This window comes from Vreelandella sp. 2A-K22, assembly GCF_054065485.1.
Genome location: NZ_JBSUGC010000001.1, coordinates 57,473 through 115,143 on the forward strand (window position 1 = coordinate 57,473; position 57,671 = coordinate 115,143).

The window sequence follows — 57,671 nt, forward strand, 5'->3', positions numbered from 1 at the left end:
AAAAACAATTTACTCTAAAGAGATGCGAGCAGGAGTTTATCGTTTTATCGATTTTCGTCGTCTACTCGAGGCTGAGGTAGGCCTTACCACGAATGAGCCTGTTCAGTTAGCGGTCATGTCAGCGATTGAATCTTCCGTAATTCACCTCATCGCAAGAGGTATTGAAAACCAACTTTGGAATTTAGCACCGGATACAAATATTCAAAATACTATTTTAAGTGAATATCTTAACGCCTCCATACCAATGCTTTAAACGTACTTTTATAAAACACTAAAAAAGCATTAGCGATATTGACTATAGCTGCTCATTGAGCAGCTTTTTTTATTCAAAAGCTACTGGCATTAGAAAAATGGTAAATCAAAAACCACAAACCTAAACAATTATTAAATATAAATTACTACAATAACAAACTAAGTCTTAATAAAAAATATGATAGAAATTATCTCAAATTAGTCCAAACTCAACCCATGAAACAAAAAGATACAATTAGTTTCAAAGGGACAATGTATGCAACTTTCAGACAGCTACAAAATTACAAAATGTAAAGCCAATAAGAACTGGCACTACTCTCTTGTAGCAGCCGTTCTTATGATAGTGGCAATTACTACAGCCGAAGCTAACGATAAATTTTCAACAAATTTAGTAGAAAGTTCACGAGTTTATCAATATGCAGCTCAAGTGGATAACTCAGTATTAGCAGGAAATGTTAGCATTATTCAACAACAAGGTTATAACAACCAAGCTAATGTAACCCAATCACGCTCTTCAAGTTATCAATTCGCAAACTTTTCACATATTAATCAACTTGGCAATAATAACCAAGCCAATATTACGCAAAGTAGTGGTGACAATGTTGGCGTGATTTGGCAAGTGGGTAACGACAACGCTGCCAATATTTCCCAACAAGGAAACAATTTATCCTTTAGGGCTGATATTCATCAATTAGGTATTAGCGGAGATATATCAATTTCACAATCGGGCAGTGGCCAACGCAGCATTAGCGTCGAACAACAAAGTTACTCGGGCAATGCACGACCGGTCGCTATCGATACCTACTGAGTCGCATTTAGCTTCTCAGTAACAACCAGCGCAAGACGATCAAACCAAGGGGAAACACCATGAAAACTCAAATCGCTACTCTCGCTGCCGCCATCGCACTAGTTAGCGCATTTTCAGCTTCTGCTGATCCGCGAGACTATCAAAACTCAACTACAACGCCAAGTGCGAACACTACAACTAAACCCGTGTTCGATGCGCAGCTGGGTATTCGCTCTGGATTAAATGGATTTGACCGTGATCCAACACGTACATCATTAATCCTTCAATCTGGTAACGGTAACGATGCTGAAACTACCCAAGGCGGTAGCAAACAATACTCACGCGTTGGGCAATTGGGTGATGATAACACTTCGTCGGTATACCAAACCGGCGCAAAGCATGAGTCAATTGTTTACCAAATTGGTACTAGCAATGATGCCTCTGTCGTGCAATCCGGTGGAGAGCTAAATGATTCTTATATACTGCAAGACGGCAGTCACAATACTGCAAATGTAAGACAAGTATTAAACTCTGATAAAAGTGACTCCATCATTGAGCAAACAGGTAATGGCAACTCAGCCGATGTTTACCAAACGCTCAGTACTGATGAAACTTGGAGTTTAATTAGCCAGAACGGTAATGACAACGATGCGAATGTAATCCAGGTTAATGCTGACTTAAGTGCATCTTACATTTATCAAGACGGCGTTGGTCATGTGGCGAATGTGGGTCAGTATGGTATGGAGAACGTATCTACTATCCGTCAGAATTCCACCGCCGCAGTAGCTACTCATGTGCAAGTTGGCAATAACAACTCCGCTATCTCTACTCAGTGGTAATAAATCGAGTTCATGTAAACCGCCCCTTAAGGGGCGGTTTTTTTATCACTGTAAGAATGCAAACATTAACGAATCATCAACGTCAATGTCCCCCCTGCCCCCTGAGTCGACGAACGCGACCGGTTACTGCCCTTTTGAATGTCCACCTCTAGCCGCTCATCGTCACTTAACAGCTTTACCGTGCCTTCGAGTTCTGTACCGGTAAAGGTGTATTCAGCAGGTACCGTCCCACTCTCTTCAACGTGTTCGGTGGTTTCGCCTTCATGGGTAATGCGCCAATGGGCGGAAAACGCAGCACCCGGCGAACCGCTCATGGTGATATGGATCTGGGTCATGTCCTGCTCCTGAGGCGACTGTGCAGCCAGCGGGAAACAGGCTAGCAGCCCCGCTGCGCAAATCACGTATCGCCAAGCCGTTGGTCGTGTCATGAGTGTAGCTCTCATCTAAGCCAAGAGCCGCTCCAGGTGAGCGGCTCTTGCAGTATAGCGGGCTTTTAGTTACCTGCCGTTACATAACTGCGAAGGCTTTTTCTGCGGCATCCAGGGTGAACTGAATATCTTCCGGAGTATGAGCGCTGGACATAAAGCCAGCTTCGTAAGCTGATGGCGCCAAGTAAACGCCGTGATCAAGCATCGCGCCAAAGAAGCGGCGGAAGGCATCCGGGTTACAGGCGGTGGCTTGGGCAAAGTTATCCACACGGCTTTGAGAGGTGAAGAAAAGTCCAAACATACCGCCCGCCGACTGCGTCATCATCGGCACCCGTGCGGCATTGGCACGCTCCTGAAGGCCCGCACAAAGGGTGTTAACCCGCTGGGTAAGCGCATCGTGGAAGCCCGGTACCTGTAGTTTGGTTAGCAGTGCCACACCTGCAGCCATCGCCAACGGGTTACCCGACAATGTGCCCGCTTGGTAAACCGGCCCCAGGGGGGAGATGTTTTGCATTATCTCGCGCTTGCCACCAAAGGCGCCCACCGGCATGCCGCCACCGACAATTTTTCCCAAGCAGGTTAGATCAGGCACTATACCGTAGTGGGCTTGGGCACCGCCCAATGCCACTCGAAAACCGGTCATCACTTCATCAAAAATCAGCACGCTGCCATACTCGTTACATACTCGGCGCAGCGTTTCCAAAAAGCCTGGTTGAGGCGGAATACAATTCATATTGCCGGCAACGGGTTCAACAATAATGCAGGCAATCTGATCGCCAATTTCGCTAAAACACGCTTCGACCCCTTCGGGGTCGTTAAACGACAGGGTAATAGTGTGTTCAGCCAGCGACGTGGGCACGCCCGGTGAGCTGGGTTCGCCGTGGGTAAGCGCGCCAGAGCCCGCCTTAACCAGCAGTGAATCAGAGTGGCCGTGATAGTTACCCTCGAACTTAACGATCTTATCGCGGCCGGTGGTACCTCGCGCCAGGCGAATCGCCGACATGGTGGCTTCGGTGCCCGAGCTAGTCATGCGCACCATATCCATGGAGGGGATCATCTCGCAGATCAAATCCGCCATGGTGGTTTCAACTGCGGTAGGGGTACCAAAGGACAGGCCGTTGTCTAATCGCGCCCGTACGGCTGCCAATACGTCTTGGTCGGCATGCCCAGTGATCATGGGCCCCCAGGAGCCGACATAATCCACGTAGCGATTGCCTTCGACGTCAAACAGAAAGGCACCTTGAGCACGCTCCATAAAGACCGGCGGGCGGTGCAACCCTTTAAACGCCCGGACGGGTGAGTTTACTCCGCCCGGTATATGGCGACTGGCAAGATCGAACAGTTCAGCTGATGTAGTCATGGCATCCTCTCGGTCAATGGCGTACAGAAGATAGGATCAAAAACGGGCAGCCCGTGAAAAACGATGTGGCAAACACTGGCCGCTGGGCGGTTGAAAGCCTTGAGACAAACTTTGCCAAGTAAAGTGCTGAGCCTGCTCACAAGCTGTTGGTAAGCGCTCACCAACAGCGAGACGAGCAGCTAGAGACGATGCCAGCGTGCAGCCAGAACCATGGAACAATTCAGGCAAACGTGGCCACTGCCACTGGCGAGTAGTATCAGGCGAGTGCAGGGTGTGCACCACCTGTTGGTCGTTGCCGGGCAGCGGCTCATCCGTGGCAGTGACCAGAATGGCTTGGCACCCCTGTGACATCAGTGCCACCGCACGGGCCGTATCATCGAAAGGAGTGATGATGTCGGGCGTAAGCTGAGCCAACTCAGCGCGATTCGGGGTTAAGATATCCACAAGCGGTAACAAGCGATCAATAAACAATTGTCGCAAAGCAGGTGTGGATAACTCAGTTCCGCCACCGGCCTTAAAGACCGGATCGGCCACCACGGGAATGCCTGGAAAACGACGAATAATTTGCTCCGCTGCGCGCAGGGTGTCTTCGTCAGCGAGTAGGCCAATCTTAATCGCCGCGACCTGCATCTCACTAATTGCCTCGGCCATTTGGCGCATCGCGGTCGGCTCAGCAGGGATCACGCGGGTCACATTATGACAATTCTGTACCGTCAGCGCAGTGGGGATCGTTACCGCCCAACCACCACAGGCCGCAATGGCTTCACTGTCAGCGATCAACCCAGCGCCACCAGTCGGATCATGTCCGGCGAGTACCAACACCACGGGGGGAAGCGGTTGGCGCATCAAAAGGGCTTCACAACGGCAAGCAGAATAATCGCCACGAGCGCAATCACCGGCGCCTCATTAAACCAGCGAAAAAACACATGGCCTTTGGTACAACGATCCTGGGCAAACTGCTTCAAATAGATCAAACAAACGTGATGATAGGCGATAAGCAGAACCACTAGCGCCAGCTTGGCATGCATCCAGCCCTGGCTAAACCATTCGGGCACCAGATAGAGCATCCAGCCACCAAAAATGAGTACCGCAATCATCGATGGGGTCATGATGCCACGGTAGAGCTTACGCTCCATGGTTTTGAAATAGCTGATGGCCTGTTCGTCGCCGTTATCCCGCGCAGTGGCGTGATACACATACAGGCGGGGTAAATAGAACAGCGCAGCGAACCACGTCACTACGGCCATTAAGTGAATGGCCTTTACCCATAGGTACATTGTCGCTCCTTAAAGTGATGAGTCCTTCTTACGGGTATCATTCTCTCGTACTTCATTGTCACGAAGGTCGGCACCACGGGGGTCAGTGTAGTGATAATAACGTTCGATGGCGCCACGGGTGATAATACCTGAAATACGCCGCTGCTTTGGGCGATAGCCATGAACGACGTAGAGCGCCCCCAGAGCGTTATCCTGCAGTTTTAGAAACGCTTCGGAAAGCGTCGCCTGTAAACCAATCGGCGCCAGCTCTAAACGCTGGCCGGGGATTTCCAGTAGATCAATCAGCTCATCCTCAGGCGGCTCATCCCCCTGCAGCGCCTCATCGTGCTCAAGTAGCCAGCGTGCCAATTCAGCGGCTTTTAGCGCCAGCACAGGTTTTTCCTCTGTTGACCGCTCAATCACTAACCACACTGGGTTCTTCTCTAATAAAAGCCGCGCTTGATCAGGGGTGATCATTCGCTCGGTGCGCACCAGTTGACGCTCCATCACCGCAGGCACCGAAACCCGTGAGAGTGCCTGCATCAAAGGCTGCTGAAGCGGGTGAAGCCCGTAGCGCACCGTGCTAATAAAGAAACCTTCACAGCCGGTCAATTGACGCGAGGTTAAGCACGCCACCACCACCGCCAGCATGCCGGGAAGCATGATACTCGGCGTATGGGTTAACTCCAAAAGCGCCATTAGGGCAGCAAGAGGCGCTTGTAACACCGCCCCCATCATTGCGGCCATGCCTAGCATCGCGTAAATACCAGGATCCGCGGCTTTATCAGACCAAAGCCAGCCTCCCAGTAAACCAAACAGTGCACCTGTGGCAGCACCTATGACCAACACCGGGCCGATAATACCGATGGGTACGCCGCCAGCGACAGTTAGCGCTGTAAGCAGTAGTTTGACGATCATCAGCGCCAGCAGCACTTTAATTTCCAGCTGGTTATTGAGCGCCGCCGCCACGCTGTCATAACCGATGCCCTGAACCTGAGGGAACCACCAAGCCACCGCGCCAGTTGCCACACCCACCAAGCCAAGGCGCATCCAGAGCGGCCACAGCATAATCCGCTGGTTGCGTGAAATATGAATAAACAGCCCCGCTAACAGACCAATCACCAGCCCGGTAACCACAATCCACGGCAAGTTGATCAGTGAACCTAGTGCTATCTCGGGGATACGAAAAGCGGGTTCATTGCCATAAGCCAACTGTGCTACCAGCGCACCCATGGTAGAGGCCAAAATCACGGGCATAAAGCTCACCAAGGTGTACTCCATCATCACCACTTCCATGGCAAAGATGACACCCGCGATAGGCGTGTTAAAAGAAGCGGAAATAGCTGCTGCGGTACCGCACGCCACCAGTACCCTGAGACTATTATTGGGCAAACGCATCTGTTGGCCTAGTCCACTGGCCGCCGCCGCGCCCAAATGAATCGCCGGGCCCTCGCGCCCAGCAGAGAGCCCGCCCAATACCACCACAACACCTACCCACCACTGATTTAACCAATTGCGTAACGGAAAACGGCCCTGATGATAGGTAAGCCGCTCAATTACATGGCCAACGCCCAGCTTGCGCGCTGCCGGTTTTTGCCGGTACAGCAGCACACCCACAAGGGTAACCGCCAACATAGGTAGCAGCGCACGCAGCCAGGGCACCATGCTTTCAAACGCTTCTGGGTCGCCATCGGTCATGTAGAGCGCGGCGCCAGCTTCCAATAGCAGCCGAAACGCCACCATCACAGCGCCGGTAATAACCCCCGAGACAAGGCCCAGCAAACAGAGTTGCGGAAGGGCGTCGACATTGGCCAACTGGCGACGAAAACTCTCTAAGGTAAAATCCGATCGGGAAAAACGCGCCACAGCGACCTTCCTTACTCTTGTATCTTTACACTCTTGTGTATCATAGCTGGATACGCTTAAACAGCTTGGTGTCCTATGCTTAAGCTAATAGCGAATTTGGTTTTCTACTCAGCAGCATCCGTAAGGAGTGATTTGTGATTAAGGTCGGCATTGTTGGCGGTACAGGTTACACCGGCGTTGAACTACTGCGGCTACTCGCCCAGCACCCCCAAGTCAACGTAGCCATGATTACCTCGCGCTCGGAAACCGGCGTCAAGGTGTGCGATATGTACCCCAACCTGCGCGGCCATTACGACACCTTGGCGTTTAGCGAGCCGGACGCCAAACAGCTGGGCGACATGGATGCGGTATTTTTTGCCACACCCCATGGCGTTGCCCATGCCCTAGCCGGTGAGCTACTCGAAAACGGCACTCGGGTGATTGATCTATCGGCCGATTTCCGGCTGCGCGATGCTGACGAGTGGAGCCGCTGGTACGGCCAGGCCCACGGTGCCCCGGAATTGTTGCAAGAGGCAGTATACGGGCTGCCGGAAATGCACCGAGAGAAAATCAAAAACGCACGTTTAATTGCGGTTCCCGGTTGCTACCCCACCAGCGTTCAGTTGGGCTACCTGCCGCTTCTGGAAGCGGGTTTGATCGACCCAAGCCAACTCATTGCTGACTGCAAATCCGGCGTTACCGGCGCAGGCCGTGGCGCTAAAGTGGGTTCACTGCTTGCCGAAGCCAGCGAGTCGATGAAGGCCTACGGCGCTTCGGGCCACCGCCACCTGCCGGAAATTAGCCAAGGACTTAGGGATATCCAGCAATCCACAGTGGGTTTAACCTTTGTGCCCCACCTAACGCCGATGATTCGCGGTATTCACTCCACACTCTACGGCCAGCTAACCGCTGAGCCGGGCGACCTGCAGACACTCTTTGAGCAGCGCTACGCCGACGAACCCTTTGTCGATGTGATGCCCGCGGGGAGCCACCCTGAAACGCGCAGTGTCAAAGGCATCAACACCTGCCGCTTGGCAGTCCACCGCCCGGGCAATGGCAACACCGTCGTCGTGCTATCGGTGATCGATAACCTGGTCAAAGGTGCTTCGGGTCAGGCGATTCAAAACCTCAACCTGATGTTCGGTTTTGACGAGAACACCGGTCTCTCAGCCCCGGCCTTGATGCCTTAATGTTTTAGTAATTCCCAGGAATAGTTGACCAATTTGCTGGGAATTACCCATAATCACCCCCCAATGCCGATTTATTCGTTCTTAAAGCTCGCGGGAGGTACCCATGAGCGGTGCAGAAGCCTTTGTTCCTACTCCACTACTGCTCTCTGATAGCGCACGAAAACGTATTAATGCGCTGATTGCAGAAGAAAATAACCCATCCCTTAAACTGCGGGTCTATGTAACTGGTGGCGGCTGTTCAGGTTTTCAGTACGGTTTCGACTTTGCCGAAAACGTCGCCGACGATGACACCGTAATAGAGTTCGGTAACGCAGCCCTAGTGGTTGACCCCCTCTCCTACCAATACTTGGTAGGCTCCACCGTCGACTACGAAGAGGGCCTGGCGGGCGCACGTTTTCGCGTTCAAAATCCTAATGCCACCACCACCTGCGGCTGCGGCGCCTCCTTTATGGTCTAAACAGCGTTGGCCCGCAGCGCTCCCCGTGACTTGACGCCCTGACGGTTTCTCGCCAAGGTTAATAGGTCAACAACGGCTTAAATAACGGTTTATAAAGAGCATCAAACGGTAAAAAACCGCTTTGTAACCCGCCATCAGCCATATAAAGCACGGGGAAACTTATGAAAATAGCACTACCACTCAGCCTAACCAAAACAACGCTGGCGCTTGCACTGGGATTGGGCAGCGCCACTGCCGCCATGGCCCAAACGCCATCGGTGAACGTGGCCACTGACCCAAGCTTTGTGCCGTTTGAAATGATGGATCAAGAGACCGGCGAAATGGTCGGCTTCGATATGGATATCATCAACGAAGTCGCCGAACGCGCAGGTTTTGAAGTCAACCTCACGACCATGGAGTTCTCCGGCATCATTCCCGCCGTGCAAACCGGCAGCCAGGAAATCGCCATTGCCGGTACCACCATTACGGAAGAGCGTGCCGAAGTTGTCGACTTCTCCGACCCCTACTACGATTCCGGTCTTCGCATTATTGTGCGTGCCGACAATGACAGCGTCGAAACACTAGAAGACCTTCAGGATCTCGCCGTTGGTACCAAAATTGGTTCCACCAGCTACGACTACCTGCAGCAAGAGCTTGGCGAAGATGCTGACATCACCCCCTTCCCGGGTACTGCCGACATGTACATGGCGCTGCTAGGCCGCAACGTTGACGCGGTGCTCTATGACGCCCCTAACGTTGCCTACTTCTCGCAAACCCGTGGCGAAGGCCGTACCAAGGTTGTTGGCCCGCTATATGAAGGTCAGCAGTACGGCATCGTCTTCCACAAAGGCAGCGAGTGGGTGGAACCCACCAACGAAGCGCTCGCCGCGATGAAAGAAGACGGCACTTACGATGAGATCTACACCAAATGGTTTGGTGAAGCCCCCAGCGAAGAGTGAGTGTAAAACCTCTATAATAGCGTAACGCCATTACAGGGCCGGGTGGCCAAAACCCCCGGCCCTGCTGCGTTGATCATGTGTTTTTTGCCAACTGCTTTTTTGTTTCAGGAGTCTACGCGTGGACGTCAATTTTCAGTTTGATTGGTCGGCGGCGTTTGGGTCTATCCCTTACCTGCTGCCGGGTATTCCCTGGACGCTACTTATCTCATTTGGCGGCTTGGCCATTGGTTTTTTTATCGGCATATTCTTTGGCCTGTTACGCATTAGCCCCCTGCGCTGGCTACGCTGGCCGGCCATCATTTATGTCGAAGTGTTCCGCGGCACGCCGATTCTGGTTCAAGTACTGTTTATTTTTTACGGCTTACCACAACTGCTGGGTGGGCCAATTAACGCCCTGGTCGCCGGTATTGCCGCGATCGCCGTTAATTCCGGCGCTTACATCTCTGAAATCGTGCGTGGCGGTGTGCAGTCAATTGAGCGCGGTCAAGGGGAAGCTTCGCTCTCTCTGGGCCTTTCCCGCACTCAGGCGTTTCGCTACGTTATCTGGCCCCAGGCGTTTCGGCGCATGATCCCGCCTCTTGGTAACCAGGGCATCATCAGTATCAAAGATACCTCCCTGTTTTCAGTGATTGGCGTCAGTGAGCTGGTGCGCCAAGGGCAGATCTATATCGCCACCACCTTCACGGCCCTTGAGGTCTACTTTATGGTCGCCCTGATGTATCTGGCGATCACCTGGACGCTCTCCATCATCCTGCGCCAACTTGAGCGCAGAGGCCTGGCCGGACAATAAGGACACGCGCAATGAGCGAGACATTGAACAACACAACGCAACCAATTGTGCGTATGCAGCAGCTCAACAAGCACTTTGGCAGCCTGCACGTACTCAACGATATTGACCTTACGATTGTGCCCGGTGAAGTTGTCGTGATCATCGGCGCCAGTGGCTCAGGTAAATCGACGCTGATTCGCTGTATTAACGGCCTGGAAGAGTTCCAATCAGGCAGTCTGGTGGTCGATGACAATGAACTGCTGCCCTATGGAAAGAGCACCCAAGCACTGCAAACCATCCGCACCGAAGTGGGCATGGTTTTTCAGCAATTCAACCTGTTTCCCCATCTCAGCGTCATCGATAATGTCACACTGGCGCCGATGAAAGTGCGCGGTTTAAGCCGTGACGACGCGGTCAGCAATGCCAAACGTTTGCTTGACCGGGTGGGTATCGCCGACCAGGCCGATAAGTACCCCAGCCAGCTCTCAGGCGGCCAGCAGCAGCGTGTGGCGCTCGCTCGTGCCTTGGCCATGGAACCCCGGCTGATGCTATTTGACGAGCCCACATCGGCGCTTGACCCGGAAATGATCGGTGAAGTGCTCGATGCCATGCGTGAACTGGCCAAAGAGGGCATGACCATGGTGATTGTTACCCATGAAATGGGCTTTGCCCGTGAGGTTGCCGACCGGGTGATTTTTATCCATAAAGGCGAGATTACCGAGCAGGGACACCCGGAAAAACTGTTCGATTCACCGCAACATGAACGTACTCAATCCTTCCTTGCGCGGGTGCTTAAACACTAGATGTGAACACTCAATGCCCTCGCGTAGACCTGCGCTTGGCACCTAAATAACGCGTTCGCTAATGCGAAATGACGCTTTTTTACCGGCCTGTCGACACGACAGGCCATTTTTTTGCCTGTGGATAAACTTTTTTTACATTAATCGTTTTTATCTCCGCAAGGACTACCATGGGCGTCTCTTAGCGTTAGCTCCACACCCAACGTTGCTTGTTCACAGCTGCGGTAACAACCCAGGTACTGGCCGGTGGATAAGCCGTGGCCAATTGCATCTGTGGATAAGGCGCTATTTCATCCACAGGCTTAGCACCCTTTCTACCCAGGCACTCCCGCCTTCAAACATGTAGAAGTCAACAATATAAGTTGATGAAATAATTAATAATTAATCGCTTATACACAGAAATTGTCCACACTAGTAGTTACAACATTTACAGAACTTCTCTTATTTTATATTTATGTTGTTATTAATAGAGGCGGTTTAGCGATTTGGGGTGTGGAAAAACCTGACGGTTACCCACAGGGGGTTTATACTTGCCGACTCATTGATCTAAGGTGGCTGCGTCTAGAATCGACTGCATTGGCCACATCATCCGTGCCGACAGGCACAAGACGAGGTGTCTCTTGAATTACCCCGACCGCTTTGACGTGATTGTCATCGGCGGTGGCCATGCGGGAACTGAAGCCGCACTGGCCTCTGCTCGCATGGGCTGTCAGACCCTGCTGCTCACCCATAACATCGAAACTCTGGGCCAAATGTCGTGTAATCCCGCGATTGGCGGCATCGGCAAAAGTCACTTGGTCAAGGAAATTGATGCACTGGGCGGCGCCATGGGGCTTGCCACGGACTTGGGTGGTATCCAGTTCCGTGTGCTCAATGCCAGCAAAGGGCCCGCCGTTCGGGCCACCCGTGCCCAGGCTGACCGCATCCGTTACAAGTCAGCGATCCGCGGAATGCTGGAAAACCAGCCCAACTTAACGATTTTCCAGCAAGCCGCTGGTGATCTGATTGTGGATAACGACACCGTACGAGGCGTCGTCACGGAAACCGGCATTCGCTTTCATGCCGACAGCCTCGTGCTGTGTACCGGGACATTTTTGGGTGGCGTGATTCATATTGGTTTGGATCAAAGCAAAGGCGGCCGAGCGGGCGACCCGCCTTCCAACGCGCTGGCTGAACGTCTGCGCGCCCTGCCGTTTCGGGTTGACCGCCTAAAAACCGGTACGCCGCCGCGCATCGATGCCAAAAGCGTGGATTTTTCCCAGTTGGAAGAGCAGCCCGGTGATAGCCCAACGCCGGTTATGTCCTACCTGGGATCGCGGGAGATGCACCCTCAGCAGGTGAGTTGCCACATTGCTCACACCAATCAGCACACCCACGATCTGATTCTGGCCAATCTTGATCGCTCGCCGATGTATTCCGGCGTCATCGAAGGGATTGGGCCACGTTACTGCCCATCGATAGAAGACAAGGTTCATCGCTTTGCCGATAAATCCAGCCACCAGGTGTTTATCGAACCCGAAGGCTTGGATACCCATGAGCTCTACCCCAACGGTATCTCGACTTCGCTGCCCTTTGACGTGCAGATTCAGGTGGTGCGTTCCATCAAAGGCTTGGAAAACGCCCATATCACCCGGCCTGGCTACGCCATTGAGTACGACTTTTTTGACCCACGAGACTTAAAACACTCGCTGGAAACTAAATTTATCCACAACCTGTTTTTTGCCGGTCAAATCAACGGCACTACCGGCTACGAAGAAGCCGGTGCTCAAGGTTTGCTCGCAGGCCTGAATGCCGCCCGCCGCGCTCAGGAGCTGGACGCCTGGTATCCCCGCCGCGATGAAGCCTATCTCGGTGTACTGGTTGATGATCTGATCACTATGGGTACCAAAGAGCCCTACCGGATGTTTACTTCCCGTGCGGAGTACCGCCTGCTGTTGCGGGAAGACAACGCGGATTTGCGCTTAACCGAAGCGGGCCGGGAATTGGGTCTTGTCGACGACACGCGCTGGGCAGCGTTTAGCCAAAAACGCGAGGCTATCGAACAAGAGAGCGCGCGGCTAAGCACCCTGTGGATACAACCGGGAAGCCCAGCGGCTGAGCAAGTGGCCGAAAAAACCGGGGCACCGCTCACTCGCGAGTATTGCTTGAGTGATCTGCTTAAACGCCCTGAATTGAATTACAGCGATTTGGCCAATCTGCCCGGCATTGAGGGCACCCTGGTCACTGACCCAGCAGTCGCCGAGCAGGTGCAGATTCAGGCTAAGTATCAAGGCTATATCGATCGTCAGCAGCATGAGATCGATAAACTCAAGCGCCACGAAGCCACGCCACTGCCTGCGGAGCTGGATTATTTAAAAGTCGAAGGTTTGTCTAACGAAATTCGCCAAAAGCTGGCTGAAGCGCGGCCGGAAACGCTTGCTCATGCGGCGCGGATTTCAGGCGTTACACCGGCGGCCGTCTCTATTTTGCTGGTGCATCTGAAAAAGCGCCGGTTGGTAGCCGCAGCTGAGGTAGTTAACGGATGAGTTCGTTGAACCCACTGTTGAAGACGCTACCTACAAGCGTTGCACCACGGCTCGATCAAGGCCTTACCCAATTAGGCATCGCCGTTGACGAACATCAACGCCAACAGCTGCTAGGCTTATTGGCACTGTTGCACAAGTGGAATCGGGCTTATAACCTCACAGCGGTGCGCGATGTGGACGACATGGTGTCGCGTCATGTGTTGGATAGCGCCGCTGTGTTGCCCTATGTGCAGGGGCCGCGGCTACTGGATGTAGGTGCGGGTCCTGGGCTTCCTGGTATCGTATTAGCGATATTAGCCCCCCAGCTTGATGTAACACTGCTGGATAGTAATGGCAAAAAGGTGCGCTTTCAGCGTCAGGCGGTAATGGAGTTAGGGCTTGAAAACGTCACTCCCGTACAGGCGCGGGTGGAACAGTTTGAAGCCGCCGCTTTTGATCAGGTGATTTCCCGAGCATTTGCCAGCTTGGTCGATTTTGTCACCTTGACCCGCCAGCTACCCAGCGCCGATGGCCAGTGGTTAGCCATGAAAGGCCCGGGGGCGGATGATGAGCTGCGCGACCTGCCCGCCGGTATACGTTTATATCAGCGTCACCTATTGGAAGTACCCTTTGAAGCGGCCCAGCGGCAGCTGCTGATCTTGGATGTTGAAAGCTGAATGTTGAAAGCTGAACGTTGATTCTGACCCCCAGAAGGAGTTGAGTAAGTGAGCCAGATCATTGCCCTGACCAACCAAAAAGGCGGCGTGGGCAAGACCACCTCGGCCGTTAACCTGGCGGCCAGTCTCGCTGCGCTCGACCGTCGCGTACTGCTGGTGGATCTTGACCCCCAAGGCCATGCCAGCATGGGCAGCGGCATCGATAAATACGAGCTCGATAAAAGCGTGCTTGACGTTCTACTGGGCGAAGCAACGGCCGCTGATACGATTGTCAAAAAGCTGGCGGTCAAGTACGACGTACTGCCGGGTAACGGTGATCTCACCGCCGCCGAAGTCGAGCTGCTAGATCGCGATAAAAGCGAGAGCTGCTTAACCAACGCACTAGCTTCGGTCTCGGATGCCTATGACGTAGTGTTGATCGACTGCCCGCCCTCTTTGAACATGCTAACCGTGAATGCATTAACGGCTTCCGATAGCGTGCTGATCCCTCTTCAGTGCGAATTTTACGCCCTGGAGGGGCTGTCGGCCCTGCTCGATACCGTTGAGCAGATTAAGCAAAATGTGAATCCTGATCTTGCCATTGCGGGCATTTTGCGCACTATGTATGACAAGCGCACCAGCTTAACGCGGGAAGTGGATAAGCAGTTGCGTGACTATTTTGGCGACATGCTGTTGAAAACGACCATTCCTCGCAACGTCAAAGTTGCCGAAGCGCCGAGCCACGGATTACCCGTTACGCAATATGCCCGGTTCTCCCGTGGTAGCCAGGCCTATCGTGTGTTGGCGAAAGAGATGATTCGTCGCCTAGCGTTATAAAATGAGGAAAAGCGAATGACGCGTAAACCCGCGCTGGGACGTGGCCTGGATGCCCTGATTGGTGCCGGTGCCCGTCGCCGTGACAGCTTAGAACTTGCCGGTAGCGGCACCCCGTTGGAGCTTTCTGACGCCGCGCGTAGTGCCGCGGCCGATGACGTTAGCGAAGATCGCCTTGAACGTCTGCCGTTAGGGCAATTAACGCGAGGTAAATATCAGCCGCGCCGGGATATTCAGCCCGAAGCGCTAGAAGAGCTGGCAGACTCCATTCGCGCCCAGGGCGTGATGCAGCCCATCGTCGTGCGTCCAATTGGCGTGGATCGCTACGAAATTATTGCCGGTGAGCGTCGCTGGCGGGCAGCCCAACTTGCTGAGCTGGACGTTATCCCGGCGGTGATCCGGGAAGTCAGCGATGAAGTTGCCCTGGCGCTGGCGCTGATCGAAAACATTCAGCGTGAAAACCTCAACGCCATCGAAGAAGCCATGGCGCTCAAGCGCCTGGGCGAAGAGTTTGAGCTTACCCAGCAGCAGATTGCCGACGCAGTGGGTAAATCGCGCACCCAGGTAGCCAACCTGTTGCGCCTGCTGGCGCTAGATCCGGAAGTGCAAACCCTACTCGAACGGGGTGACCTGGATATGGGCCACGCAAGAGCTTTGCTGACGCTGAACAGCACCCAGCAGCGGCAGGTGGCTCATGAGGTGGTCAATAACGATATGACGGTGCGGGCCACCGAAGCGCTGGTGAAAAAAGTCCAAACCAGCCAAACACCAACCAAAACGCCTAACCGTCAAAGCAAGCAGCCCGATGTGGCCAAGCTTGAAACACATCTTGGCGAACTGCTCGGTGCGCCTGTCTCCATTGATCATGGTCAAAAAGGCAAAGGTAAGTTAACGATACGTTATACCAGCCTCGAAGAATTGGATGGCATCTTGAATCATATTAAATAGCAGGCTATTCAATATCACGTAAGAAGCGCACACGTTTTCCCCCTTTGGTCGCAAATCAGCCCTTAAGCGGGCAAAATCGGTGCGACTTCGGTTGAAGGTGTGATAGCGCTTCCCTATAATCGCGCAAGATTTGTGCAGGTTGCCTTGGTTTGTCTAGCTATTAGCTGGTCGAGGTATTGGTTTTTATCAGTGAGGCTGGGCCGGTATGCAGCGATACGAAACCCAGCGTCGAAAAGCCTACATCGTTCGGCTCACGATCGCGCAACTGATGATCACCTTCGTTGGTATGTTGGCCGCCTATCTAGTCGCCGATTTAGAAGGCGTGTCATCGGTTTTTAAAGGGGCGCTGGTAGCCTTATTACCGCACGCCTTTTTTATCAAACGAATGGGGGTTTTACGCGCGAGTAGCCCTTCAAAGGCAGCGATGCGCCTGTTTCGCGCCGAGGCAGGCAAGTTTGGTTTGACGGTGGCACTGTTTGTTGCAGTGTTCGTGGCAGCGCCCCCCTCAAACCCTACTTTCTTTTTTTATGCTTATGTTGCAGTTGTTCTAACGCATTGGCTTACGCCTTGGTTAATGCCAAAAAACGCTAATGCCTAGAAAATTGCACAACTGATTGAGGTGACACATCCATGGCCGCAGGAAACGAAGTCTCAACGACTTACTATATCCAGCACCACTTGCAGAATTTGACCTTTGGCAATCATCCTGAGAACGGCTGGTCGCTGGCGCATTCAGCAGAAGAAGCAAGTGAAATGGGCTTTTGGGCCATTCACCTGGATACCATGGGCTGGTCGATTGCCATGGGGTTGCTGTTTATCTGGATTTTCCGCAAAGCCGGCAAAATGGCCACCACGGGTGTACCCAGTGGCCTGCAAAATGCCGTTGAAATGGTTGTTGAATTTGTCGAGGACATGATCAAAGGAACATTCAAAGGGCATAACCCGATCATTGCTCCTCTGGCCTTAACGCTGTTCGTGTGGATTCTGTTCATGAACACGCTCAAAATTATTCCGGTCGACTACTTCCCCGTGCTGTTCAGCAAGCTGGGCGTGGACTACATGAAAATTGTCCCCACCACCGATGTGAACGCCACGCTGGGTTTGGCACTGGGGGTATTCGGACTGATCCTCTACTACAGCTTTAAGGTTAAAGGCGTGGGTGGTTTCGCCAAAGAGCTGTCATTGACCCCGTTTAATCACTGGGCACTGATTCCTTTTAACTTGGTGTTGGAAATCGTCGCTTTGCTGGTTAAACCGTTTAGTTTGGCGATGCGTCTGTTCGGCAACATGTTTGCCGGCGAAGTGATCTTTATTTTGATCGCCATGCTGCCGTTCTGGGCTATCTGGGTGCTGGATGTGCCGTGGGCCATTTTCCATATTTTGATCGTCGTACTACAAGCTTTCATCTTTACAGTGCTGTCCGTGGTGTATCTAAGCGCTGCACACGAGCATCACTAATCCGAGCAATGCTTGAAACACATTAACCCTTAACCTCAACCCTCGACCTTTAACTTGAAAAACTAGGAGCATTACCATGGAACTTATCTACATTGCCGCTTCCATCATGATCGGTCTCGGCGCTCTAGGTACCGGCATTGGCTTCGCTATTTTGGGTGGTAAGCTGCTGGAATCTACAGCGCGTCAGCCTGAACTGGGCGACCAGCTGCAAACCAAAACCTTCCTAATGGCAGGTCTGTTGGATGCCGTTCCGATGATCGGTGTTGGTATCGCAATGTACCTGATCTTCGTTGTTGCCGGTTAATGACAGCTCAGCCGAGCGTTAAGCGCTCGGTTTTGTTTCACTCCGGTCGCCACGAACTTGTCAGAGGTACATTCCTGTGAATATCAACATGACGCTAATCGGGCAGACGATCGCCTTCGCGATCTTTGTCTGGTTTTGCTTAAAGTATGTGTGGCCTCCGATCAGCAACGCGCTTCATGAGCGTCAGAAAAAAATTGCTGATGGCTTGGATGCAGCCAGCCGTGCTAACCGTGATCTTGAGCTTGCTCAAGAGCGGGCGGAGCAGACGCTGCGCGAAAGCAAGGAGCAAGCTTCTCAGATTCTTGAGCAGGCCAACAAACGCTCTGCCCAGATAGTTGAAGAAGCCCGCGAACAGGCCCGCGCCGAAGGCGAACGCCTAGTAGCGAGTGCACGTTCCGAGATTGAGCAAGAAGTGAATCGCGCTAAGGATGAACTTCGTGCCCAGGTCTCTTATCTCGCCGTTATGGGTGCCGAGCGTGTTCTTGAAGCGTCGGTCGACGAACAAGCCCATCGCAAGTTACTCGATGAGCTTGCTGCTGAACTGTAAGGAGGTGAACCATGGCGGAATTACTTACCGTCGCTCGTCCTTACGCTAAGGCAGCGTTTGAATACGCGCGTGATCATGAGGCGCTTGATAGTTGGTCACAAGCGCTAGGTTTTTTAAGTGTTGCGGTAGCAGATGACGTCGTGCGCCATCGGCTAAGCAGTCCCAAATTAGACAGCGAGCAAAAAGTGTCGCTGCTTGTCGAGCTTATTCCTGAGCAACAGGATGAGGCTTTACAGCGATTTTTGACTGTTTTGGCTGACCAGGGCCGCCTGATGGCGTTGGCCTCCATTGCTGATCAGTTCGAGCACCTGCGTGCTGAACACGAGCAGCGGGTTGAAGTGAACGTCACCTCTGCTTACAAGTTAGATAGTAAGCAGAAGACCAAACTAGCGAACGCGCTTAAGAAACGTCTGAATCGCGAAATCTCTATTACTACTCAGGTGGACAAGTCGCTGATTGGCGGTGTCATCCTGCGTGCTGGCGATACCGTTATTGACGGCTCCGTACGTGGTCGATTGAACCGCCTTTCCGAAGCGCTAACCGCTTGAGTCTGAGGGACATGGCATGCAGCAACTGAATCCTTCCGAGATCAGCGACATCATCAAGCAGCGAATTGAAAAGCTTGACGTCGCATCCGAAGCCCATAATCAGGGCACCATCGTGACCGTTTCCGACGGTATCGTGAAAATTCACGGCCTCGAAGACGCGATGTTTGGTGAAATGATCGAATTCCCCAACAGCATCTTTGGCATGGTACTCAACCTGGAGCGTGACTCCGTGGGTGCCGTCGTGCTGGGTGACTACCTGCAGCTCGAAGAGGGCATGACCGCCAAGTGTACCGGTCGTATTCTCGAAGTGCCGGTAGGCCCTGAGCTGATTGGTCGTGTGGTCGATGCGCTGGGTAACCCCATTGATGGTAAAGGCGACATCAACACCACCATGACCGACGCCGTTGAGAAAGTGGCGCCGGGCGTTATTACCCGTCAGTCCGTCGATGAGCCGATTCAAACCGGTCTTAAATCGATCGACGCCATGGTGCCGATCGGTCGTGGTCAGCGTGAGCTGATCATCGGTGACCGTCAAATCGGTAAGTCCGCCATTGCCATTGATGCGATCATCAACCAGAAAGGCAAAGGCGTGACCTGTGTCTACGTGGCGATCGGTCAGAAGCAGTCGACCATTGCCAACGTGGTGCGCAAGCTTGAAGAGCACGGCGCCATGGAGCACACCATCGTCGTCGCCGCTGGCGCTGCCGATCCGGCTCCCATGCAGTTCCTGGCCGCTTACTCTGGCTGCACCATGGGCGAATACTTCCGCGACCGCGGCGAGAACGCGCTGATTGTGTACGACGATCTCTCCAAGCAGGCCGTCGCCTACCGCCAGGTCTCGCTGCTGCTGCGTCGCCCGCCGGGTCGTGAAGCCTATCCTGGTGACGTGTTCTATCTCCACTCGCGTCTACTTGAGCGTGCTGCACGGGTTAATGTCGACTACGTTGAGAAGTTCACCAACGGCGAAGTGAAAGGCAAAACCGGTTCCTTGACCGCGCTGCCGATCATCGAAACCCAGGGCGGCGACGTCTCCGCGTTTGTACCGACCAACGTGATCTCGATCACCGATGGTCAGATCTTCCTGGAAACCAACCTGTTTAACTCGGGTATTCGTCCGGCGATTAACGCCGGTCTATCGGTTTCTCGTGTCGGTGGTTCGGCGCAGACCAAAATCATCAAGAAGCTCGGCGGTAGTGTCCGTCTGGCGCTGGCTCAGTACCGTGAACTGGCGGCGTTCTCGCAGTTTGCCTCTGATCTTGACGAAGCCACGCGTAAGCAGCTTGAGCACGGCCAACGTGTCACCGAGCTGATGAAGCAGAACCAGTACTCGCCGATGTCGATCGCTGAAATGGCGCTGTCGCTGTATGCCGCCAACGAAGGCTTCCTGGATGATGTCGAAGTGAACAAGGTGCTGGACTTCGAGCGTGCCTTGCACGACTACATGAAGTCTGAGCACGCTGATCTACTCGACAAGATCAACCAGAGCGGCGACTACAATGGTGAGATTCAAGACAGCTTGAAGTCGGGTCTCGAGAAGTTCAAGGCGACTCAGAGCTGGTAATGTCTGGCCCGCCTGCGGGCGGGTTTGCATGCTTTCTGAGAGCCACGAACGAAGGGTAGATCGCTATGGCAGCTGCAAAAGAGATACGCACCCAGATCGGGAGCATTAAAAATACGCAGAAGATCACCAGCGCCATGGAAATGGTGGCTGCATCTAAAATGCGTAAAGCGCAAGATCTGATGAGAGCTAGTCAGCCTTACGCTAAGCAGATCCGCAATGTGGTCGGCCACATTGCCGACGCGAACCCCGAGTACAGGCACGACTATATGGTCGAGCGTAGCGAGGTTAAGCGCGTTGGTTACATTGTGGTCTCTACAGACCGTGGTCTGTGCGGTGGCTTGAACCACAACCTCTTCAAAGCCTTACTCAAACAGGCCAGCGAGTGGAAAAAGCAGGGCGCAGAACAGGATTTTTGCGCTCTGGGCGCTAAGGCCAGCACCTTTTTCCGCAACTACGGTGGCAATTTGGTGGCGGCGAAGAGTGGTTTAGGCGAAGCCCCGACCGTTGAAGGTCTGATTGGCAGTATTAAGGTCATGCTCGAAGCGTACGATGAAGGACGTCTCGACCGGCTTTACGTGGTGCACAACGAGTTTGTGAACACCATGACCCAAAAGCCAGTGGTTCGTCAGCTTCTTCCGCTGTCGCCTGATATGGGCGCAGACGCTGAGCAAGACAACGAAAACGCCCGTCCCGGAAGCTGGGACTACCTGTATGAACCGGATGCCAAGGCGTTGCTCGATAGCCTGCTGGTTCGTTTCATCGAATCGCAGGTGTATCAGGCGGTAGTGGAAAACGGCGCTTGTGAACAAGCCGCCCGAATGATCGCTATGAAAAGTGCCACTGACAACGCAGGCGGCCTAATCGACGATCTGGAGATGGTCTACAACAAGGCCCGTCAGGCTGCCATCACCCAGGAAATTTCTGAGATCGTCGGCGGCGCTGCTGCCGTATAACGCCAAGGGAGCCGACCATTTAAGCGACTCCCGGCAGACAGGTTTCATTTGCAGGTTTTAGAGAGGAACCAAGATGAGCGGACGTATCGTACAAATCATCGGCGCGGTGATTGACGTAGAGTTTCCGCGGGACTCTGTGCCCAAGGTCTACGACGCGCTGAAGGTCTCCGATGTTGAGACCATCCTCGAAGTCCAGCAGCAGCTGGGCGACGGCGTGGTGCGCACCATCGCCATGGGCTCCACTGAGGGCTTGAAGCGTGGCATGGACGTGACCAGCACAGGTGCCGCCATTTCCGTACCGGTAGGTAAGGAAACGCTGGGCCGTATTATGAACGTACTCGGCGAACCGATCGACGAAGCGGGACCGATCGGTGAGCAAGAGCGTATGCCAATCCACCGTAAAGCACCGAGCTATGCCGACCAAGCAGCTTCTAACGAGCTGCTGGAAACCGGTATCAAGGTTATCGACTTGGTCTGCCCGTTCGCTAAGGGTGGTAAAGTTGGCCTGTTCGGCGGCGCTGGTGTCGGTAAGACCGTTAACATGATGGAGCTTATCCGCAACATCGCCACCGAGCACAGCGGCTACTCTGTATTCGCCGGTGTTGGTGAGCGTACGCGTGAGGGTAACGACTTCTATCACGAAATGACTGAATCCAACGTTATCGATAAGGTATCGCTGGTTTATGGTCAGATGAACGAGCCTCCGGGTAACCGTCTGCGCGTAGCGTTGACCGGCCTGACCATCGCTGAGAAATTCCGTGATGAAGGCCGCGACGTTCTACTGTTCGTCGATAACATCTACCGTTACACCCTGGCGGGTACCGAAGTATCGGCACTGTTGGGTCGTATGCCATCAGCGGTAGGTTATCAGCCTACGCTGGCTGAAGAGATGGGCGTTCTGCAGGAGCGTATTACCTCGACGAAAACCGGCTCAATCACCTCCGTACAGGCCGTTTACGTACCTGCGGATGACTTGACCGACCCGTCGCCGGCGACCACCTTCTCGCACCTGGATGCTACCGTGGTATTGGCGCGTTCTATCGCCGAGCTGGGTATCTATCCGGCGATCGACCCGTTGGACTCCACCTCACGTCAGTTGGATCCGCTGGTCGTCGGTGAAGAGCACTACGCCACCGCCCGCGGTGTGCAGAACGTTCTTCAACGCTACAAAGAGCTTAAGGATATTATCGCCATTCTGGGTATGGACGAGCTGTCTGACGAAGACAAGTTGGCCGTTTCCCGGGCGCGTAAAATCCAGCGCTTCTTGTCGCAGCCGTTCTTCGTGGCCGAAGTATTTACCGGTTCACCAGGTAAGTATGTCTCACTGAAAGACACCATCAGTGGCTTCCAGGGCATTCTTGCTGGCGAATACGACGATATGCCGGAACAGGCCTTCTATATGGTCGGCTCCATCGACGAAGCCGTCGAGAAAGCCAACCAGATGAAGAAGTAATCCCGTCCATTAGGGGGATTCGCTATGGCGAATAGCTTTACTTGCAATATCGTCAGCGCTGAAGCATCGATCTTCTCAGGTACCATTGAGCAGGTGATTGCTTCCGGGATTATGGGTGACCTGGGTGTTTTGCCGGGTCACGCCCCGCTGCTGACCGAGCTTCAGCCGGGTCCGGTACGCGTGATTCACGATGGCGGCAAGGAAGAGAACTTCTTTGTCTCGGGGGGCTTCATGGAAGTCCAGCCGAATGTCGTGACGATTCTGGCCGACTCTGCATCACGTGCCAGCGACCTCAACGAGGCCGCTGCCGAAGAAGCGCGTCAGCAGGCGCTGAGAGCCTTTAATGAGAAGTCATCGGAGCTCGATTATACTCGTGCTGCCGCTGAACTTGCCGAAGCCGTTGCACAGCTGCGAACGATTCAGCAGCTGCGTAAAAAGGCGGGTAAAGGCTAATACTCACGCACTTGGCGTGTGTCCAACGCCCCTTAAACCCGCTACCAGGGTTTAAGGGGCGTTTTTTTGTTTGGCAGTCAAATAAGTAAGTATGATGAGTTTGGTCAGTAGAATGGGCTGGGTGATGGATTAGCTCGGTAGCACGACGCTTGTAAGCGCAAGGGGGGAGAATCATGGCACTGAATGATGAAAGCCTACAGGAATTAAAAGCCGAGCTGCTCGACGAGTTGGGTAAGGAAGTGCCCAGTAAATCGGTGCTCTCTTTGCGTTTGGCCGAAACCCGCTCCGCGGATATCGGTGAAGTGCTCGAAGAGATGATCGAGGATGACGAAGAGCTGCCTGCGGCGCTCGCTCTGCTGGATATTCTTTCAGCGGAACGGGCAGCCAATGTGCTGGGCTATTTGCCTGGGGAGAGCCAGCTCGAGGTGGTAGGAAAGCTGGATGACAGTCAGGTTCTCAAGCTGCTCGAAGAAATGGGGTCGGACGAACGTGCCGATCTGTTCAATCTTCTCAATGAAGACCGTCGTGAGGCACTGCTGCGTCGCATGGCTCACCGCGAGCGAGAAGATCTGAAGCGGCTTGCCAGCTACGAAGAGGGTACCGCAGGCGCCATCATGACCTCTGACTATGTCTCCATAGCCAGCGGCATGACGGTGTCGCAGGCGATGATGAGGGTACGCCAGACCGCTCCGGATGCGGAAACGGTCTATCAGCTGTATATCCTGGATAGCGACGGACAACTGATCGGTACCATGTCGCTGCGTCAGCTTATGGTGGCACGCCCCGGCGCCATTGTTGATGACATTATGATCAAGGATGTCATCAGTACACGGGTTGATAGTGCCCAGGAAGATGTCGCCCGTATTGTGGCGAAGTATGACTTGTTGGCGCTGCCAGTGATCGATGCCGATGAACGCATGGTCGGTATAGTGACCCACGATGACGCGATGGATGTTGCTGAATCCGAGGCGACAGAGGATTTCCACAAGGGGATGTCGATCGGCCAACTGGAAGATGGCGTAAGCCGCGTGAAGCTCTGGAGCCTCTACCGTAAACGCGTGTTCTGGCTGGTACTGCTGGTCTTTGCCAATCTGTTTTCGGGGGCCGGGATTGCCTATTTTGAAGAGACCATTGCCGCCCAGGTAGCGCTGGTATTCTTTTTACCGTTATTGATCGGTAGTGGCGGTAACGCCGGGGCTCAGGCAGCCACGTTGATGGTGCGCGGTATGGCGACCGGTGACGTTGGCGTCAAAGATTGGGGCAAACTACTGGGCCGCGAGCTACTTGTCGCCGGGTCACTGGGTATCACCATGGCCATCGCGGTAACGCCTATTGGCATTATGCGCGGGGGAGAAGAGCTGGCAATGGTGGTCGCCTTGAGCATGGTGACCATCGTGCTGTTTGGCAGCCTGTTGGGGATGTGCCTGCCGTTCGTACTCGAGCGCTTTAAGGTCGACCCTGCCACGGCATCAGCGCCGCTGGTCACCACCTTGATTGATGCCTCTGGGGTGGTGATCTACTTCAGCATCGCCACACTGCTGTTGACGGGGTTATAAGAGGAAACAACCAGCGGGTAGTGGCTCTAGCGCATCGAGCTACTGGCGGCGCGGGTGATAAACAGCACCTCGACGTGGCCGAGCCACTCGATATCGCTAGCCAGCGCTTTTAGTTGGCTAGCGAGGCACTGGGGCGGCTGATGCACTGCGTCATCAATGATCAATGATACCGACACCTTATCGTCCAAGTAGTGCAACTGGAGCTCGTTCAGGGTGCGCCACACAGGGTGCTTGTACCAGCGTGCATCCAGGGCAGCCTCTACTTCAGGGCGGAGCGGAAGGCCGGGAAGGCGGCTAGGATCACCCGCCCCGGCGTCGTCTTCGGGGTCAACGTGGAAGATCACGTCGGTCAGTGCGGGGAACTCGTGGCGTAGGCGACGGCTGACTTCGTTACCGATTTCGTGGGCTTCCGACACGGTAATTTTCGGCCCGACCACCACGTGTAGGTCGACCATTACCCAGCCGGCGGATTGCCTGGTACGCAGATCGTGAACACTATCCACACCCGGAACGCTGCAGGCAACATCGTGCATCTGATCCTGTACGTCCTCTGGTAGCGCGGTATCCACCAATTCCCGCGCCGACTCCCACAGCAAGTCCAAACCTACCTTTCCGACTAATAAACCCACAATGATGGCGGCCACGGCATCCAGCCAACCCAAACCAAACTGGGCGCCCACCAAGGCTACTAACACCACGGCAGTGGATAATGCATCACTGCGCGAGTGCCAGGCGTTGGCTTCGAGTAACTTTGACTTTACCCGCTTGGCAACCCGCATGGTGTAGCGAAAAATCCACTCTTTGCTAAACAGCGCGATGACAGTAATCACGATTGCCAGCGCGCCAGGGGCGTTAACGTCGGCGCCGCTAAACAGGCGATCCAGGCTCGACCAAGCAATCGCGCCAGCCACGAAAATCAGTACGCTTCCCAGCAGCAGGGTCGTCAGGGTTTCGATACGGCCGTGGCCGTAGTGGTGGTCTTTATCGGGCTCCTGACGCCCATAGTGAATGGCCGCCAGGACAAAGCCGTCGGTGACTAAGTCTGATAGGGAGTGAATGCCGTCGGCAATCAACGCCGCTGAGCCGACCATAAAACCGATCGCGACTTTGACGATGCTCAACAGGGCATCCAGCCATGCTCCGATGTAGGTAACGCGCTTGGCCTCTTGGCTAAGTCGCGCTTGGTCGTGAACCACTGGCGTATCGATGGTCTGAGTCATGGGTACCTTGCAAGGACGCACGCATTCAATAGACGCCTATTGTAGCGCACTCCTTATATCCTCTATAGCCTCCACTGCTTTCAGGCTGTGAAACGATACCTTTGTGTGTCAGTGGTTGCTAGTCTCAGCAAAGGCAATGGCGGACAACGAATAGGTGGATGTGTATCCTTAAGCGCCATTGCAACCATTAAATTGTTTCTATGCACAGGATTTTTTTATGGATTGGCTCCAGGTGGTGGTGTTAGCGGTTGTTCAGGGAGTGTCAGAATTTTTACCCGTTTCAAGCTCTGCCCACCTAATCTTGGTGCCTGTGCTGACAGAGTGGCAAGATCAAGGCCTAGCCTTTGATGTTGCCCTACATTTAGGCAGCCTCTCCGCGGTGATTATCTATTTCCGGCAGGAAATTTGGCAGATGGTCATTAGCAGCTTGGCTGCGCTCAGCGGCAAAGGAGTGAACGAAGACGCACGACTGGCTTTATGGGTGACGTTAGCGACCATCCCGGTGGGGCTTATTGGGTTACTAATGCACGATGTTATTTCTCATTTTATGCGCTCTACGCTGATTATCGGCTTCAGTTTAATTGGTTTCGGGCTATTGTTGGGGTATGCCGATTGGCGTAAAGAGGGTACGCGCAGCGAGTACCAACTGCGTTTGAGGGATGTGCTTATTATTGGTGGTGCCCAGGCGCTAGCACTCATCCCAGGAACCTCGCGCTCGGGGATTACCATTACCGCGGCGCTGATGGTGGGCATGAACCGAGAAGGCGCCTCGCGCTTCTCTTTCTTATTATCAATCCCGGTGATTGTGCTGGCAGGTGGCCTAGAAGCAGTAGGGCTGTTTAGCGCTCCACAGTCGATTGATTGGATCGCGATGTTGGCGGGCACCCTGTTATCGGGAGTAAGCGCGTATTTGTGTATTCACTACTTTCTGGTGGTTATAAAAAAATTGGGAATGCAGCCCTTTGTGATTTATCGCGTGCTGTTCGGCGCCTGGCTGCTGTGGTTCTTTTATTTTTAGGATAAAGCAACGATGAAAAAGGCTGTTGAACGCACAGCAAGGTGGGGACGTGCACTGATCGTAACGGGCTCACTGCTGGGCTTGGGGTTAGGCGTGGCAGGCTGCTCAGAGAGTGATCGACCGCTGGAACCACCGGTACGCTTTGATGGCAATATTTTCGGCACCTTCTACCAGGTGACCATTATGGATCCGCTTACTCAGGGCGAGTCTCTTGAATTGGAAGAGGGCTTTAAAGCAGAGCTGGAGAGCGTTGATCAGGCGATGTCGACCTACCGGGATGACTCGGAGCTGATCGCCTTCAACGAAGCGCCTTTAGATGAGTGGCAGCCACTCTCCAATGAGCTTATTGACGTGCTTGCGATTAGCCAATCCGTCGCTGAAGCCAGCCACGGCGCTTTTGATATTACTGTAGGCGACCTGGTCAATTTATGGAGCTTTGGCCCCGGTGCACGGCCTGAAACCGTCCCTTCCGACGATGCCCTGTCCGAGGAGCTTGCCCAGGTAGGCATTGATGCGCTAGAAATCGACACCCAAAATATGCAGGCGCGGCGTACCCGCGATGTGTTTGTCGACCTTTCCGGCGTGGCCAAAGGCCATGGAACTGACCGCGTAGCTGCTTACCTGGAACAGCAGGGGCTGGAGCACTACTTAGTCAATATTGGCGGAGAACTGATCGCCCGCGGCCTGCGTGATGAGGAAGAACAAACGCCCTGGCAGATTGGCATTGAGGTGCCTGAAAATGGCCGGCAGCGTGCTCAGCATATTATCCCGTTAGAGAGTATGTCGGTGGCCACCTCGGGTGATTACCGCAACTATTTTGAAGTGGATGGCCAGCGCTTTTCCCACACCATTGATCCGCGCACGGGGCGGCCGGTGACCCACCAGCTTGCCTCGGTGTCTGTTTTCCATCCCTCCAATGCCTGGGCAGATGCCTGGGCGACGGCGCTACTGGTGGTTGGCGAACAGGAGGCGATGCAACTGGCCATTGAGAATAACCTTAAAGTGCTTTTGCTCGTGCGTGATGGCGAGCAGTGGCGCAGCATTGCTAGCCCGGAATTTGTTAATTATTTTGGGGAAACGCTGGTTAATGAGTTGGGCATTGAACAACGACGAGCCCCAGCGACCAACAGCCCCGCCACAGACAGCCCGGCGCCCGCTGACCCATCAGTAATAGGTGAATAGTATGCAAGAACTGGATATTGTCATTCTCGCCGCGGGTAAAGGCACGCGGATGCGTTCACAAATTCCTAAAGTGTTGCATCCCTTGGCCGGCAAGCCAATGGTGCAGCACGTGCTGGATACCGCTTCAGGGTTGCAGCCGGATCGCACCCATGTCGTTATTGGCCATGGCGCTGACCAACTGCGCGAAGTGCTGGCAGAAAAGCCTGTAAAGTTTGCCGTTCAGGCCGAGCAGAAGGGCACCGGACACGCGGTGGCGCAAGCGCTCGAGCAGTTAGGGAGCGGTAAGGTGTTAATCCTTTACGGCGATGTACCGCTGCTGCAGCGGGAATCCCTGAGCGAGCTGTTGGCCCATGTGGATGAGCAGCACATGGGGCTGTTGACGGTAACGCTAGCTGACCCCACGGGCTATGGGCGAATTGTGCGTGACGACGCAGGCGAAGCAGTGGCGATTGTTGAGCAAAAAGATGCCAGTAGCGCCGAGCTTGCAATTACCGAATGCAATACCGGTATTATGGCCATGACGAGTGCCCAGCTTAAACGCTGGTTACCGCAGCTCTCCGCAGAAAATGCCCAGGGTGAGTACTACCTGACCGATGTAATTGCCATGGCCGCAGCGGAAGGCATCAAGGTATGCACTGCCCAACCGGCCTCCGCTGTTGAAGTGGAAGGGGTTAATAATCGAGCGCAAATGGCCCGCTTGGAGCGCGTTTATCAACGCCAGTTGGCCGATAAGTTAATGGCACAAGGAGTGGCACTTGCCGACCCCGAACGGCTCGATGTGCGCGGGCATTTGACCTGCGGTCACGATGTGTTTATCGACGTGGGTTGTGTATTTGAAGGCGAGGTTGAACTAGGTGAGGGCGTACGAATTGGCCCCTACTGTGTGATCAAAAACAGCACCATTGGTGCAGAGAGCGTGATAGAACCCCACAGCGTGATAGACGGCACCGTGGCAGCTGGCCTGAACCAGGTTGGCCCCTTTGCGCGACTTCGCCCAGGGACGCGGTTGGCGGTAAAAGCCAAGGTGGGCAATTTCGTTGAAACCAAAAATGCCGATGTGGGTGAGGGCAGTAAGATCAATCACTTAAGCTATGTCGGTGATGCCCGATTGGGGCGTGACGTGAACGTGGGAGCAGGCACGATCACCTGTAACTACGACGGCGCTAACAAGCACCACACCGATATTGGTGATAACGCCTTCATCGGTTCGAACACCGCCTTGGTCGCACCTGTTTCGGTAGGCAAAGGCGCTACCATAGGGGCTGGATCTACGATTGCTAAAGATGTCACCGACTACGCGTTGGCCGTTACGCGAGGCCGTCAGCTAGAAAAAATTGATTGGCTGCGTCCCAGTAAAGTGACAAAGCCATAGGGCGGGAAGGAAGCAATTAAAGAGGGCTCTTGAGTCAGCTCTTAAAACAGCGCTTAAAATCGTTTTTAAATGGTGCTAAGAATCATTAAAAAGACGTATTTATAATCAATGGTTGTCGTTCTACCGTTCAATGGGTTGGTCGAGTAGCGTTTGTGAAGAGCTCTGGTTGATAAACTAGGAGAGTGATTATGTGTGGCATTGTAGCCGCCGTTGCCCAGCGCAACGTCCAAGAAATTCTATTAGAAGGACTAAAACGCCTGGAATATCGCGGCTACGATTCAGCCGGTATGACGGTGTTCAACGACGGCGTATTAACCCGCCATCGTGCGCTTGGAAAAGTGGCGGCGCTTACCGCTCAATTGGATAAGGCCGCGCTACCGGGTTTTTCGGGTATCGCGCATACCCGCTGGGCAACCCACGGTAAACCCTCTGAGGCCAATGCGCACCCGCACCACAGTAGCGATCAGGTTGCCGTTGTGCATAACGGTATCATTGAGAACTACGAGGCTATAAAAGAGGGCCTCCAGCGCAGTGGCTATGCGTTTAGCTCAGAAACCGACACCGAAGTAATTGCTCACTTACTCTCCGAAAAGCTGGCTGATGGGCTCACCCTGTTTGATGCTACCCAGCAGATCGTTAACGGCTTAGGCGGCGCCTACGCACTGGGCGTAATGTGTGCTCAAGAACCTGGCGTGGTGGTTGGCGCTCGCCAGGGTAGTCCGCTGGTGGTCGGTGTGGGGATTAATGAGGCCTTTTTAGCCTCTGACCCGCTGGCGCTGCTGCCGGTCACAGATCGTTTTATTTACCTTGAAGAGGGTGATTTGGTCGAGCTGCGCGAGCAGGGTGCCATTCGCATAGTGGATCGCCACGGTAACGACGTCGAGCGCCCTATTCATACCTTTGAGCACGGCGATGGCGCGGCCAGTAAGGGCGATTACCGCCACTATATGCTCAAAGAGATTTTCGAGCAGCCAACGGTGATTGAGGCGGCACTAGAGGGGCGGCTGAGCGCTCAAAGCGTGTTAATAGAGAGCTTTGGCCCCGATGCGCTGGCGCTTTTCCAGCGCACTCGCCACGTGCATATCATTGCCTGCGGCACCAGCTACCATGCGGGGCTGGTGGCGCGCTATTGGCTGGAGCGTTATGCGGGGGTGCCGGTGCAGGTCGAGGTGGCCTCTGAATATCGCTACCGCCACCCGGTCGTGCCCGAAGGCACGCTGTTTGTCACCCTCTCCCAGTCCGGCGAAACCGCTGACACCCTGGCTGCTTTACGCTTTGCTAAAACCCTCAATTATGTGGGCTCGCTGGCGATTTGTAACGTGCCCGGTAGTTCGCTGGTGCGGGAGTCGGATATGTCTCTGATGACCCGCGCGGGCCCTGAAATTGGCGTTGCTTCGACCAAAGCTTTTACCACTCAGCTGGTAGCGCTTATGCTGCTAACGCTTTCAGTCAGTAAAGCTAAAGATCAAGCCGAATATCCGGATATTATCGCTGCGCTGCGCACGTTGCCGGAGGTGTGTCAGCGGGTGTTGGCGTTGGATAGCCAGATCGAAATACTTTCCCAAGCGTTTGCAGAGAAACATCATGCACTCTTCTTGGGGCGCGGGGCTCACTATCCGATTGCTCTTGAGGGGGCGTTAAAGCTCAAAGAGATTTCCTATATTCATGCCGAGGCGTATCCCGCAGGGGAGTTAAAGCATGGCCCGCTGGCGCTAGTGGATAGCGAAATGCCAGTGATATCGGTCGCCCCCAACGATGATCTGCTTGAAAAGCTAAAATCCAACCTTCAGGAAGTCCGTGCCCGCGGCGGCAAACTGTTTGTGTTCGCCGATGAAAGCGTGGGTATCGACGTCCAGGAAGATATTCGTGTGCTGACCCTGCCACACGTGCACGAAGCGCTGGCGCCGCTGCTATATACCCTGCCGCTACAGCTATTGAGTTACCACGTGGCCGTGCTCAAAGGTACCGATGTTGACCAGCCGCGTAATCTGGCCAAGAGCGTGACGGTGGAGTGACGACGACGCCAAACCTTGTGAGTAGTTGAACTAATAAAAACGCTTTACGAGATGCGGCAATAAGTCGCATCTTATGCGCAACCGTTGCGTTGCAGCATGTCATTAGGGTGCTTATGATCGTGGCGGTCTTTTTCCCTTCTGATTGGATAACATCGCCATGAAACCACCAAACGTCCACGTAACCCGGCATTATGCTAGCCGGGTCGCTTGGTTGTTGCTCGCCTGCACGCTTTTTGTTTTTCCCTCCCTCTCTTATGCCGCCGCCGGGCCGCTCGATCTTACTCTTTCGCTTGCCGGTATCTCTTCTGTCGTGATCTTCGTGCTCGCTTATGCGTTGGTGATGAGTGAAGAGCTACTGCATATGCGTAAGTCTAAGCCGGTGCTGGTTGCGGCAGGGCTTATCTGGGCGCTAGTGGCCTGGGTCTATGTACAAGCGGGGATGCCGGAAGAGGCGGAAACCGCCTTCCGTGAAACACTGCTTGAATACGCTGAGCTACTGCTGTTTTTGCTGGTGGCAATGACCTATATCAACGCCATGGAAGAGCGTCGGGTATTTGATGCGCTACGTTCTTGGCTAGTGCGTAAAGGCTTCAGCTATCGCTCCTTGTTCTGGATTACCGGTGTCATGGCATTCGGTATTTCGGCGATTGCCAACAATATGACCACCGCCATGCTGATGTGCGCCGTGGTACTCAAAGTGGCCGAGGGTGATAATAAGTTTATCGGCCTTTGCTGTGTCAATGTGGTGGTAGCTTCTAACGCGGGTGGTGCTTTTAGCCCATTTGGCGATATCACCACGCTGATGGTGTGGCAGGCGGGCCAAGTACCATTTGAAGGCTTCTTCGCGCTGCTGCTTCCGGCGGTGGTTAATTTCATGGTGCCTGCGGTTATCATGAATTTCTTTATCGTCAATCGTCAGCCTGCTTCGCTTAAAGAGAATGTCTGGCTCAAGCGCGGCGCACGGCGAATTATCGTACTGTTTTTGATTACCGTGGCCATCTCGGTACTGTGCCATTCTATCCTCTACTTACCGCCTGCCATGGGCATGATGTTTGGTTTAGGCCTGCTGCAGTTCTTTGGTTACTACCTACGCCGCAGCCTGCCGCGTTCGCTTGAACGCAAGCGTGAGCGCTACTCCCGCCGGGGCGATTGGAAGAAGCTGGAGCAGCTGGGTAGCGTGGTTCCCTTCGATATTTTCAGCCGTATCGCTCGTTCCGAGTGGGATACGCTGCTGTTCTTCTACGGGGTTGTAATGTGTGTGGGTGGCCTTGGCTTTATGGGCTACCTCAGCCTGCTTTCCGAAACGCTCTACGGCAGTTGGAACCCGGTGTGGGCGAACGTGGTGCTGGGGCTTATCTCGGCAGTCGTGGACAACATCCCGGTGATGTTCGCAGTACTTTCCATGGCCCCGGATATGACGGAGGGTAACTGGCTGTTGATTACCTTAACCGCAGGCGTGGGGGGGAGTTTGCTCTCTATGGGCTCAGCCGCGGGGGTTGCCCTTATGGGGCAGGCGCGAGGTATTTATACCTTTGCCGTACACCTTCGCTGGGTACCGGCAATATTGCTGGGCTATGCCGCCAGCATTGCGACGCATCTTTGGATTAACGGCGCGTTGTTTTAAACGCTGTATAGCAAACTGAAAACGCCCCTCACTGAGTAACCAGTGAGGGGCGTTTCTAGATGTAAATTAAATGGGTTAGCGATCGGTCGTTATAGATCGTGGCCAGTTATGACTTGGCAAATATCAGCGAAGCTTTTCGCCATAGGCACCGGGTTGATTTCTTTACCTACCGCGCTCTGTATATCACTGGCTGAGATAATGCCGCGAATTCTAAGTTCGTGGTTATCATTTTGCTCTGTGATTAACAGGTGTTGATCGGTCACGGCTTCCATCGACAGCACCAGATCCTCAATGGTCAGCGATGCCAGCTGGGCGATGGTCATGGCGCTAAGCTTGTGCCACGGGGTCATGATCATTTCAGCGGTCACTTCTTCGCGGCTGAGGTTACGCTGCTGCATGGCGATGTTGATACGCCGCGTACCAATCACTTCTTTTGAGTTAATAATTCCGATGCAGTGCGCTTGGTGATCCATCACGAACAGCAGTCTTACACCGCTATAACGCATCTTGAGATGCGCCTCGTCGATAGGCGTGTCGGCATCAACGGATTGAGGCATGACTTGGGAAAAGTCGGTCAGTACCGTCATCGCTGGGCTAGTAGGCAGTAGCCGCCGCGCAGTTGGCTTGGCTAGCAGTGGTGCTGAGCCTAGTTGAATTAAGGGTTTAGGTGAAAAAGTCACTTGGTTCATCAGGGTACCTCCATGTGGAGAAAAGAGGGAGCCGTGGGTGTCTGGCTCGCCTTGCACCTCCACAGTTGCACGCAATTCTTATCGCAACCTTAAGAGACTCATAAAACTCAGCTTAGCAAGAAAAGAGGGTGCTACTCCTCTTTTAGGCGCTGTAAAACAATACGCACACGCAATCCCCCACTGAGGGCATCATCAAGCTGAAGGGTGCCGCCATGGCGTGTGACCAGCCGCTCAACGATGGAAAGTCCTAATCCTGAACCAGCACTGGGGCCCGAGCGTTGAAAGCGCTCAACCACTTTTTTGCGTTCATTGATTGGTATCCCCGGGCCTTGGTCATCCACCGTTAATTGAAAGCTTTGTGGCGTCGTCGCTAGGGTGATGCTGATGACACTATGGTTAGGCGAGTGTTGGATAGCATTACCGACTAGATTCTGTACCAGGGTTTCAATGGCACCGGGCTCTTCTAATATCGACCAATCTGCCTGCTCATCTGCATTTAACAGTAGTTGCTGTTCGCGCTCAGCGGCCAGCGGCGAAAGCTTGGCCAGGGTCTCACGCACTTCACTAAGCAACTGGCTAGTGCGGTATTCAGGCTGCGACTCCTCTTCAGGCTCCAGGCGAGCCAGCGTTAAGAGTTGGGTAACCAAGCGCGTGGCCCGTGCAACGCCGCCGCGAAGGTGACTGAGCGCCTCCTGACGATCTTCAAGATTGTCGGCAGTCAGGGCATTCTGGGCGTGTAGATCAAGCACTGCTAACGGGGTACGTAATTCATGCGCGGCATCGGCAATAAAGCGCTTTTCACGCACGCGCATTATGCGGATTCGCTCTAACAGCCGGTTGAGCGCACCGGCGATAGTATCTAGTTCCTGGGGCAGTGGGCTGAGGGTGAGGGGCTGTAAATTATGCGGATCACGATTGCGAATTTGCTCGGCCATGCGCAACAGTGGTACCAAGCCCCAGCCAATCGACCACCACAGCAGGGCGGTGAGTAGCGGCAGGCCAATCAGGTCGGGCAGTAACGTGCGCAATGCTACCGCCCTGATCAGCTCCCCGCGAACGTCTTCGCGCTCGCTAACCACAATCCGCTGTATGGAGTTGGGGATGTCGAGTACATAAATGCGCCATTGGATCTCATCAATAGACTGACTAGTGAAACCCAAAGGGAGATCGGCCAACGGCGACTCAGGGGCATTAGCTGAGCGCAACAGGAGGCGGTTCCGTTCCCATAGCTGAAAGCCCAGCTGGCTATCCGCCCGGTAACCTGCAAAGCGTCGATCAGATCTCGCCGTTTTGCCTAGAGCGCTTTCTAGGCTGTTGAGCAGTACACCCCGGGCTTCATCTGGCAATGGTGCTTGCAACAAACCTTCTAATAAGCGCGCATTTTGCTCAAGACTGGCATCGTACAGTGCTTCAATTTCATGGGCAGCGTAGCGATAGCTGATAAAGCCAATCACCAGCATGCTAATGCCAAACACCAGCAGCGCTAGCCCCAGAGTGCGTTGGCGGATAGAGGTCATGAGTGCTGATCCTGATCCGTTTTATCCATTACGTAACCAATGCCGCGTAGTGTGCGAATCAGGTGAGGAAAGAATTTTCGCCGAAGGTGGTGCACATGTACTTCAATGGCATTGCTTTCTACATCTTCATCCCAGCCATAGACCAAGCGCGTTAGGGTATCGCGGGTGAACACTCGCCCAGGGTGACTCATAAACTCTTGCAGCAGGGTTAATTCCCGTCGTGATAACACCACGGGTTTCCCCTGGTAGCTAACCTGCATGGTTAACGGATCAAGGCGAATACCTCGGCACTCTAGGGCGCTGTTTACCTGGTCACTGCTACGTCTCAACAAGGCTCTCAGGCGGGCTTTTAATTCAGCGACCTCAAACGGCTTGGTTAAATAATCATCGGCACCTGCATCCAACCCGGCGATACGTTCATCGACGGCATCGCGAGCGGTTAATACCAAAATGGGCACGCGATTGCCCAGCCGCCGCACGGCTTCCAGTACCTGCATACCATCCATACGCGGTAGCCCCAGATCGAGAATGACCGCATCAAAAGGTTCACCTTCCTTTAACGCGGCCAAGGCGCTAACGCCATCACTCAGGTGATCCACCGTGAAATTCTCGGGCTTTAATGCCAAGCGAATGCCCGAGGCTAAGCTCGGATCGTCTTCTACCAACAATATACGCATGGCGGGATGGTTACTCCTTTAAATCATTCGCTGCCATTAACCTTTGAAATAAGCACGGATAAGGGTGGCGTGCAAAGGCTTAGGCCGTCAGGATGAGGTTATAAATTGTAGGCTAATAACGTAGCACGCTTTATTACTTCTTCGGAGCTCGGCATTTGATTGATCAGCCATGACGTCTAGTTACCCCTCAAATAGCCCAGAGGTAGTACTTTGCCCGCCAGCACGGCGTCGCGAGGCACTGCTGCAGCTGGCTGCTGCTCATGACCCTGAACAGCAAGCGGCACTGAGCGCTGCCGTAAAGGCAATGTACAATCAACCAGATGTCCAGTGGGATGGGCTATGGATAACTATTGAGGCAGGCCAGTTAGTGAGCGCCATCTGGGTACAACCTCTGCCCATGAATATGGCGCAGCTATGGTTACCCAAGCCGTTGCCCAGCGAGCAGGGTGTGCATACTAGCGCGCTATTGCGTGCGGCCAATGCATGGGTAGAAGCCCACAATATTCGCTTGTGCCACTTGGAGCTGTCATCCCAGGCGCCCGTATCAGAAGCGCTGCTACGTGAGCATGGCATGCAGCGTTTGGCTTGCTTGGATCATTTAACCGGCAGTAGCCGCTACCGCTTAGCGATGAATGAAGCGCTGCCGCTTTCACTGCAGCCGCTTTGCGAGTTTTCTTGGGCGGAACAGCTGAATCTGCTGGCCGCAGTGGGTCAGGGTTCGCTGGATAGCCGACCCCTGCGCGACGTACTCTCAGTGGAAGAGTTATTGAATGGGTTTTATCAGCAGGATCCCCAAGCGCCACAGCACTGGTACGCAGTGGGCTATCACGAGGCTGTGGTGGGTGTGCTACTGCTTGCGCCGCGCCCTGCGCTAGGCCGTTGGGAGCTAATGTTAATGGGACTAACACCGAATTGGCGTGGCAAAGGCTTGGGGCGCTCGTTGTTAAATAAAGGCCTCGCGCTTGCCCAGCAGGCTGGCGTGCAGGAGGTCACGCTGGCGGTAGATGACATAAATTTACCGGCTAAACGGCTTTACCAGCAGGCGGGTTTCATACGCTATGCGCAGCAACGTTTATTCGCCTGGAAAGGCAGTGGTGAGAGGAGGAGTTTGCCAAATTAAGCTGCCAATAGTAGTCAACGGTTGAATAGGCGCGCTTAGTAGCATTTTCTTGCGCTTTGCGTTGCCGTTATACTAGTCCTATATGCACGTCTTGGCGTCTCAGCTGCGCACCGTCGATATTGGCGCTGCCACGCACAGGGGTTGAGGATAAAAGTTTGATGACAATACTCAAGAGGTGGTGAGAGTGAAAGCTAAGCTGATCATGAGCGGGCTGGCGGCCCTCGGCTTCATGGCGGGCACATCCAGTGTTTATGCCCAAGATGACGCCGCACGTGATGCGATTGCCGAGCGTTTGGCGCCGGTGGGTCAACTCTGTTTACAAGGCCAAGACTGTGGCACCGCAGCGGCACCTCCTAGCGATAGTAGCAGTGGCGGTGATATCGACGGTGAGGGCATCTACGGTAATGTATGTAGCGCCTGTCATGAATCGGGCGCTGCGGGCGCACCTATTCGTGGTGATGAAGAGGCCTGGGCTGAACGTGCTGAACAAGGCTTCGCCACGCTGCTAGATCACGCTATTAACGGTATTGGCGCCATGCCGGCGAAAGGCGGTAACCCCAACCTTTCCGATGAAGAAGTGGAAGCGGCGGTCGCCTATATGGTTGAGCCGGTTATGGAAGTGCCCGAGTTGAGTGGCGGTGACGAAGCTGCTGCCGATGAGGCCGCTACCGAAGAGACCGCCGCTGCTGAAGGTGAAGCGGCAACTGAAGAAATGGCTTCTAATGACGATGCAGCGAGTGAAGAAGACGCGGCAGCAGTTGAAGAAGCCAGCGGTAGCAGCGACTTAGACGGTGAAGCCCTCTACGCAAGCTCTGGCTGTGTGGCATGTCACGATAACGGCGTTGCTGGCGCACCGACAATTGGCGATTCAGAAGCTTGGGCGGCGCGTTTAGAGAAGGGGGCTGATGAGCTCTACGCCAGCGCCATTAACGGTATCGGCGCTATGCCAGCCAAAGGCGGTAATCCCAATCTTTCCGATGAAGAAGTGATGGCCGTTGTCGATTATTTAATGGCTGAAGCCCAGTAAAGTAAGCAGCAATGATTTAGCTTGGTAAATTTATCCACAGGGTGTTTTAGTCGCTGCCCTGTGGATATTCTTTTTTTAAAAGCCTAATTTTATAACTCCCACTTTATCACCCCAGCAGCGAACGCAGCCCGGCAATGGCGTCTTTACCGCGGGCCTGCTTCTTATCCGGATCCTCTTTATCGGCACGACCTTCCCACTCCAAATCCTCCCCGGGAAGCTCGTCTAAAAAGCGGCTGGGCGTACAGTCCATCAGTTCACCGTAGGCTTTGCGCTGGCGGGCAAGCGTCAGCGTTAGCGTGCGCCGCGCCCGGGTAATGCCCACATAGGCCAGCCGCCGCTCCTCCTCCACAGTGCCTACTTCGATGGCGTTGCGGTGAGGCAGTAGATCCTCTTCCAAGCCCATTAAATAGACGTGGGGGAACTCCAGGCCTTTTGAGGCGTGCATGGTGAGTAGCTGTACTCTATCCGAGTCATCCTCTTCCGCCTGCTGCTCCAGAATATCGCGCAGTACCAAGCGTGAAATAGCTGCTTCTACGCCGTCGGTTTCGGTCTCGGTGGAATCGGTATCGTCCTCTGGGTCGCGGTTGAGGGATTTTTCTAGCTGGTCGATTAGAATCCACACATTGGCCATGCGACGTTCGGCGACGGTGGGCGCGCTGGCGTTTTGATACAGCCAAGCTTCGTAATCCATATCCCGCAGCATGTCGCGAATGGCGGCAATGGCATCGCCTTGATCCATGCGCTTGCGCACGCCGTCGATAAAGTGGGTAAAGCGCGACAACCGCTCCACGGCTCGGGTCGGTAATACTTGCTCCAACCCAAGCTCATGGCAGGCGGCAAACAGCGAAATTGAGCGTTCTGTAGCATAGTTGGCGAGCTTCTCTACCGTTCCAGGGCCCACTTCGCGGCGTGGCACGTTCACAATGCGCAAAAAAGCGTTGTCGTCGGCGGGATTAATCAGCAGGCGCAGGTAAGCCATGGTGTCTTTAATCTCGTTGCGCGAGAAAAACGACGTACCACCGGAGAGTTTGTAAGGAATTTGGTAGTGCTGCAGCTTAAGCTCTAACAAGCGGGCCTGGAAATTGCCCCGATAAAGCACCGCAAAGTCCCGCCACTCGGCCTTTTCCTTGATACGCCGGGTGAGCATTTCGCTGGCGACCCGCTCAGACTCCGCCTCTTCATGACGATTCACGATTACTCGAATAGGCGCGCCGTCGCCCATATCAGACCATAGTGTCTTCTCGTAAACGTGGGGGTTATTGGCGATCAGTGTGTTGGCGGCGCGCAGTATCGTGGCGGTAGAGCGGTAGTTTTGCTCCAGCTTGATGACTTTCAGGCGTGGGAAATCCTCACCCAGGGTAATCAGGTTTTCAGGGCGTGCACCGCGCCAGGCGTAGATCGACTGGTCATCATCGCCCACTACGGTGAATGTGGAGCGCTCCGCCATTAGCAGTTTCACCAACAGGTACTGGGAGACGTTGGTGTCCTGGTACTCATCCACCAGCATGTAATGGATTTTGCGCCGCCAGCGCTCGAGCGCTTCCGGATCGTTCTTGAGCAATACCACCGGCAGCAGAATCAGGTCGTCGAAATCCACCGCGTTGTAGGCTTTTAAATGGCGTACGTAGGCTTCATACACCCGAGCGGCAAAGTGCTCATCGTCATCAGCCGCAAACGAGAGCGCATCGCTGGGCAGCACCAAGTCGTTCTTCCAGGTGGAAATTTTGCTCTGCACGGCGTTGATCTGCTCGGCGTCCACCTGAGCGTCTTTATTCATCAAATCGCGCAGCAGTGCTTTGGCGTCTTCCGGGTCAAATAGCGAAAAGCCCGGTTTATAGCCCAGGGTTTTAAGCTCGCCACGGATAATATTCAGCCCCAGAGTGTGAAATGTAGAGACCGTCAGCCCGTGGCCCTCTTTGCCGTGGAGCATCTGGCCCACGCGCTCTTTCATCTCTCGGGCGGCTTTATTGGTAAAGGTCACCGCGGCGATTCTGCGCGCGCTCATCCCACACTCTTGCACCAAATAGGCAATTTTAGTGGTGATAACGCTGGTTTTACCGGAACCTGCACCCGCCAACACCAGGCAAGGGCCATCAATGTAGCGCACGGCTTCCTGTTGGCGCGGGTTTAGCCCTTTGATGCGGCTAAGAATGCTCTTGGGCGTTGCGGGCGTCATGGCGTCGGTCGTCCTCTACGAGAGTTGCAGGCGGTTTCAATTACGATTTCAAGTACGGTTTCAAGTACAATCGTCCGCTTGGCGAATGCATAATAAACAGGCAGGTGGAGATGTTTGAAGTAGCGCTTTTTGAACCGCGCATGGCACCCAATACGGGCAATATCATGCGCTTGGTGGCCAACAATGGCTGCCGGTTACACCTGATTGAGCCGCTTGGCTTCGACCTGGAAGAGAAAAAGCTGCGTCGCGCCGGGCTGGATTACCGCGACCTCGACAACGTCACTCGCCACGCCGATTTTAGCGCCTTTCAGCAAACCATGCAGGGGCGGCGCATTTGGGCGATCACTACCAAGGGAACCCGCACCTACAGCGATGCGGACTTTGCCCCAGGCGATGTACTGCTGTTTGGCTCTGAAACCGCTGGGCTCTCACCCCAGGTGCATGAAGCGCTAACTTCGGAGCATAAATTGCGCCTGCCCATGCAGCCGAACAACCGTAGCCTAAACCTTTCCAACGCCGTGGCTATTGTGAGCTACGAGGCGTGGCGCCAGCAAGGTTTTGCTGGCGCGTTGCAGGTCTAATCAGCCAGCAACCCCATAGCGGCCACGGTAAGCCCTGATCGCTTCAGCGTAGGCGAGCATTTCGCCACCGGCATGTTCTTCCAGGTAAGTGAGCACTTGCTCCAGGGTAACGATACTGACCACCGGCATGGCGTACTGAGCCTGCACTTCCTGAATCGCACTCTGCTCGCCCTGGCCGCGCTCTTGACGGTCGAGTGCGATAATTACCCCGGCGGCCTGAGCACCGCTCTGCTCAATCAGCGTCATCACTTCGCGAATCGCGGTGCCCGCGGTAATCACGTCATCAATGATCAAAATATCGCCAGCAAGCGGTGCGCCCACAATATTGCCGCCTTCTCCGTGGGTTTTAACCTCTTTGCGGTTGAAGGCGTAGGGCATATCCCGGTCGTGATGATCGGCCAGTGCCGCCGCGGTGACTGCCGCCAGTGGGATACCTTTGTACGCCGGGCCAAACAACACATCGGCGTTTAAGCCGCTATCGACAATCGCCTGGGCGTAAAAACGCCCCAGTTTGGCCAGCGCACGACCGGTTTGAAACAGCCCTGCGTTGAAAAAGTAGGGGCTAACGCGGCCAGATTTAAGCGTAAACTCGCCAAACTTAAGCACGCCTTGCTCAATGGCAAAGGCAATGAAATCGCGCTGGTAGGGTTGTAGAGTGGTGGCCACGGCATTCCTCACTAGGCGGTAGGTTTAAATCAGTACGAAAGCAACAATAAAAGTGGGGTAAATGGCAAGTTTTACTAGCTGCCTTTACCCAAACGTCTAAACGTCGGGTATCATACAGCAGCGACGCAAAAGGGACGATTTATGAAAATTGCCAGCATCAATGTCAATGGTATTCGTGATGCCGTCGATCGTGGCTTCCTGGACTGGCTGGCTCAGCAGGATGTCGACGTGGTCTGCGTGCAGAACATCAAGGCAAAAAGTTTTGAACTGGGTGACCACATTCTGTATCCGGAAGGCTATGAAGGCTATTTCCTGGATGCCGAAGAGGACGGTTTCTCCGGTGTGGCACTCTATTGCCGCAAAATTCCCAAGGCGATTATGTATGGTCTTGGGTTCCCACAGTGCGATCATGAAGGACGTTTTCTGCAGGCGGATTATGAACGCTTCAGTATCGTTTCTTTCTTGATGCCTGATGGAAGTGACCAAAAAGCCAAACAGGCGTTTATGGAGCAGTACCAAGAGTACCTGACGAAGATGTCGCGCAAACGCCGCGAATACATCCTCTGCGGTACCTGGCATATTGCCCATAAAACCGTCGATTTGGCTAACTGGTCGGATAATCAACTGACCTCAGGCTTCCGCCCGGAAGAGCGCGCCTGGATGGATCAGGTGCTTGGTCCCACCGGGTTTATCGATACCTTCCGCGAAATTAACCGCGATGCAGGTGAGTACACCTGGTGGCCGAAGCTTGACCAAGACGTGCCCCGTGAGCGCCAGGAAGGCTGGCGGATCGACTATCAGTTAGTCGGCCCCAACTTCCGCCGCCACGTGGTCGACGCGTGGATCGATTACGATGCGACCTTCTCAGAGTTCGCACCGCTAATCGTTGAGTACGACCTGGCGCTTTAAGCGCTAGGCAACGAACTTTTCCCGCGTCGCCTGTCACCCTTGCTGATTAGCCGGGGTGACAAACAACAGGCCAGCATTTAGCTGGCCTGTTGTTTTATACGCCTTACTCTTCACACCTCACCTTCATTACCCTCGAATACCCAGCGCTTCGCGCTGATGGTCGCGAAGTGCATCGCCTGCTTTCTCGGCTAAATCGAGCATGTCATTTAGCTCGGCACGGGTGAAGGCGCCGGCCTCGGCGGTTCCCTGTACTTCGATCAGCTCGCCGCTTTCGGTCATTACCACGTTCAGGTCGGTATCGGCCTTGCTGTCTTCCGGGTAGTCCAGATCCAGCACCGGCACGCCTTTATAAATACCCACGGAAATGGCGCTCACCAACTGCTTGAAGGGATCGCCCTTGATCTTCTTCTCGCGTTGCAGATAACGGATCGCATCGATCAGTGCTACGCAGCCCCCGGTAATCGCCGCGGTACGGGTACCGCCATCGGCCTGAATCACATCGCAATCCACAGTAATGGTGAACTCACCCAGCTTCTTCAAATTCACCGCGGCGCGCAGGCTACGGCCAATCAAACGCTGGATTTCCAGCGTGCGACCGCCTTGCTTGCCGCGGGTCGCTTCACGGCCACTACGGGTGTGAGTGGCGCGGGGCAGCATGCCGTACTCAGCGGTGACCCAGCCCTGATTCTTGCCGCGCAGCCAGCGCGGCACACCGGCTTCTACGCTGGCATTACACAGCACTTTGGTATCGCCAAACTCCACCAGTACGGAGCCTTCCGCATGACGGGTGTAATCGCGGGTCAGGCGAATCTCACGGAGCTGGTCGGCTTCGCGACCACTGGGGCGCACAACATCAGGACGCTTAGCACTGCTCACAAATATTACCTCTCGATAAACGCGTAACTGGGAAAAGCCGTCCATTGTACACGTCTGGGAGTGCGCTGATGGGCTTAACATCCAGCTAGCGTCTTGAAAGGGGCGTTTCAAGAGTAGTACGTAGGCGTCCGAAATACGTGAGCGAAATAGGAACTTATGAACGGATGGTACTTCCGTCTCACGCAACAAGGAATAGAAGCTGCTGCGCGGCTCAAAATTGGCAACAAAGCACCATAATCTGCGATGTGTTCGGTGAGCAGGAAATCGGTGGCTATAAGATTTATGGGCCTCTGGCGGTATTTGCTTGGAGCCAAGGGAAAGGAAATCGCCAAGCCACTACGCCCTAGAAAATGCGGGAAACGTCGCCTATTCAACATTGCATAAGCAACCAGCCTTGCGCAAAATCAGCTTGGGTATGGTCATTATCGATTTCGCAGCAGAGGCAATAGATCATGTCATTCGATCCAAACTACGTCGCCACAATTGAAGAAATCGCGGATGCAATCACAAATGATAACGTGACATGGGCTAACCACCTATCCTACGACCCGGATGGCAACGGAGCGATGACTGCTATCTGGTTTGCAACTTTGACAAATTCGTCGTCGCTGAGCGCAGACGACATCTTTGTCATCTGAATCCTAGTGACCGTTGACGACAACAGTAGGGAATAACGGAATTGGCTAATCACGCTCCGTATGATGAACGCAAATCAATAGGCCCTACGCCCGATCTCGCCGCGAAAAGTGCGATCTGTTTGCAGTTGCCCCACAACTCCACTGGCTCTGATGTCATCATCTATGAGAAGGATGCCGACAAGGCAATGGCGCCTGCGTCAATCGTCAAGCTGATGACGGCCATCGTTGCTATCGAGATGGCAAGTAACTTCCAGTTGCCGAAAAGCTTCAAGCTAGAGATGGTTCCTGAAGATGATGTCGAAGGATCTGGTCGTAACCTTCATGCAGGAGACCGCCTTTCACTCGGCGACAGCATCGCTAACCTTTTGGTGCCGTCATCAAATGTAGCAGCCAATCTGATTGCGCGGACATTTGGCCAAATGATGCTGGGATCGAAGACAGGCACAAGTCACGACGCCGTGCAACGCTTCGTTGCGGAAATGAACACGACCGCTCGAAATCTTGGGATGACGAAATCGCAATTCCTAAACCCACACGGGTTGGCGGTACGCGGACAACGATCTACCGCCCGAGATTTATCATTGTTGGTGAAGAAATGTCTGATCTATGGCCCGATTACGAGGGTTTGGGGGGCCAAAGCTTTTGCTATCGGGATAACGGGACCGGTGCCGCGCAGGCTGGTTTTAAAGTCTGCTTTTCACTCCTCAACGCGACGGGCTGTACCGGAATTCTCGCTTCCGCAATATCTTGGCGGGAAAACGGGCACGCTGTGGCCAGCTATATTCAACCTGGCATCTGTTTCGGCAACTAAGAACGGAGGGATCTGCGTCTCAGTATCGTTTGGGTCACCAACAGTAGAGGAGCGATACCACGACTATTTAAAATTGGTTGACCTCAGTAATGAATTAGCACGTGGCACCGTCTGAATCTGTACCTTGCACCGCTGATGCATCATTGCTCCGGGTGGGAACGATGTTTATGTTTTGTTCCCGGATTTCGGACGCCTACGCACTACTCATGTAATGACCCCATGAAACAGGTTGGCTGTGTCAGTCGAGACGCCCTTCGTAAAGTTTCTTGAAAGCGGCATAACGCGCAGTGTGCAGCGCCTGCATTGCCTGGTCGGGCTCTAATGTTTGTTCGCCTGGGGCGAGGCCATTGGCAACGCTAAGCATCTCACCATTGGCCTGGGCAGCCAGCGCCGCCACGGCTACCCCAAGTAGTACGGGTTCCGGCGCATCCGCCAGCACAACCCGACAACCGGTACCGTCGGCATAGAGCTTTCGCAGCAGTGCTGAACGTCCATGCCCTCCGCTGAGGTGCAGGGTATCGATGGCATAACCATGGGAATTCATACGCTCTATGATGGCGCGGGTGCCGTAAACCAGCGAGGTGGCTGCCGCCCAATAGACCTTGATGAAGCTCTCGCGAGGAGTATCAAGGGTCAATCCCGTGATGGAGCCGCGAATTTCCGGATCCGCCAAGGGTGAGCGGTTGCCAATGAAGTCAGGACAAACATGGGTGTCAGGAGCTGGGTCGCCGGATGCCAAGCGCTCGAGTAGAAGGTCTGATAACGCGCCGTGAAGATCGTCGCCGAATTCACTGCTGGCTGAAAATAGTGCCGCCAGGTGATCTAGAAGGGCACCGGTAATGCTTTGCCCCCCTTCGTTGGCAACAAAACCGTCGCATAGCGCCCCCGGATAAGGACCCCACACGCCGGGTACCTCTCGCCGCACCGGCTGGGCGCCGATATGGCAGGTGGAAGTGCCGCCAATCACGGCAAGGCGGCGCTCGGGAGCATCAGCGAGGCTTCTGCCTAGCGTGCCAAGCGCACCGGCATAGGCATCAATCATGCCCACTGCGAAGGTACACCGAGTCGTCAGTCCCAAGTCATCGGCGGCTTCTTCGGTCAACTGCCCAAGTGCTACGCCCACGGGAAGGGCTTGGTCGGGTAATCGGGCGCACTCGAGTACATCCTGCATATCGATCTGCTTTAGAAAGTCGCGATCCCAGCCATGACCAGGGCGTGGGTCAAACGTCCACTTGCAGGAGAGCATGCAGACCGAGCGTTCAAGAGAGCCGGTGCATTTAAAGCCCAGCCAATCGCCTAGATCACCAGCGTAGCCGATCTTTGCATAGAGCTCGGGCCGGTGCCGCTTCAACCACATGAGCTTAGGCATCTGCATCTCTGGAGACATGACGCCACCCAGATTGCGCAGCGGCGCTGCCTGGGTAGCCGTGCACTCAGCGGCTTCTGCGGTTGCCCGATGATCCATCCACACAATGATATTCCACGCCTCATCGCCCGGTGAGAGTGCTAGCGGCTTATCCTGCTTATCAAGGAGCACCAACGAGCAGGTGGCGCTCACCGACATACTGGTGATGGAGTCGGACGTCACGTTGGCAACCTCGCGGGCGCGCTGGGTTGCACTGCATACCGCGCGCCAGATATCCGCTGAGCTTTGCTCCACGTGATGCTCGGCAGGGCGATGCATTGCAATGGGTGTTTTCGCTTCGGCAAGCATCACGCCATCCGGCGTGAAAATGCCTGCTCGGGCGCTGCCCGTACCGATATCAATGCCTAGAACATGTTCTTGATGACTCATGGGAAAACCTTACTCACGACTGTTTAATAAATGGCATACGTAGTGCCATTACAATAATTAGAAAAGCCCCCCATACCGCGGTGGCTAGATGCTGGCTGGCGCCCATCAGATTCATGCCGGAAGCGATTACCTGCAGGCTCATCAAGCCCAGCACCAGTGGAAGTACGCGGCCAAAGCCACCAAAGGGGTTTGCCCCGGCCAGAAAACAGGCCAAAACCGTAATCAGTAGGTAGCTCTCGCCGTGGCCTACACGAACAGAGTTAAAGCGGGCGAGCATCACCATGCCCGCTAACCCTGCCAAAATGCCGGAAATCGTGTAGACGGTGATCAGCACGCGCTTGACGTTAATGCCCGAGTACTCCGTCGCCCGAGAGTTGGAGCCCAGCATATAAATCGAAAAGCCAGTGCGGGTGAAATGCATGATGTAGATCAACCCTGCGGCAGCGGCGAGAAAGATCAGCATGGGGATTGGTATGCCCAGAAAACTGCCGCTGCCGATGGTTTGAAATACCTCCGGCATGCCTGAAATACCGCCACCGCGGGTTAAAAACTCACCCACACCCTGGAGAAAGATCATTGCCCCAAGGGAAACCAAAATGGGGTGGGCGCCCACATAGGCAACGATAACGCCAATCAAAAAGCCTGCGGCAGCGCCGACGGCAAGCCCGGCGATAATCGCCATGGGAACGCTTAGTATGCCCATGCCCGCCAGTAACCCCTGTACCAGCCAGGCGGTCATCAGCCCTGCGATATTGGCGGTAAAGGTAACCGAGAGGTTCAGGCCGCCGGAAATAATGGGTAGCAGCATCGCCAGTGAGAGTAACCCCAGCTCCGGCAGCTGCATCGACATCGAGCCAAAATTAGTGGTGGTCAGAAAGCCCGGTGCCAATAGCGAGAAGAGTCCAATACTGCCGATGAGCAGTGCCGTCATGGCGGCCACTTCGATGGTATCGCCACCCAGGCGGAGTCCGGCCGTGGAGGGCTGTTTATTCAGGCGCTTATTCATACGTTCCTCGCCTTGGTGGTGCGGGGCAACAGGTTGCCTAGGTTGCTGGTGGTGATCGCAATCAAGATAATCAGCCCGACAATCATGCGGAAGGCGTAAGGAGTGACGCCCAGCAGGTTCAGGCCGTTTTGGACAACGGCGAGAAGCAGCACGCCCAGTACAGCGCCGAGCACTGAGCCGCGCCCGCCGCCCAGGGTGGCGCCGCCGAGGACGACAGCCGCCAGAATGGGCAACTCCTGGCCTATCAAGGCGTTGGGCACGACCTCTTGTACGATATGAGCCTGCATCAGGCCCGCCACCCCCGCGCATAGACCCAGCCAGCCGTAGGCAAAGGCATGGATCTTCCAGACACTAACGCCAGAGCGGCGGGCGGACTCGGGATTTGATCCGAAACCGTAGATCGCGCGCCCAAAACCGGTGCGGGCCAGAATGAACCAGGTGAGTATTACCATCACCACCATAACTGCCGCGGGTAAGTAGAGCGTGGCTGATCCGCGTTCGGCGGGTAGGTCAAGCAGCGGCACTGAATAGTAGAGCCAATCGGGGATATCGTAGATGGATACCCCGCTGGTGAAGTACATCAAGAGGCCGAAAAACAGGTTAAATGTGCCGATGGTGACGATGATCGAAACTATTCGGAAGCGATGGATCAGCAGCGCATTGAAGAGTCCCAGTAGCATGCCAACCAGCATCGAAAGCAGGATGCCAAGCAACCAGTTGCCCCCGCCCAGGTAATTCATCAGCAGTGACAGCACCACGTACTGCACCACGGATGCCGCCACTGCGAAGGAAATATCTATCCCACCCGCAATCAGAACGACGACCAGGCCCACTGCAAAGATGATATTGACCGACTGATTGTTAAGCAGGTCGAACAGATTCTGAAAGGTGAGAAAGCTGTCGGTCGCTAGTGCCAACACTATGCACAGCAGCATGAGGATACTCAATAGAGTACCTTCAGTGCCGATCCTTCTGTTTAGCAGTCGTTTATGCATTGATGATCGCCTCCAGCGCTTCTTCCGTGGTCTCCGCAGGTATGACCTCGGAGTAGATGCGCCCCTCGCGCAATACGAGCGCACGGTCTGCGTTCATCCAGATTTCTCCTGCTTCATCCGAAATCAGAATGATGGCCATGCCCTGGTCGGCAAGATTTCTGATGATGTCGAAAATACCGGCTTTGGCGCCTACATCGACGCCAATCGTCGGGCAGTCAAGAATGAGAACGTCGGGTTCAGTGGCTAGCCATTTGGCGAGTGCAATGCGTTGCTGGTTACCACCGGATAATGAGGAGACCGCAAGCTCGGCATCACTCACCTTGGTTTTAAGCTGCTCAATCCAGTGGGCGGTCAGTGCCTTGATGCGCTGAGGGGAGAGAAAAAAGCGCGGTTTTTCCAGCCTTGGTAGTACTGTCACTGCGGTATTCATATTGATGGACTGGTTTTGCACCAGGCCAAGATTGAGTCGGTCTTCAGAGAGGTAGGCAATGCGATGGCGCACCGCATCGCGGTTGGAGTTTAGCGTCAGCGGTTGACCCTCTTTTAGCAGCTGCCCTGAAGTGGGCTGGGTCATCCCAAAAATCGTGTGGGCTATTTCGGTACGCCCTGCGCCCAGCAAACCCGTCAGGCCAAGAATTTCACCGCGATGCAGGGTGAAAGAGACATTTTCAAATTCCCCTTCACGACTTAAGTTTTTAAGCTCCAGTACCGGGGCGCCTTTGTGCATTTCAGCACGGGGGGTAAACTCAAGTTCCAGCCCGGTCATCAGGGTTGAAAGTCGTGCCTGGGTCATCCCCTCGGTGGGGTAGGTGCCGACCAACTTCCCGTTGCGGAGCACGGTGACCCGTTGGCACACCTCCAACACTTCCACCAGCCGGTGGCTGACCAAGACAATGGAAATGCCTTTCGCCGCCAGTGAGCGGGTAATGCCCAGCAGCGTCTGCACCTCTTTATAGGTAAGCGAGGCAGTGGGCTCATCCATAAAAATGATACTGGCCCCTGCACGCAGCACGCGGCAAATCGCAACGAGTTGACGATGGGCAATCGAAAGGTCTTCAACACGGGCCATCGGATCCAGGTCGAGGCCAAACTGCTGAATGATCTCGCGGGATTGCGTCAGCGCATCTTTATAGGAAATAGGTCGCCAGGGGTTGGCAACGTAGTCATCGAAGACGATATTTTCCGCGACGGTCAGGTGCGGGAACAGCGCGAGATCTTGCCAGATCACATGGATGCCCCGGCTGCGCGCCTCTATCGGGCTAATGGCAGAGAGCGTTTCATCGCCAAACGAAAGCTCTACCCCCTCTTCAGGCGTGTATACGCCGTTAATAATTTTAATGAGCGTGCTTTTGCCACAACCGTTTTCACCTGCAAGGCAAAGCACCTCACCCCGGCGAAGTTCGAATTCGACATCATCGAGCACCCGGCTTTGACCGAAAATCTTGCTAACGTGACGCGCTCGAATCGCGATATCGCCCATTGGAGGCTCCTCTCTCAACATCACTGCCGCGCTCATCAAGAGCGCGGCAGCCTTTACACGATCAATAAGCGCACTCTTACAGGCCGAGCTCTGCCAGCTCATCCACGGTATCTTTGCTCAGCTTGAGTGGCTGTGAGGCAAAGATCGTTTTGCCGTCCAGGGTAATTTCACCCAGTACCGGCAATTCGGCGCCATCGGTAATCTCTTCGCCGTTATAGAGCATCTCACCCAGGGCAACGAACGCTTTGCCCGCGTCCAGAGGACTCCACTGGAAACCACCGGTAATCACACCTTCGTGTACCAGGCGGCGCCCCTGGCCAGGAGAGAACAGGCCCATAACGGCCACATCCCCTTCCAGCCCCCGCTCTTTCACGGCCCGAGCAGCACCGATGGTTCCTTGGCTACCAAACGACATGATACCGGCCAAGTCTTCGTGGGCACGCAGCAAGTCCAGGGTGGTGTTGCGGCTGTCATCGACGCTTTCGGCAACGCCGAAACGATCAGCGGCCTGGGTCAAGCCCGAGCAGTTATCATCGAGCCAGCTCACGGCAGCATCTGCCCAGGCGTTGTGAGCGGGCACGCTGAGGCCGCCAACGTAAACGGCATACGAGCCTTCGCAGCCGGTGGTGTCAGCCAATAGCTTGGCGTGCTCTTCACCTAACTGCTGCGCTGAAATCATTTCAAAGTCGTAGTCGATGTTGACCGATTCGGGGCTTTCATGGGTCAGTACGATAATTCCCTGATCACGTGCTCGTTCCAATACCGGCTCAAGAACCTCACGATCATTCGGGACAACACCAATGACATCAACGCCACGGCTGATCAGATCCTCTATCGCGCGTACCTGCAGGGCGGGGTCAGCACTGGTGGGGCCTACCATATAGGCTTCTACTCCAAGCTCTTCACCCATTTGTTCGATGCCCATTTCCATGGCATTGAACCAGGGGATGCCCCCCACCTTGGCGACCACGGCAATCGTAGGAGACTCCTGAGCCATTGCGCCGGTGCTGCCGATAATGCCTGTTAGCGTAGCTGCGGTAAGAAGTGTTTTGTATTTCATTGTGATTTCCTGCTTGCTGTTGGCTGACCCAGTCAGTGGAATAGAGTGCATTGAAGCGCTTTAATAGTGCTGCTGTACGTTGCGTCATGATCAAATAAAATGGCGCAGACGCTTCCGAGCCTCACAATGCATAGGAGCTTTACACAGTGCTGGATACGTTGAGTGGTACCTAAGCGATGCGTCATCGCTATCGTTATTGTCATTTAGTCGAGAATGCACAATCGGTTGTGCATAGCGTAGGATTGATCTATTGCATCATCACGTCAATGCTACTTTTATCTAATCGCAAGGAGCTGCCACGTGGTTAGCGACTCTTCATCCAAGCGGCTGACTATTTACGACTTGGCGAGGTTGGCAGAAACATCGCCCAGTACCGTCAGTGCTGTGCTCAACGGCACTTGGCAGCGCCGTCGCATCAGTAAGAAACTTGCCAGCAAAATTCTTTCGCTCGCCCAGGCGGAAGGCTACTCGGCCAATATGCAGGCCCGTGCCTTGCGGCGCGAGCGCTCAGGTATCATCGGCATGATCCTGCCGTTGTACGACAACCGCTATTTCAGTTCGATAGCCCAACACTTCGAATCAGAAGCACGTCGACGGGGGCTGTTTGCGATTGTTTCGTGTACGAATCGAGATCCCAAGCAAGAGTGCGAAGCAGCCCGTATGATGCTGGCTTACCGTGTCGAGTGCCTGGTATGCACCGGCGCAACGGATCCGGATACGATTGCACAGATGTGTGCAGAGAGCGGCGTGCAAAGCATTAATCTCGACCTTCCTGGCAGTAAGGCACCGTCGGTGATTTCCAATAACCGTGATGGCGCGCGACAGCTTACCCATGCCATCCTCAACCGCCTTGCTGAAGAGAAGCGCAGTGATGACCCTGTGCTATTTATTGGCGGCCGTGATGAGGATCACAATACCCGCGAGCGTATTGCCGGCTTCAAGCAAGCGAGAGAGGAGGTGGGGCTGGCGACGGCGGAAGAGAATATCCTCCCCTGCGATTATGCTGCCGATAAGGCCCAGGCTGCGTTGGCAACATACATGCGTAACCGGTCTACTCTGCCCAGCGCTATGTTCGTCAACTCCACGATTTCTCTTGAGGGCATCGTTCGTGGGTTACAGCTAAATGGCTATTATCTAGATAACATTATTTTTGGTTGTTTTGACTGGGATCCTCTTGCCGCTGCCTTTCATCCGCGTTTGATGATGGTTCGGCAAAATGTGATCGAGATGATCGACCGCGTCTTCGAGCTGATTGATACGCCACCGCGGGATTCCCGTCTGCTCATAGAGGTTCAGCCAGAAATAATGGGTGTTTGATACGCTCTTTCGCACAGCATTTACTGAATCGAATGAATAGGCTAGCCATTTAGACACGACTGTTGGCAATGCTTTATACACCGTTATTCACTACCAGGATGAAACATGGCCACTTCCAGCCGCGTACACAGCATGACCGCCTTTGCCCGCACCGAGCAGGCTGCCCCGTTTGGCACGCTGCAGGTGGAAATTCGCTCGGTGAACCAGCGCTATTTAGAGCCTCACTTCCGCCTGCATGAAAGCCTGCGTGACCTAGAGTCAGTGCTGCGTGAAGCGCTGCGCACCCGTTTAGCCCGTGGCAAAGTCGAATGCAGTGTTCGCTTTGAGAGCGCCGAAACCGCCCAAGCCCCCGCTGTTAACAGCGCCCGCTTAGCCGCCATTGCTGATGCGCTAACCGCCATTCAGCAGCAAGTACCCAGCGCCGTGCCGCCCACCACGCTTGCGCTCCTCAATCAGCCCGGTGTAATGGAAACCCAACACCTCGACCAGGATGCCATCAAAGCTGCTGCCAAAGCGTTGTTCGACCAAACGCTGGATGAGCTGATTGACGCCCGTGCCCGTGAAGGCGAAAAGCTTGCTGAGATGATCACCACCCGCCTGGCGGCAGTAAGCGAACAGGTCACCACCGTACGCAGCCTGCTACCGCAGATTTTAGAGCGCCAACGCGCCCAACTGCTGGAACGCTTGGAGGTTGCCAAAACTGAACTCGACCCCCAGCGCTTGGAAGCCGAATTGGTGCTGGTGGCGCAAAAAGCTGATGTGGATGAAGAGCTAGACCGCCTGACCGCGCATATAGAAGAAGTGAGCCACCAGCTCGCCCAGAAAGGCCCCAAAGGCCGCCGCCTGGATTTCCTAATGCAGGAACTCAACCGCGAAGCCAACACGCTCTCGTCAAAATCCGTGGTGGCTGAGACGACACGCTGTGCGGTGGAGTTGAAGGTGCTGATTGAGCAGATGCGGGAGCAGATTCAGAATATCGAGTGACAGAAACTGAAGCTATATTTTCTAAATATTCTAATTTTTGTATATATAGTTTCACATAATTGCGGATGCGATTAGCTGCTGCTCTTGCCGATGGATGCCTATTTCATCGGTATAGTGGCGCCACTGGCGCGTCACCCTCTGGAGTTGTTCAAGAATTAGCCGTGCCTCACTTAGTGACAGCTGAAAATAGGGTGAAACATCCAGCGCTAAATCCAAATCCAGCGCATTGGAGTACTCATCAATATTTAGATGCAGCCCTGCCGCCCCCAGCGAGATATTGATATCGTAGGCGGGCGATAGTCGCCAGCCGCTATTATTTTCCGCTAACAAGAAGCCATGGTTGCGCAGATGATCATCAGCGTTTGAGACAAGTATGTTGAACACCATTCTGCGCCAAAGCTGGTGAAGATCCTGCTGAGTATGGGCTCCTTGCTCGATAAGAAACTGGGCTAGCTCAAGATAGCTCGCGCCTGCATCACCATCGTAATAACCTAGCTGAGTCATCGCTGAACTAAAGTGCCGGCGTAAGCTGCCAACACGGTCAAAGCGTTGGGTTAGAAAGGTATGGTGAGTGCTATTGAACCGCTGAAGTCGGCAAGGCGCCATTTCAACGCCCGCATCCACTGCCATGCGATAAAGCAAATATTCCCATGCGCCTATATCATAATCGTCATACCGGCTGGGAAATTTTGCCAGCCAAAGATCATCGCCATCCATGACACAGGCTTTTGGCCTCGCCCCTCCCAATGATGAGCCGGGTGAAATCAGCATATTCAGCCAATTTAGATAATCGGGGCTATCCAAATCAGGCTGTAGCTCTATTTGGCTGACTGCATACTCCAATTCTCTCAGGCTGGATAATGGCGGCGCAGCCAGCTGCTGATTGTTATCAAGAAAAGGGCCGTCTTCTTGTAACTTAAAACGCAGCCCGCCCATGCGGAACGTATCGTGTACACCGAGGAGATAGTCGGATTCGTTGAGTTTTACTAAACGCCTACCCTCTTGCCTAGCCACAACCGCTTCACGCCGCTGCATGAGCAGGCGCCCCCATCTATCGGGGCAAGAATCAAGGAACACCCGGAAGTTGCGCGCGTCATTATTGAACTGATCCCCCGAAAACAGCTGCAACTCAGGGTCAATCTGCACCGCAAGCGGAGAGTCGAGCCATGTCTTTGCGTAGGCGAAGCGGTAGACTTCGCTGCCCCGAACAAGGTCGACTTCTAGCCTCCCAACTAGCTCAGTTGGCTGCGTAGCAAGCCAATCAGCATAGACCCATATCGATTTACTCATGATCAACGCCTGCCTTCGGTTGTAGGGCGATAAACCACAGAGCTAGCGTGTTTCGACTTAATAGTGGCCTTATTAGACGTTTTTAGCAGCTCGATATCTTGCAGCTTGCGCCCAAACTCATCGTCTAATGCTACGTTCGCTAAATCGCTAGCAAGCCCAAGTGACGATAACACCACTAGGTAATGGCCCATTGAGACGCTAGGCTCGCCACGCAGAATATTGCGCAGCGTCGGCATAGAGAGCCCCGTGCGCTCTGATAGCTGGGTTTGGGTGATTTTACGGCGCTTCATGGCAAGCAAGATGTTCTCGCCCAGCGCTTTTAACACCCTGAGATCCTTGGGGAACACAACCGCTGAACGGGATGGCATAAAGCTATACCTTCATTTTAAAGTTAATTATGAAAGTATAGTTTCATAATGTGCAAGTGTCACGATGCTTTTCGGCGCGATAGCGCAACTTACAGTCGTGCTGGAAAGTTTCGGTAGTCTCGGTGATGCCCTCACTTTCGAGCATAGCAAGTTTATGATGCGCGGTGCCCAGCCTTGCACATTATGTTGCGGCAAGGGAAAGTAAGAGCTGTCTTATTGCAACGGGTAGGGGAATAGGGTGACGACTGAGAACATCACGAACTACCATGCCAAGTACTTTGCTTATGAGCTAACTCGCCAGCGGCGAGGTGGTGATGTCGATAGATTGGCAACATCTCTATTTGATGCTTCCGTCGACCTTAATCCCCATCAAATTGATGCTGCCCTCTTTGCGTTACAAAACCCGTTATCAAAAGGCGTTTTACTGGCGGATGAAGTGGGTCTTGGTAAAACCATTGAGGCAGCCCTGGTTATATGCCAGTACTGGGCAGAGCGTCGGCGTCGTTTAATAGTGATTGCGCCAGCCGCGCTACGAAAACAGTGGGCGAATGAACTATCCGAGAAGTTCCACCTGCCTACCCAGGTGCTTGATGCTCGTACCTACAAGCAGCAGCGTGACCAAGGGATATACGATCCTTTAGATCAAGATGTCATCAGTGTGATGTCATACCATTTTGCTGCCAAAATGGAGCCCCAGCTGCGCACCATACCGTGGGATCTCGTCGTCATTGACGAAGCTCACAAACTGCGCAATGCCCACCGTGAAAGTCATCGCACCGGACAGGCTATTAAGCGAACGTTTGCAGGTTGCCGTAAGCTGTTACTCACGGCGACCCCGCTTCAAAACTCATTGATTGAGCTATATGGCCTATCGACCGTAATTGATGAACAGCTGTTCGGGGATGCAATCAGTTTTCGACGTCAATTCATGCGTAATGGTAACGACATTGAGGGGCTGCGCCGTCGCCTTGACGAGTTTGCCAAGCGTACTCTAAGGCGTCAGGTATTAGAGTACGTCCAGTATACTCACCGGAAGGCACTAACGATTCCATTTACACCCTCACCTGATGAGCAGCGGCTCTATCACTTGGTATCAGGTTATCTGGCACGCGAAGACAGCTATGGCGTGCCATCCCGCCAGCGTCACTTGGTCTCGCTGGTCATTCGAAAATTGCTAGCATCATCCACCACCGCCATTATCCAGACCCTAGAAACACTAAAGGAGCGTTTAGAATCGCTCCACAATCAGCATCAAGTTGAGCAAGACTGGCTTGCAACGTTGCTAGCCGATGAATCACTTGATGAAGAGCTGTTGGAATCAGCCGATACCGACGAGGTTGGAGAAGTTAATGCGCAGTATTTGATAGAGCAGGAGATCAATCCAACCCGGTTACAGGGCGAAATCGCTGAAATAGAGCAGTATCTGAGCTTGGCTAAAGGCATCCATGAAGATGCTAAATCCCATGCGTTAGTTACCGCCCTTGAAACGGGTTTCGCCCGTATGGATGAGATGGGAGCACCACGCAAAGCGGTGATTTTCACCGAATCGCGGCGTACGCTTGAGTATTTAAGTCGCTTCCTCGAACGCCATGGCTTTGCTGATCAAGTAGTCACTTTTAGCGGCACCAACAACAGCCTGGGGATAACGGGAATTTACCAGCGTTGGCTAACTGAGCATTCAGGCAGCGATCACATTACAGGCAGCCCTGCTATCGACCGGCGCTCTGCCATCATTGACCATTTCCGTGATAGTGCGCAGATTTTAGTGGCGACTGAGGCTGCCGCCGAAGGGGTCAACCTCCAATTCTGTAATCTAGTGGTCAACTACGATCTTCCCTGGAATCCTCAGCGGGTAGAACAACGTATTGGTCGCTGCCACCGTTACGGGCAACAGTTTGATGTGGTGGTCGTTAACTTCTTAAATCAGCGTAATGAGGCTGATAAACGCGTTTTAGAGCTATTAAGCGAGAAGTTTCAGCTGTTCGATGGATTGTTCGGCGCTTCCGATGACATTCTTGGCCGATTGGAATCCGGGGTGGACATCGAGAAACGCATTGCTGAAATCTATGCTACCTGCCGCACACCTGATGCTATTGAGGCGGCCTTTGTAGCGCTACGTGAGAAATTAGAGGCCGATATTGATGTCCGCATGCGTGAGACCGAGAGCAAGTTACTTGAGCACTTCGACGAGCAGATTCACGATTTGTTACGAATCCAACGCGACAAAGCTGAGGCTCAGCTTGATCGCACCGGTAAACTTTTTTGGAAACTTACCCGGCACAGCTTAGCCAATCAGGCCGTCTTCAGTGACCGTCACCTAACCTTTCAGCTAAAAGAATCGCCACTAAGTAGTGTACCAACGGGTGAATACTGGTTGATTCGCAAAGAGAAGGGCATTAAGCCACCTGAACATGCCCACATCTATCGGCTCACCCATCCACTGGGTGAGCATGTATTGGATCATGGGCGCCGCCAGGAGACACCTACGGTTACGCTTCGCTTTCAGCTGGCAGATCACCCTCTTCGCATATCCGTACTTGAACAACTGTCGGCCCAAAGCGG

Annotated in this window: 54 protein-coding genes (2 of these 54 running past the window's edge); 35 read left to right on the plus strand and 19 right to left on the minus strand. The window is 54.1% G+C overall.

Annotated features, from left to right (window positions below; all coding sequences use genetic code 11):
* From ACW17M_RS00275 to ACW17M_RS00285, 3 genes are all read left to right on the plus strand, one after another.
* Positions 1–253, plus strand: partial view of a CsgG/HfaB family protein gene (locus ACW17M_RS00275; RefSeq protein ID WP_009286353.1) — the 3' portion only. Its footprint begins 578 nt before the window's first position; the window shows 253 of its 831 coding nt (coding positions 579–831); its start codon lies off the left edge, out of view; it ends in the stop codon at positions 251–253.
* Between the two features lie 255 nt (positions 254–508).
* Entirely contained in the window at positions 509–1,060 is a 552-nt protein-coding gene (locus ACW17M_RS00280; RefSeq protein WP_051051827.1) for a hypothetical protein, read from the plus strand.
* 59 nt (positions 1,061–1,119) lie between these two features.
* The gene (locus tag ACW17M_RS00285; RefSeq protein WP_009286352.1) at positions 1,120–1,878 is read left to right on the plus strand and encodes a hypothetical protein; all 759 of its coding nucleotides are present in this window, start codon (positions 1,120–1,122) and stop codon (positions 1,876–1,878) included.
* A 65-nt stretch (positions 1,879–1,943) separates the two neighbouring features.
* Here the strand turns inward: ACW17M_RS00285 and ACW17M_RS00290 are convergent, their stop codons facing one another.
* The 5 genes from ACW17M_RS00290 to ACW17M_RS00310 form a co-directional block, all read right to left on the minus strand.
* On the minus strand, positions 1,944–2,306 hold the full coding sequence (locus tag ACW17M_RS00290; RefSeq protein WP_051051824.1) for a hypothetical protein: 363 nt from the start codon (positions 2,304–2,306) through the stop codon (positions 1,944–1,946).
* A gap of 79 nt (positions 2,307–2,385) precedes the next feature.
* Complete coding sequence (gene hemL, locus ACW17M_RS00295; RefSeq protein WP_009286351.1) at positions 2,386–3,666, minus strand: glutamate-1-semialdehyde 2,1-aminomutase; 1,281 nt, start codon at positions 3,664–3,666, stop codon at positions 2,386–2,388.
* 36 nt (positions 3,667–3,702) lie between these two features.
* Positions 3,703–4,512: a bifunctional hydroxymethylpyrimidine kinase/phosphomethylpyrimidine kinase gene (thiD, locus tag ACW17M_RS00300; protein WP_022521042.1), complete on the minus strand. Its 810-nt coding sequence runs from the start codon at positions 4,510–4,512 to the stop codon at positions 3,703–3,705.
* Positions 4,512–4,943 (minus strand): protoporphyrinogen oxidase HemJ, encoded by a 432-nt coding sequence (hemJ, locus tag ACW17M_RS00305; protein WP_022521043.1) that lies wholly within the window; start codon positions 4,941–4,943, stop codon positions 4,512–4,514. Before hemJ ends, thiD begins: the two co-directional genes overlap by 1 nt.
* Positions 4,944–4,952: 9 nt before the next feature.
* Positions 4,953–6,788: a chloride channel protein gene (locus ACW17M_RS00310; protein ID WP_190374214.1), complete on the minus strand. Its 1,836-nt coding sequence runs from the start codon at positions 6,786–6,788 to the stop codon at positions 4,953–4,955.
* A gap of 134 nt (positions 6,789–6,922) precedes the next feature.
* Between ACW17M_RS00310 and argC the strand changes: the two genes are divergently transcribed.
* The 19 genes from argC (at position 6,923) to mgtE (ending at position 24,696) form a co-directional block, all read left to right on the plus strand.
* Complete coding sequence (gene argC, locus ACW17M_RS00315; protein ID WP_027958504.1) at positions 6,923–7,957, plus strand: N-acetyl-gamma-glutamyl-phosphate reductase; 1,035 nt, start codon at positions 6,923–6,925, stop codon at positions 7,955–7,957.
* Between the two features lie 103 nt (positions 7,958–8,060).
* Positions 8,061–8,414, plus strand: a complete 354-nt coding sequence (gene erpA / locus ACW17M_RS00320; RefSeq protein ID WP_007112206.1) for an iron-sulfur cluster insertion protein ErpA — start codon at positions 8,061–8,063, stop codon at positions 8,412–8,414.
* Positions 8,415–8,575: 161 nt separating this feature from the next.
* Positions 8,576–9,352 carry a transporter substrate-binding domain-containing protein gene (locus tag ACW17M_RS00325; RefSeq protein ID WP_009286347.1) on the plus strand — a complete coding sequence of 259 codons (777 nt, stop codon included), beginning with the start codon at positions 8,576–8,578 and terminating at the stop codon, positions 9,350–9,352.
* 118 nt (positions 9,353–9,470) lie between these two features.
* On the plus strand, positions 9,471–10,142 hold the full coding sequence (locus ACW17M_RS00330; protein WP_009286346.1) for an amino acid ABC transporter permease: 672 nt from the start codon (positions 9,471–9,473) through the stop codon (positions 10,140–10,142).
* A gap of 11 nt (positions 10,143–10,153) precedes the next feature.
* Positions 10,154–10,924 (plus strand): amino acid ABC transporter ATP-binding protein, encoded by a 771-nt coding sequence (locus ACW17M_RS00335; protein WP_022521047.1) that lies wholly within the window; start codon positions 10,154–10,156, stop codon positions 10,922–10,924.
* A 617-nt stretch (positions 10,925–11,541) separates the two neighbouring features.
* Positions 11,542–13,446, plus strand: a complete 1,905-nt coding sequence (gene mnmG / locus ACW17M_RS00340) for a tRNA uridine-5-carboxymethylaminomethyl(34) synthesis enzyme MnmG (RefSeq protein ID WP_457546704.1) — start codon at positions 11,542–11,544, stop codon at positions 13,444–13,446.
* Positions 13,443–14,102 (plus strand): 16S rRNA (guanine(527)-N(7))-methyltransferase RsmG, encoded by a 660-nt coding sequence (gene rsmG / locus ACW17M_RS00345; protein ID WP_009286344.1) that lies wholly within the window; start codon positions 13,443–13,445, stop codon positions 14,100–14,102. The genes mnmG and rsmG overlap by 4 nt, the downstream gene beginning before the upstream one ends.
* Before the next feature lie 48 nt (positions 14,103–14,150).
* Positions 14,151–14,918 (plus strand): ParA family protein, encoded by a 768-nt coding sequence (locus ACW17M_RS00350; RefSeq protein WP_009286343.1) that lies wholly within the window; start codon positions 14,151–14,153, stop codon positions 14,916–14,918.
* Between the two features lie 15 nt (positions 14,919–14,933).
* Positions 14,934–15,863, plus strand: coding sequence for a ParB/RepB/Spo0J family partition protein (locus tag ACW17M_RS00355; protein ID WP_009286342.1), 930 nt, complete (start codon positions 14,934–14,936; stop codon positions 15,861–15,863).
* A 205-nt stretch (positions 15,864–16,068) separates the two neighbouring features.
* Positions 16,069–16,461, plus strand: a complete 393-nt coding sequence (locus ACW17M_RS00360) for an ATP synthase subunit I (protein WP_022521050.1) — start codon at positions 16,069–16,071, stop codon at positions 16,459–16,461.
* A gap of 32 nt (positions 16,462–16,493) precedes the next feature.
* The gene (atpB, locus tag ACW17M_RS00365; RefSeq protein ID WP_457546705.1) at positions 16,494–17,321 is read left to right on the plus strand and encodes a F0F1 ATP synthase subunit A; all 828 of its coding nucleotides are present in this window, start codon (positions 16,494–16,496) and stop codon (positions 17,319–17,321) included.
* A 76-nt stretch (positions 17,322–17,397) separates the two neighbouring features.
* The gene (gene atpE / locus ACW17M_RS00370) at positions 17,398–17,625 is read left to right on the plus strand and encodes a F0F1 ATP synthase subunit C (protein ID WP_022521051.1); all 228 of its coding nucleotides are present in this window, start codon (positions 17,398–17,400) and stop codon (positions 17,623–17,625) included.
* A 76-nt stretch (positions 17,626–17,701) separates the two neighbouring features.
* Positions 17,702–18,172 (plus strand): F0F1 ATP synthase subunit B, encoded by a 471-nt coding sequence (locus tag ACW17M_RS00375; protein WP_022521052.1) that lies wholly within the window; start codon positions 17,702–17,704, stop codon positions 18,170–18,172.
* A gap of 11 nt (positions 18,173–18,183) precedes the next feature.
* Positions 18,184–18,720 carry a F0F1 ATP synthase subunit delta gene (locus ACW17M_RS00380; protein ID WP_027958508.1) on the plus strand — a complete coding sequence of 179 codons (537 nt, stop codon included), beginning with the start codon at positions 18,184–18,186 and terminating at the stop codon, positions 18,718–18,720.
* Positions 18,721–18,736: 16 nt separating this feature from the next.
* A complete protein-coding gene (atpA, locus tag ACW17M_RS00385; protein WP_009286340.1) occupies positions 18,737–20,281 on the plus strand; it encodes a F0F1 ATP synthase subunit alpha in 1,545 nt (514 codons plus the stop codon).
* A 65-nt stretch (positions 20,282–20,346) separates the two neighbouring features.
* Positions 20,347–21,234: a F0F1 ATP synthase subunit gamma gene (atpG, locus tag ACW17M_RS00390; protein ID WP_141440222.1), complete on the plus strand. Its 888-nt coding sequence runs from the start codon at positions 20,347–20,349 to the stop codon at positions 21,232–21,234.
* 73 nt (positions 21,235–21,307) lie between these two features.
* Positions 21,308–22,687, plus strand: a complete 1,380-nt coding sequence (gene atpD / locus ACW17M_RS00395; RefSeq protein ID WP_009286338.1) for a F0F1 ATP synthase subunit beta — start codon at positions 21,308–21,310, stop codon at positions 22,685–22,687.
* Between the two features lie 24 nt (positions 22,688–22,711).
* Positions 22,712–23,140 (plus strand): F0F1 ATP synthase subunit epsilon, encoded by a 429-nt coding sequence (locus tag ACW17M_RS00400; RefSeq protein WP_457546706.1) that lies wholly within the window; start codon positions 22,712–22,714, stop codon positions 23,138–23,140.
* 173 nt (positions 23,141–23,313) lie between these two features.
* A complete protein-coding gene (gene mgtE / locus ACW17M_RS00405) occupies positions 23,314–24,696 on the plus strand; it encodes a magnesium transporter (RefSeq protein WP_009286337.1) in 1,383 nt (460 codons plus the stop codon).
* 26 nt (positions 24,697–24,722) lie between these two features.
* On the opposite strand, the gene ACW17M_RS00410 is transcribed toward mgtE, so the two are convergent.
* Positions 24,723–25,916: a cation diffusion facilitator family transporter gene (locus tag ACW17M_RS00410; RefSeq protein WP_022521056.1), complete on the minus strand. Its 1,194-nt coding sequence runs from the start codon at positions 25,914–25,916 to the stop codon at positions 24,723–24,725.
* 217 nt (positions 25,917–26,133) lie between these two features.
* Between ACW17M_RS00410 and ACW17M_RS00415 the strand changes: the two genes are divergently transcribed.
* The 5 genes from ACW17M_RS00415 to nhaD all read left to right on the plus strand — a co-directional run bounded on the left by ACW17M_RS00415 (position 26,134) and on the right by nhaD (position 33,127).
* The gene (locus ACW17M_RS00415; RefSeq protein ID WP_457546707.1) at positions 26,134–26,934 is read left to right on the plus strand and encodes an undecaprenyl-diphosphate phosphatase; all 801 of its coding nucleotides are present in this window, start codon (positions 26,134–26,136) and stop codon (positions 26,932–26,934) included.
* Between the two features lie 12 nt (positions 26,935–26,946).
* Positions 26,947–28,116, plus strand: a complete 1,170-nt coding sequence (locus tag ACW17M_RS00420) for an FAD:protein FMN transferase (RefSeq protein WP_457546708.1) — start codon at positions 26,947–26,949, stop codon at positions 28,114–28,116.
* A gap of 1 nt (position 28,117) precedes the next feature.
* Entirely contained in the window at positions 28,118–29,488 is a 1,371-nt protein-coding gene (gene glmU / locus ACW17M_RS00425) for a bifunctional UDP-N-acetylglucosamine diphosphorylase/glucosamine-1-phosphate N-acetyltransferase GlmU (RefSeq protein WP_190374218.1), read from the plus strand.
* 188 nt (positions 29,489–29,676) lie between these two features.
* Positions 29,677–31,503: a glutamine--fructose-6-phosphate transaminase (isomerizing) gene (glmS, locus tag ACW17M_RS00430; protein ID WP_457546709.1), complete on the plus strand. Its 1,827-nt coding sequence runs from the start codon at positions 29,677–29,679 to the stop codon at positions 31,501–31,503.
* Positions 31,504–31,660: 157 nt separating this feature from the next.
* Positions 31,661–33,127, plus strand: a complete 1,467-nt coding sequence (nhaD, locus tag ACW17M_RS00435) for a sodium:proton antiporter NhaD (protein ID WP_022521061.1) — start codon at positions 31,661–31,663, stop codon at positions 33,125–33,127.
* Positions 33,128–33,216: 89 nt separating this feature from the next.
* On the opposite strand, the gene ACW17M_RS00440 is transcribed toward nhaD, so the two are convergent.
* From ACW17M_RS00440 to ACW17M_RS00450, 3 genes are all read right to left on the minus strand, one after another.
* The gene (locus tag ACW17M_RS00440; RefSeq protein WP_027958514.1) at positions 33,217–33,816 is read right to left on the minus strand and encodes a CBS domain-containing protein; all 600 of its coding nucleotides are present in this window, start codon (positions 33,814–33,816) and stop codon (positions 33,217–33,219) included.
* 131 nt (positions 33,817–33,947) lie between these two features.
* Positions 33,948–35,333 carry an ATP-binding protein gene (locus tag ACW17M_RS00445; RefSeq protein WP_457546710.1) on the minus strand — a complete coding sequence of 462 codons (1,386 nt, stop codon included), beginning with the start codon at positions 35,331–35,333 and terminating at the stop codon, positions 33,948–33,950.
* Positions 35,330–36,010, minus strand: coding sequence for a response regulator transcription factor (locus ACW17M_RS00450; RefSeq protein ID WP_022521064.1), 681 nt, complete (start codon positions 36,008–36,010; stop codon positions 35,330–35,332). The genes ACW17M_RS00445 and ACW17M_RS00450 overlap by 4 nt, the downstream gene beginning before the upstream one ends.
* A 169-nt stretch (positions 36,011–36,179) precedes the next feature.
* On the opposite strand from ACW17M_RS00450, the gene ACW17M_RS00455 reads away from it, so the two are divergent.
* Both ACW17M_RS00455 and ACW17M_RS00460 read left to right on the plus strand, forming a co-directional pair.
* A complete protein-coding gene (locus tag ACW17M_RS00455; protein ID WP_457546711.1) occupies positions 36,180–37,130 on the plus strand; it encodes a GNAT family N-acetyltransferase in 951 nt (316 codons plus the stop codon).
* Positions 37,131–37,314: 184 nt separating this feature from the next.
* Complete coding sequence (locus tag ACW17M_RS00460) at positions 37,315–38,157, plus strand: c-type cytochrome (protein WP_457546712.1); 843 nt, start codon at positions 37,315–37,317, stop codon at positions 38,155–38,157.
* 106 nt (positions 38,158–38,263) lie between these two features.
* Here the strand turns inward: ACW17M_RS00460 and rep are convergent, their stop codons facing one another.
* Positions 38,264–40,333, minus strand: coding sequence for a DNA helicase Rep (gene rep, locus ACW17M_RS00465; RefSeq protein ID WP_230804341.1), 2,070 nt, complete (start codon positions 40,331–40,333; stop codon positions 38,264–38,266).
* A gap of 110 nt (positions 40,334–40,443) precedes the next feature.
* Between rep and ACW17M_RS00470 the strand changes: the two genes are divergently transcribed.
* A complete protein-coding gene (locus ACW17M_RS00470; RefSeq protein ID WP_022521067.1) occupies positions 40,444–40,914 on the plus strand; it encodes a tRNA (cytidine(34)-2'-O)-methyltransferase in 471 nt (156 codons plus the stop codon).
* On the opposite strand, the gene pyrE is transcribed toward ACW17M_RS00470, so the two are convergent.
* The gene (gene pyrE / locus ACW17M_RS00475) at positions 40,915–41,580 is read right to left on the minus strand and encodes an orotate phosphoribosyltransferase (protein ID WP_457546713.1); all 666 of its coding nucleotides are present in this window, start codon (positions 41,578–41,580) and stop codon (positions 40,915–40,917) included.
* A gap of 141 nt (positions 41,581–41,721) precedes the next feature.
* Between pyrE and ACW17M_RS00480 the strand changes: the two genes are divergently transcribed.
* On the plus strand, positions 41,722–42,489 hold the full coding sequence (locus ACW17M_RS00480) for an exodeoxyribonuclease III (protein WP_009286323.1): 768 nt from the start codon (positions 41,722–41,724) through the stop codon (positions 42,487–42,489).
* 126 nt (positions 42,490–42,615) lie between these two features.
* On the opposite strand, the gene rph is transcribed toward ACW17M_RS00480, so the two are convergent.
* Positions 42,616–43,338 (minus strand): ribonuclease PH, encoded by a 723-nt coding sequence (gene rph / locus ACW17M_RS00485; protein WP_170834128.1) that lies wholly within the window; start codon positions 43,336–43,338, stop codon positions 42,616–42,618.
* Between the two features lie 706 nt (positions 43,339–44,044).
* Here rph and ACW17M_RS00490 point away from each other — a divergent pair.
* The gene (locus ACW17M_RS00490; RefSeq protein ID WP_443604823.1) at positions 44,045–44,929 is read left to right on the plus strand and encodes a D-alanyl-D-alanine carboxypeptidase family protein; all 885 of its coding nucleotides are present in this window, start codon (positions 44,045–44,047) and stop codon (positions 44,927–44,929) included.
* Positions 44,930–45,052: 123 nt separating this feature from the next.
* On the opposite strand, the gene ACW17M_RS00495 is transcribed toward ACW17M_RS00490, so the two are convergent.
* From ACW17M_RS00495 to ACW17M_RS00515, 5 genes are all read right to left on the minus strand, one after another.
* Positions 45,053–46,609 (minus strand): FGGY family pentulose kinase, encoded by a 1,557-nt coding sequence (locus ACW17M_RS00495; RefSeq protein WP_457546714.1) that lies wholly within the window; start codon positions 46,607–46,609, stop codon positions 45,053–45,055.
* A 13-nt stretch (positions 46,610–46,622) separates the two neighbouring features.
* Positions 46,623–47,615: an ABC transporter permease gene (locus ACW17M_RS00500; RefSeq protein ID WP_457546715.1), complete on the minus strand. Its 993-nt coding sequence runs from the start codon at positions 47,613–47,615 to the stop codon at positions 46,623–46,625.
* Complete coding sequence (locus ACW17M_RS00505; protein WP_161463629.1) at positions 47,612–48,610, minus strand: ABC transporter permease; 999 nt, start codon at positions 48,608–48,610, stop codon at positions 47,612–47,614. The genes ACW17M_RS00500 and ACW17M_RS00505 overlap by 4 nt, the downstream gene beginning before the upstream one ends.
* Positions 48,603–50,090 (minus strand): sugar ABC transporter ATP-binding protein, encoded by a 1,488-nt coding sequence (locus ACW17M_RS00510; RefSeq protein WP_457546716.1) that lies wholly within the window; start codon positions 50,088–50,090, stop codon positions 48,603–48,605. The genes ACW17M_RS00505 and ACW17M_RS00510 overlap by 8 nt, the downstream gene beginning before the upstream one ends.
* Before the next feature lie 76 nt (positions 50,091–50,166).
* On the minus strand, positions 50,167–51,150 hold the full coding sequence (locus ACW17M_RS00515; RefSeq protein ID WP_457546717.1) for a substrate-binding domain-containing protein: 984 nt from the start codon (positions 51,148–51,150) through the stop codon (positions 50,167–50,169).
* A gap of 300 nt (positions 51,151–51,450) precedes the next feature.
* Here ACW17M_RS00515 and ACW17M_RS00520 point away from each other — a divergent pair, with 300 nt between their 5' ends.
* Both ACW17M_RS00520 and ACW17M_RS00525 read left to right on the plus strand, forming a co-directional pair.
* On the plus strand, positions 51,451–52,467 hold the full coding sequence (locus ACW17M_RS00520; RefSeq protein WP_457546718.1) for a substrate-binding domain-containing protein: 1,017 nt from the start codon (positions 51,451–51,453) through the stop codon (positions 52,465–52,467).
* 105 nt (positions 52,468–52,572) lie between these two features.
* Positions 52,573–53,451: a YicC/YloC family endoribonuclease gene (locus ACW17M_RS00525; protein WP_457546719.1), complete on the plus strand. Its 879-nt coding sequence runs from the start codon at positions 52,573–52,575 to the stop codon at positions 53,449–53,451.
* A gap of 51 nt (positions 53,452–53,502) precedes the next feature.
* Here the strand turns inward: ACW17M_RS00525 and ACW17M_RS00530 are convergent, their stop codons facing one another.
* Positions 53,503–54,741, minus strand: a complete 1,239-nt coding sequence (locus ACW17M_RS00530) for a type II toxin-antitoxin system HipA family toxin (protein ID WP_457546720.1) — start codon at positions 54,739–54,741, stop codon at positions 53,503–53,505.
* A gap of 2 nt (positions 54,742–54,743) precedes the next feature.
* The gene (locus ACW17M_RS00535; RefSeq protein WP_457546721.1) at positions 54,744–55,109 is read right to left on the minus strand and encodes a helix-turn-helix domain-containing protein; all 366 of its coding nucleotides are present in this window, start codon (positions 55,107–55,109) and stop codon (positions 54,744–54,746) included.
* Positions 55,110–55,347: 238 nt separating this feature from the next.
* On the opposite strand from ACW17M_RS00535, the gene ACW17M_RS00540 reads away from it, so the two are divergent.
* A protein-coding gene (locus ACW17M_RS00540; RefSeq protein WP_457546722.1) for an SNF2-related protein crosses the window boundary here: on the plus strand, positions 55,348–57,671 show its 5' portion. It continues 556 nt past the right edge of the window; only the first 2,324 of its 2,880 coding nucleotides appear in the window; its start codon is at positions 55,348–55,350; the stop codon falls past the right edge of the window.

Excerpts from the sequence above, each read along its gene's own strand:
- atpD (WP_009286338.1), top strand. The coding sequence starts at position 21,308 with ATGAGCGGACGTATCGTACAAATCATCGGCGCGGTGATTGACGTAGAG.
- ACW17M_RS00495 (WP_457546714.1), bottom strand. The coding sequence starts at position 46,609 with ATGAGTCATCAAGAACATGTTCTAGGCATTGATATCGGTACGGGCAGC.
- ACW17M_RS00450 (WP_022521064.1), bottom strand. The coding sequence starts at position 36,010 with ATGCGTATATTGTTGGTAGAAGACGATCCGAGCTTAGCCTCGGGCATT.
- ACW17M_RS00515 (WP_457546717.1), bottom strand. The coding sequence starts at position 51,150 with ATGAAATACAAAACACTTCTTACCGCAGCTACGCTAACAGGCATTATC.
- erpA (WP_007112206.1), top strand. The coding sequence starts at position 8,061 with ATGAGCGGTGCAGAAGCCTTTGTTCCTACTCCACTACTGCTCTCTGAT.
- atpB (WP_457546705.1), top strand. The coding sequence starts at position 16,494 with ATGGCCGCAGGAAACGAAGTCTCAACGACTTACTATATCCAGCACCAC.
- glmU (WP_190374218.1), top strand. The coding sequence starts at position 28,118 with ATGCAAGAACTGGATATTGTCATTCTCGCCGCGGGTAAAGGCACGCGG.
- ACW17M_RS00380 (WP_027958508.1), top strand. The coding sequence starts at position 18,184 with ATGGCGGAATTACTTACCGTCGCTCGTCCTTACGCTAAGGCAGCGTTT.
- ACW17M_RS00525 (WP_457546719.1), top strand. The coding sequence starts at position 52,573 with ATGGCCACTTCCAGCCGCGTACACAGCATGACCGCCTTTGCCCGCACC.
- ACW17M_RS00360 (WP_022521050.1), top strand. The coding sequence starts at position 16,069 with ATGCAGCGATACGAAACCCAGCGTCGAAAAGCCTACATCGTTCGGCTC.
- ACW17M_RS00510 (WP_457546716.1), bottom strand. The coding sequence starts at position 50,090 with ATGGGCGATATCGCGATTCGAGCGCGTCACGTTAGCAAGATTTTCGGT.
- atpA (WP_009286340.1), top strand. The coding sequence starts at position 18,737 with ATGCAGCAACTGAATCCTTCCGAGATCAGCGACATCATCAAGCAGCGA.
- ACW17M_RS00420 (WP_457546708.1), top strand. The coding sequence starts at position 26,947 with ATGAAAAAGGCTGTTGAACGCACAGCAAGGTGGGGACGTGCACTGATC.
- hemJ (WP_022521043.1), bottom strand. The coding sequence starts at position 4,943 with ATGTACCTATGGGTAAAGGCCATTCACTTAATGGCCGTAGTGACGTGG.
- ACW17M_RS00285 (WP_009286352.1), top strand. The coding sequence starts at position 1,120 with ATGAAAACTCAAATCGCTACTCTCGCTGCCGCCATCGCACTAGTTAGC.
- atpE (WP_022521051.1), top strand. The coding sequence starts at position 17,398 with ATGGAACTTATCTACATTGCCGCTTCCATCATGATCGGTCTCGGCGCT.
- nhaD (WP_022521061.1), top strand. The coding sequence starts at position 31,661 with ATGAAACCACCAAACGTCCACGTAACCCGGCATTATGCTAGCCGGGTC.
- ACW17M_RS00470 (WP_022521067.1), top strand. The coding sequence starts at position 40,444 with ATGTTTGAAGTAGCGCTTTTTGAACCGCGCATGGCACCCAATACGGGC.
- ACW17M_RS00290 (WP_051051824.1), bottom strand. The coding sequence starts at position 2,306 with ATGACACGACCAACGGCTTGGCGATACGTGATTTGCGCAGCGGGGCTG.
- ACW17M_RS00280 (WP_051051827.1), top strand. The coding sequence starts at position 509 with ATGCAACTTTCAGACAGCTACAAAATTACAAAATGTAAAGCCAATAAG.
- ACW17M_RS00480 (WP_009286323.1), top strand. The coding sequence starts at position 41,722 with ATGAAAATTGCCAGCATCAATGTCAATGGTATTCGTGATGCCGTCGAT.
- ACW17M_RS00440 (WP_027958514.1), bottom strand. The coding sequence starts at position 33,816 with ATGAACCAAGTGACTTTTTCACCTAAACCCTTAATTCAACTAGGCTCA.
- hemL (WP_009286351.1), bottom strand. The coding sequence starts at position 3,666 with ATGACTACATCAGCTGAACTGTTCGATCTTGCCAGTCGCCATATACCG.
- glmS (WP_457546709.1), top strand. The coding sequence starts at position 29,677 with ATGTGTGGCATTGTAGCCGCCGTTGCCCAGCGCAACGTCCAAGAAATT.
- thiD (WP_022521042.1), bottom strand. The coding sequence starts at position 4,512 with ATGCGCCAACCGCTTCCCCCCGTGGTGTTGGTACTCGCCGGACATGAT.
- rsmG (WP_009286344.1), top strand. The coding sequence starts at position 13,443 with ATGAGTTCGTTGAACCCACTGTTGAAGACGCTACCTACAAGCGTTGCA.
- mgtE (WP_009286337.1), top strand. The coding sequence starts at position 23,314 with ATGGCACTGAATGATGAAAGCCTACAGGAATTAAAAGCCGAGCTGCTC.
- ACW17M_RS00445 (WP_457546710.1), bottom strand. The coding sequence starts at position 35,333 with ATGACCTCTATCCGCCAACGCACTCTGGGGCTAGCGCTGCTGGTGTTT.
- ACW17M_RS00530 (WP_457546720.1), bottom strand. The coding sequence starts at position 54,741 with ATGAGTAAATCGATATGGGTCTATGCTGATTGGCTTGCTACGCAGCCA.
- ACW17M_RS00535 (WP_457546721.1), bottom strand. The coding sequence starts at position 55,109 with ATGCCATCCCGTTCAGCGGTTGTGTTCCCCAAGGATCTCAGGGTGTTA.
- ACW17M_RS00500 (WP_457546715.1), bottom strand. The coding sequence starts at position 47,615 with ATGAATAAGCGCCTGAATAAACAGCCCTCCACGGCCGGACTCCGCCTG.
- rep (WP_230804341.1), bottom strand. The coding sequence starts at position 40,333 with ATGACGCCCGCAACGCCCAAGAGCATTCTTAGCCGCATCAAAGGGCTA.
- atpG (WP_141440222.1), top strand. The coding sequence starts at position 20,347 with ATGGCAGCTGCAAAAGAGATACGCACCCAGATCGGGAGCATTAAAAAT.
- ACW17M_RS00505 (WP_161463629.1), bottom strand. The coding sequence starts at position 48,610 with ATGCATAAACGACTGCTAAACAGAAGGATCGGCACTGAAGGTACTCTA.
- ACW17M_RS00455 (WP_457546711.1), top strand. The coding sequence starts at position 36,180 with ATGACGTCTAGTTACCCCTCAAATAGCCCAGAGGTAGTACTTTGCCCG.
- ACW17M_RS00400 (WP_457546706.1), top strand. The coding sequence starts at position 22,712 with ATGGCGAATAGCTTTACTTGCAATATCGTCAGCGCTGAAGCATCGATC.
- ACW17M_RS00325 (WP_009286347.1), top strand. The coding sequence starts at position 8,576 with ATGAAAATAGCACTACCACTCAGCCTAACCAAAACAACGCTGGCGCTT.
- ACW17M_RS00410 (WP_022521056.1), bottom strand. The coding sequence starts at position 25,916 with ATGACTCAGACCATCGATACGCCAGTGGTTCACGACCAAGCGCGACTT.
- ACW17M_RS00415 (WP_457546707.1), top strand. The coding sequence starts at position 26,134 with ATGGATTGGCTCCAGGTGGTGGTGTTAGCGGTTGTTCAGGGAGTGTCA.
- ACW17M_RS00355 (WP_009286342.1), top strand. The coding sequence starts at position 14,934 with ATGACGCGTAAACCCGCGCTGGGACGTGGCCTGGATGCCCTGATTGGT.
- ACW17M_RS00335 (WP_022521047.1), top strand. The coding sequence starts at position 10,154 with ATGAGCGAGACATTGAACAACACAACGCAACCAATTGTGCGTATGCAG.